The sequence below is a fragment of the Streptomyces shaanxiensis genome (assembly GCF_039537145.1).
GTDB lineage: Bacteria > Actinomycetota > Actinomycetes > Streptomycetales > Streptomycetaceae > Streptomyces > Streptomyces shaanxiensis.
Genome location: NZ_BAAAZY010000009.1, coordinates 131,888 through 189,558, shown reverse-complemented (window position 1 = coordinate 189,558; position 57,671 = coordinate 131,888). Strand labels below are relative to the sequence as shown.

Below are 57,671 nucleotides of genomic sequence, written 5' to 3'. Positions count from 1 at the left end.
GAGGAGCTGGGCGAGATGGACGCCGAGGCCGGCTGGGACGCCGACGCCTGGGGCGAGGCGATGGACAAGTACTGGGACGAGTACGAGGATCTCGGCACCGGCCCCAACGCCCGTGGCCCCAAGCTCCTGGTGATCGAGGAGGAACCGGCGAACCGCCTGTGGCGGGTCCGTCAGATCTTCGACGACCCGAACGGCGACCACGACTGGGGCATCAGCGCGGAGATCGACCTCACCGCCTCCGACGCGGAGGGCCGCGCGGTGGTCCGCGTCACCGACGTAGGCCAGCTGTGAGCACAGGAGAATCCCACCCATGACGACGAACCCGGCCGAAAGGCTCGTCGACCTGCTCGACCTGGAGCAGATCGAGGTCAACATCTTCCGTGGCCGCAGCCCGCAGGAGTCCCTGCAGCGGGTCTTCGGCGGCCAGGTGGCCGGCCAGGCGCTGGTCGCCGCCGCGCGCACCACGGACGGCGACCGCCCCGTGCACTCGCTGCACGCGTACTTCCTGCGCCCGGGCAGGCCTGGCGTGCCGATCGTGTACCAGGTCGAACGGGTGCGGGACGGCAGGTCGTTCACGACCCGCCGGGTCACCGCCGTGCAACAGGGCCGCACGATCTTCAATCTCACCGCCTCCTTTCACAAGCCTGAGCAAGGGAGCTTCGAGCACCAGCTGCCGCCGGCCCGCAAGGTCCCGGACCCGGAGTCGCTGCCGTCGGTCACCGACGAGATCCGGGAGCACCTGGGTACGCTGCCCGAGCAGTTGGAGCGAATGGCGCGCCGTCAGCCCTTCGACATCCGGTATGTGGACCGGCTGCGCTGGAGTGCCGACGACGTCAAGGACGCCGAGCCGCGCAGCGCCGTGTGGATGCGCGCGGTCGGGCCGCTGGGTGACGACCCGGTCGTGCACACCTGCGCGCTGACGTACGCCAGTGACATGACCCTCCTGGACGCGGTCCGCATCCCGGTCGAGCCGCTGTGGGGCCCGCGGAGCTTCGACATCGCGTCGCTGGACCACGCCATGTGGTTCCACCGGCCGTTCCGTGCGGACGAGTGGTTCCTGTACGACCAGGAGTCGCCGATCGCCACCGGTGGACGGGGCCTCGCCCGTGGGCGGATCTACGACCTGGAGGGACGCCTGCTGGTGTCCGTCGTCCAGGAGGGTCTGTTCAGGGCGCTGTAGCCCGCGGAGTTCTGCGCCGGAGCCAGTTCAGCAGGCCGCGGGGCGGCTCCGGTTCTCCGGGAGCGGGCGAGGGCGAATCGGCGACCACCGGATGCACCGGCGCCGGGGCCCGACTCGCCGTGGGACGCGGCGCGGGCCGCCGCTCGCGTGCTTCCTCGAGGACTGCCGTCAGCTCCGCCCGCAGCAGGCTGATCTCGTCCGGGTCGTCCGCCGTCATGATCCTCTCGGCGATGTGCGCGGCCGGTGAACCCGGTGCCCCGGATGTCGGCGGCCCTGGTCGGAAGCGGTTCAGGTGGGAGCGCTCATAGGGGTCGGGGACGATTTCCGCGATCTGGACAGGATCGAGGAAGGCGGCCAGCGCACCCGCCCTCTCCCAGGGGTCGTCGGCCTGCCGCAGCAGGAAGCCCCGGTGACGTCCGCGCCAGTTGCGTGGACGTAGATCCACGCCCGCGTCCAGCATGCCGCGCAGCCCCTCGGGCGTACGGCGGGCATTCAGCAGCGGGGCGCTCTTCTCGTCGGCGGCGAACTGCTTCAACTCCTCGGCCAGATACAGCCAGACCACGGCTCGATAGCGGTTCAGATACCAGTTCACCGGCACGATCAGACCCAGGCGGGCCAGACGGGTGAACCTGCCGACGGGTACGTCCATGAGGTCCGCGCCCTCAATCGTCCCTACGGCCTTCACGCGCTCCAGCAACGAGTCGGGGAACCCGGCCCCCGAGCACAGCCGGTCGATCTCGGACCGTGGGACGCGCAGGCCCCCTCCTCCTTCGTCGGGCACGGTCCGGATGAGTCCGAGGTGGACCGCGAGCTCCAACTCCCTTCGCTTCAATCCCAGTTCCCGGGCCGCGCGACTCGGCGTACAGGACGGCTGGTGCGGCTTCGTGATGGTGTCGCCAGGCATGGTCGGTCTCCCCCGTGGAGTCAGTGGCTCACGCTGGGCGCGCTCGCCGTGACAAAAACCGTAGCCAATCCGCCAGATCTCGTGGCGAGCCTGTGGATAACTCCGCGGGGGACGATGTTTCAGCAGGTCAGAGGTCTGTGAGCGGCGTCCGTTCGGGCTGTCGGGCGTCCACGTCGAGGTGCTCGCCGACTCGGTTGACGAGCAGCGTCATCTCGTAGGCGATCTGGCCGATGTCGGCCTCCGAACCGCTGAGCACGCACAGACAGCTGCCGGTACCGGCCGCGGTGACGAACAGCACGGCGTCGTCGAACTCGACCATCGTCTGGCGCACTCTGCCCGCGCCGAAGTGCCGTCCCGAGCCCTTGGCCAGGCTGTGCAGTCCGGACGAGACGGCGGCGAGGTGCTCTGCGTCCTCGCGTCGCAGCCCCGTGCTCGCACCGGTCACCAGGCCGTCGTTGGACAGCACCAACGCGTGTCGCACATGATCGACGCGCTCTGTCAGGTCGTCCAGGAGCCAGCCTAGTCCCTGGTTCTGCGCCATGATCCGGTCTCCCCGTGTAGATGTCTCCCCCTGCACCGGAGGAATCTCGTTTGTCACCCTTCCCGACAATCCCGCCCACGGGCAAGGAGGATGGGGGCATGGCGCAGAAGATGACCGATGAGGAATGGCGCGCGTTCGTCTCGCACGGCACGCGCACCGGCAAGCTGTCGACCGTACGAGCCGACGGGAGCCCGCATGTGACCCCGATCTGGTTCGTGCTCGACGGGGACGACGTGGTGTTCAACACCGGCAAGTCGAGTGTGAAGGGGCGCAATCTGGCCCGTGACGGCCGGGTGGCTCTGTGCGTGGACGACGACCGGCCGCCGTACGACTTCGTGGTGCTGCGTGGCCGTGCCCGGATCTCGGAGGATCTCGATGAGGTGAGGCACTGGGCCGGGCGTATCGGGGCACGGTACATGGGTGAGGAGCGCGCGGAGGAGTTCGGGGACCGCAACGGCGTCCCGGGGGAACTCCTCGTCCGCGTCACCATCGAGAAGGTGTTGGCGGAGAAGGGCGTCGCGCAGTGAGCGTGGTCCGCTCTCCGGGCGACGGCGGCTGAGAACCGGTCACCCCACGGAGTCGAGCAGCCGGGCGGTGTGCATCCGCCCCGCGTACTCGACGAGCCGGATCAGCACTTCCTTCCCCGAGTCGCGGTCCCGGGCGTCGCAGAGGACCACGGGCGTTCCCTGGTCCAGGTCGAGGGCGCGTGAGACGTCGTGGGCGCCGTATGTGCGGGCGCCCGCGAAGCAGTTGACGGCCACGACGAACGGGATGTGCCGGTGCTCGAAGTAGTCCACCGCAGGGAAGCAGTCCTCCAGGCGCCGGGTGTCCGCGAGGACCACCGCGCCCAGGGCTCCTTGCGACAGTTCGTCCCACAGGAACCAGAAGCGGTCCTGACCCGGGGTGCCGAAGAGGTACAGGGACAGGCCGGACCGGATGGTGATGCGCCCGAAGTCCATGGCGACCGTCGTGGTGACCTTCTGGTCCACACCGTCGGTGTCGTCCACCAACTGCCCGGCTTCGCTGAGCAGTTCCTCGGTGCGCAGCGGGCGGATCTCACTGACCGCGCCCACCAGGGTGGTCTTGCCCACGCCGAATCCACCGGCGACAAGGATCTTCAACGCCAGGGCGGCCGTCTCGCCGTCGGAGGCGTCGGACGCGTCGGAGTGCTCGGAGACCATCGATCACTTCTCTCTGGAGTGCCGGCATCGGTCGACGTCACGGTGCGAAGTCAGCATCATGACAACCGCGGCTGGCTTTCGTGGGGTTGTACCGCTTTTTGCCCGAGGCGACCGTTTCTTTCCTTGAAGTGTCATCTAGAGCGCCCGCAATCCTTCGATGACCTCGCGCAGAATCCGTTCGTCCGGAAGCTGCGCGGGCGGTACCGGACGGCTGACGGTGACACAGCCCAGGTCCAGGAGGTCGCCGAGGAGCACCCTGACGACCCCCACCGGCAGATCGGCGCCCGCGGCGAGTTCCGCGACCGACTGCGTCTCCGTACGGCACAGCTCGATGAGGGCCCGGTGTTCCGGCCCGAGCGCGGTGTCGTCGTCGGTTCGGGGCGCGGCGGCGTCCAGCGTGACGAGGGCGATCAGGTCGAAACGCACCCCGGTGGGGCCGGGTCTGGTGCGTCCGCCGGTCATGGCGTACGGGCGCACCAGAGGACCGGCCTCGCTGTCGTACCACTGGCTGCCCTGCTCGCGCGGGGCGCCCGTCGTGTCCTGCGTCATGTGCGCGGACCGCCCTTCCGTCTCATCCCGCGGCGGGCGGGCGCGCTGCGGCGCGCGTCGGTGTGTGGAGGTGCTCACCGACGCGTTTGACCAGCCGTGCCATCTCGTACGCCACCAGCCCGATGTCGGCGGTCACGGCGGTGAGGACGGCGAGACAGGAGCCGTCGCCCGCGGCCGCCACGAACAGGAAGGCGTCGTCCATCTCCACCATGGTCTGGCGCACTCCGCCGGCGCCGAAGTGCCGGCCCGCGCCCTTGGCCAGGCTGTGGAAGCCGGAGGCGACCGCGGCGAGGTGCTCGGCGTCCTCGCGGCGAAGGCCGGTCGACGCGCCCACGGCGAGTCCGTCGTTGGACAGCACCACGGCGTGCCGCACCTCGCCCACCCGCAGTACCAGGTCGTCCAGCAGCCAGTCGAGTTCGCCGGACCGCTGAGCGGCCCTCATGCCCGGATCCTGGATCATGCGAGGTCTCCTTCGCTGCTGTCGCTGCGCGCTGTGGAATCGGGAGTGGCACCACGGCCGGGCTGCCTGCCGCCGCCGCGCGCCCAGCCGTCGCGGTACGCCGCCATGCGGTCCCTGACGATTTCTGGGGTACGCCCCTCGTCGTCGCGGGAGGCGGCAGTCCCCGGTGGTTCCTCCGGGCGCCCTTCGCGCAGTTGGGGGGCGAGGCTCGCCTGCCGTACGCGGCGTGGGAGGTCGTCGGAGGCTTCGGAGTCGTCCTGGGCGCGGTGCAGTCGCAAGGTGGTGACTCCGGGAGGTGGGGTGTCGATCGTGGTCCTGGCCGCGGGCGGGGCGGGAGCCACCAGCGCCGGCCGGTCGGCGGGAGCGGGGACGGACTCCTGGTGCCGGTCGGCGACCATGCGGACGGATTCCCGGTGCCGGTCGGCAGCGGGCACGCGCGCGTACTCGCGTTCGGCGGGCCGCTCGGACTCCGTCTCCTTGCCGGGGGAACGTTCCGCCGTGGCGTTGTGCAGCAGGGCGGTGGGCAGCAGGACGACCGCGGTGGTGCCGCCGTAGGGAGAGGTGCGCAGGTGCACCTTGATGCCGTGCCGGGACGCGAGCCTGCTCACCACGAAGAGTCCGAGCCGGTCGCTGTCGAACAGGTCGAGCGCCTCGGACTGCTCGATGCGCCGGTTGGCCTCGGCGAGAGTCTCCTTCCCCATGCCCAGGCCGCGGTCCTCGACCTCGACGGCGTAGCCGTTGCCGACGGGCTCGCCGGTGATGCGCACGCGCGTGTGGGGAGGCGAGAACTGGGCCGCGTTCTCGACGAGTTCGGCCACGAGGTGGGTGAGGTCGGCGACGGCCGCGCCGATGACGGACGCCTCGGGGAGCTGCCGTACCTCCACGCGCGCGTAGTCCTCCACTTCGGAGACGGCCGCCCGGACGACGTTGGTCAGCGAGACCGGCATGCGCCAGGCCCGGCCGGGCGCCGCCCCCGAGAGGATGATCAGGCTCTCCGCATGGCGTCGCATGCGGGTGGTGAGGTGGTCGAGCCGGAAGAGGTCGCTCAGTTCGTTCGGGTCGTCGGAGCGCCGCTCCATGCTGTCCAGCAGGCTCAGTTGGCGGTGCACGAGGACCTGGCTGCGGCGGGCGAGGTTGACGAAGACCCCAGAGATGCCGCTGGCGAGCTCGGCACGCTCCACGGCGGCCCGGAGCGCGGCGCGGTGGACGGTGCCCAGGGCCTCGCCGACCTGACCGGTCTCGTCCTCGGCGGGCGGGCCGGGCGGCGCCTCGGCCCGGATGTCGATCTCCTCGCCGGCTCGCAGTTTCCGCATGGCTTCGGGGAGTTTGCGCCGGGCGATCTCCAGGGCGCTGTTGCGGAGGCTGACCAGTTCGACGACGAGGCCGCGTCCGATGCGTACGGAGATCACGAGAGAGGCGGCGACGGCGGCGAGGCCGAGCAGTACGGCGGCGCCGGCCGGGGTGAGCATCCCGCGGGTGAAGGGGTCGGCGCGGTCCGCGACCTCGCGCCCCGCGTCCTGCTCGATCGTCCGCATTCCGCCCTGCACGCGTGCGTGCGCCTTGCTCCAGGTGGATTCCGGCACCGCGTCGATCGCCCGTGCGCCCGGTGCGGTGGCGAGGACCTTGTCCTCCGCGGCGGCCACGGCGGCGTAGGCGCTGCCGTCGGCGAGGCTCTGCCAGGCGGCGCGTTCGGGGCCCCGCAGGTCGGCGACGGCTGACTCGGTGAGGGTCCGGCGGGTGTCCACGGCGCCGGTGAACAGCCGCAGCCGCTCTCCGTCGAGGCGCCCGGCGAGGCGCGCGCTGTCCAGCACGACGTCCTCCTGGGCCAACGCCTCGCCCGCGCGGGCGAATTCGAGCAGCACGCGCGCGTCGGAGCCGAGCTCGGCGTCCTGGATGCCGCTGAGCGCACCGCCGACCGAGAACGCGCTCGCGATGGTGTTCGTGTACCGCCCGTACGCCTCGTCCCAGCCCGAGCGGCCGTCGAGGACTGCGCTGCGTACCGTGCTCAGCTGCTCCGCGCCGGTGACGAAGACTTCGAGTCGCCGGGCGACCCCGGCGGGGAGTTCCTCGGCGTCGGCGACGGTGCTGCGGTCGTCGAGCCGCAGCCGTGCCACCGCCCGGTCCGTGTCCTGTGCGAGCTTCTTGTAGTCGCCGCCCTGTGCGGCGGAGGGATCGCCCGCATGGCGGACCGCGGCCGCGCGTTCGGCCTGGAGGGCGGTGACGGCGGCCGCGACGGGCGCCCTGATCTCGGAGTCGACGCGCTGCAACTGGCGCAGTCTGGAGACGTCCTGGGCAGTGGTGACGGTGGCGTTGGCCCACAGGGCCAGCAGTGAGACGACCGGCACCATGAGCAGGCAGACGATCTTGGCGCGGACGGTGCGCGGCCGTATGCCCCAGCGCTCCGCTTGCGGAGGCGGGGCGGCCGGCGCCACGCCAGTGTGCTCGTCGAGGCCTTCGTCGGCCGGCGGTCCGGCATGGGCGCGGCGGCCGCGCACAGGGGGCCGGGACGGTGTCTGGCCGTCGGCCGCGGTGGTCCTACGGGGTGTACGCATGGCCTCCTCGCTCGGAAAGTGGTTCGGGGCGCGCCTTTCCCGGCCGTCGGCGACCGGGGCCCACCGGCTAGCCGACGGCGCCCTCCACGGGCCGCTGGGCAGACGCCGACGCCTCGCGTTCCCCGGTCGTGGGCGACAGTGCGACGAAGGCCGAGGTCAGGAAGAGGTAGGACCCGAGGCCTACGGCGAGGGGGAAGATGAACTGCATCGCCGTGGCCCCGGGCAGGACTGCGCCGGAGGGCGTGACGTCGACACCGACGGCGAACATCCCGGTGTAGTGCATGCTGCTGACCGCGGCGCCCATGATCAGGGAGGCGAGGGTGACGGCGACCGGTGATTTGATGTTGAGCGCCGCCCAAAGGGCCGCCGTCGCAGCGACGACCGCGATCAGGACGGAGAGTCCGACGAGGACGGGGTCGTAGGTGACGTCGCCGTGGAGCCGTACGGCGGCCATGCCCAGGTAGTGCATGCTCGCGACGCCGAGCCCGGTGGTGAGCCCGCCGAGGAAGAGCGCCCGGGTCCGGTCGCGGCTGTAGCCGACGGCGAAGACGCCGGCGCAGACGACGGCCATGGCGACGAGGAGGCTCACGATGGTGAGCGGCACGTCGTAGCGGATGTCTGTGCCGCTGACGCTGAAGCCCAGCATGGCCACGAAGTGCATGGTCCAGATGCCGGTTCCGATCGCCGAGGCCGCGGTGATCAGCCAGTTGCGGCGCGACCGGCCGGTGGCGCCGAGCGCGCGGACGGTGCAGCGCAGTCCCAGCGCGGCGCCGATGCACGCCATCACATACGACAGCACGGGGGTCAGCCAGCCCAGGGCTGCGTGGTCCAGGTGTCCCATGGCCCCGGGACGCTAGCCGGGGCATGGGCGCACGAAGGGGGCGCATTTCGAAAGCTGTTGGAATATGACACACCGGTGCACCAGAACGATCGCGTCACGCTCGAACGTGTGCACAGCGGCGTCATCCGTGCCGGTGGGGAATCATGCGGAGCATGAGCGACGACCACACGCATGTGCAGGAGTTCTTCTCGGCCCGCGCCGCAGCCTGGGACAGCAAGTTCCCCGACGACGGGCCCGCCTACGCGGCCGCTGTCGCCGAGCTCGGACTGCGCGAGGGCGATCGCGTGCTGGACGCGGGCTGCGGCACGGGACGGGCCCTGCCGCCGCTGCGTGCCGCCGTGGGGCCCTCGGGAGTGGTGGTGGGGGCCGATCTGACCCCGGCGATGCTGGAGGCCGCCGTACGGGCCGGACGGGACCGGGACGGGCGGCTGCTGCTCGCCGACGTGGCCGCGCTGCCGTTGCGGTCGGAGTCGCTCGACGCCGTGTTCGCGGCCGGCCTCGTCGCGCACCTGCCCGATCCGGCCGCGAACCTGCGGGAGTTGGCCCGTACCGTGCGTCCGGGCGGCGTGCTCGCCCTGTTCCACCCGATCGGCAGGGCGGCCCTCGCGGCACGCCAGGGCCGGCAGATCACGCCGGACGACCTGCGGGCCGAGCCGAATCTCCGGCCGCTGCTGGCCGGTTCCGGTTGGCGCATGACGTCTTACGTCGACGAGGACGACCGGTTCCTGGCGCTGGCCGTGCGGGAGTCCTGAGGTCTCAGGCCCGCCCGACGACCGCCGCCACGAAGGCGTCGGGGTTGTCGAACATGACGTTGTGGCCGGCGCCGGGCACGGTCACGACACGCACGCCGGCCGCTTCCAGGCCCTTGCTGCCGGGGAGTTCACCGCTGAGCTCGCCCTGGAGGTACACGCGGTCGAGCGTCAGCCCTTCGAGGATGTCGCGCATGATCGGCTCGGAACCGCGCCTCAGCCACGTGGCGCTGCGGTGCAGGGCTCGCGGGTCGGCCAACCGCATGGTCGCCGCCCACAGGGGCCCGACTGCGTCCAGCACGCGCGCGTGCGCGCCGCCGACGAACTCCTCCTCGTCGTAGGCCGTGATCCACGCGCTTCCCGCGGCGGGCGGAGGCGAGGCGTCGAGGTTGGCCTCGGTGAGGACCAGTCGGGAGACGAGGTCGGGCCGACGACGGGCGAGCACGATGGCGACGGAACCGCCCATGCTGTGCGCGATCAGCTCCGCTCCGCTCAAGCCTGCCGCGTCCAGGGCCGCCGCCAGGGCGTCGGCGTGGTCCTCCAAGCGGTAGTCGAAGTCCTCGGGCCGGTCGCTGATGCCGTGCCCCGGCAGGTCGACGAACAGGCTGCGGCGCCCTGCGAGTTCGGGCCGGGCGGCGATGTGGGCGTGGTACACGGCGGAGACCGACCCCAGTCCGTGCACATACACGCGCGCGGGCCCCTCTCCCGGCGCCTCCGTCCAGCGGATGCACCTGCCCTTGCCGTCGAACTCGGCCTGCCTCATCAGCGTCCTCCCCTTGGTGCTTCGGTCGACGCCGGAACGATATACCTCGACACCGATGTATAGATAGAACGATGTATGGCATCCAGGATGTACAGCGGACCTGAGTGAGAATGTGTGCATGCTGGAGCTCGCCATCCTCGGATTCCTCTACGACACCCCGCTCCACGGCTATGAGCTGCGCAAACGCATCGCGGCGCTGACCGGGCACGTGAAGCCGGTCGCCGAGAGCACGCTGTACCCCGCGATCAAGCGGCTGGAGAAGGCGGGCCTGCTGGACCGAGCGACGGAGCCCGGATCGGTGGCCGCTCCGCGTCACGTCCTGTCGCTGACCGAAGCCGGCCGCCGGGAACTGCACCGCCGACTCGCCGAGCCCGACCCGCGCGACATCAGCGACGAGAACCGCTGGTTCACGGTGCTCGCCTTCCTGCGCCACCTGGACGACGCGGCCGCCCAGACAGGCGTACTGCGACGCCGGCTGGCCTTTCTCGAAGAGCCCGCGAGCTTCTTCTACGACGGTGACCGGCCGCTGCGCGCCGAGGAGTTGGACGACCCCTTCCGGCGGGGCATCCTGACCATCGCGCGGGCCACGTCCCGGGCCGAACTCACCTGGCTGCGCGAGACGATCGCCTCACTCGGCGGCTGACCCGTCGGTGCGCCGCACCGGGCAGCCTCGGACGCCGGGCACGGGGGTGGTGCCGAGTTCCTCGAGCCGGTAGCCGTCCGGGTAGCCCTTGATCTCCCGGTTCTGGCGCGCGTAGTGCGGTGCACGACGCGGCGGCAGCAGACGCACCACACGCCCACGCGCGCGTACCGCACGCCGGACGAGCGCGCGGGTGGTGGCGCTCGGCGCGGGGTAGCGGAAGGCCTTCAGCAGCGATTCGTCGAGCAGGGCGAGCGTCGATCTGCGCAGGAGGGGGGCGAGGGGGCGCGGATACCAGGAGGCCATCAGGTCGATGGTCGAGTCGGAGACCCGCCGGGCGCCCTCGTCCCAGCCGAAGTGGGCCTCCTCATAGGTGTCGAGGCAGGCCTCGAACTCCTCGTAGGTCTCGGGTGCGCCCTCGATGCCCATATGCCGGCCCAGTGTGCGGTAGTGGACGGCGAAGGCCACCATCTCGTGGCGCGACAGCCTGCGCCAGCCGTAGGCGTCGATCCATCGCTTGGGCATCACGACGAACGTGCACAGCACGTAACGCATGTCGTCGTTGCTGATGTCGTAACTGCGGTGCATCTGGTTGATGCGACGGATCGCCGTGCGGCCCTGCTCGCTGTCGAAGCCGTGCTCGACGACGGCGTCGAGGAGCAGCGAGGTGTCGTCGTAGCGTTTCTGCGCCCGGTCCGTGAGTTCGGCCGTCTCGGCGAGGAGCCGGCCGATGGCGGGTACGGCGTAGGTGCGGTAGAGCGCCAGCTCGAGTGCCCGGGTGAAATCCCAGGGGAACTCGTACGTCGCGGTGAGCCGGTAGATCTCCGAGGCCTCGCGGATCGGGTCCATCCGCCGGATCTGTTCGAGCCGCTCGAAGCGCTTCACAGCGCCGTCCCCCTTCTGCCGCCGAGACTCCAACTCTACGTTGATTAAGGGAAGATGAACGATCAGTCAGGTCAGCCACACAGGGGGAAGGCGGTCACTATGTGGGGCAGGGTGCGCAAGTCCAGTGCGAGATTTCTCCGTTCCTTGCGCGCGGAGTCGGACACCGGCAAGGGCAAGGACAGGCGCACGCACAATCTGTTCGAGGCCGCCGCCGTGTACGTGTCGGCCTGCGCGGAGGACGACCAGGAGCAGATCGACGAGGCCGCGGGCTGGGTGTCTCCGGAGGCGCTCTCGTTCGGGGTGAGCGAGCTGGCGTGCCGGGCCGTCATCGCACTCGCCCGGGAGCGCGACGAGTCGCCGCAGACCGTCGCCAGGTCCCTCCTGGGGCTCCCGGCGGCCTGACACCGCGCACATTCACGGTCGATTCGCCCCGTCCGGTAGGAAAACTGCAGCTCCGAGTGTGTCTGGGAGTCGTGACAAGCGGCTTCCGGGCGCACTAGGGTGCGCGCCGATGGACGAACCGATGGGGAGGCTGGGATGGCCGGGACGGACGAGGAGGCCGTCGCCGCCGCGGACGATGCGCTGTACGTGCTCACGGCGGTGCTGCTGACGCCGGCGCAGTTCCCGAGCGTGCTGGGCGACGACTATCCGGAGGCCTGCGCGGCGCTCGGCCTTGCGCCGCTCGCCGACGGGTACGGCCTGGTGCTCGGCCAGGACGGTGAGGGCGCACGATGGACGGTCGTCATCGACGACGTCTCCTTGGTCGCCGTCGCCATCGCGTCCTGGGACTGCGGCATGGAGTACGACCTGTCGCCGGACGAACGCACGGTCGTGGCCGCTCTGCCCGGATGGCCCCTGGCGCTCGCCGTAGCCGCCCCCAACGTCCCCGCGCCGCACGATCCCGACCCGGACGCCGCGGACGGTCCGCTACTGGCGCCGCCGGACACAAGCGTCTGGGGCCCCGCACAGCGACGCCTGGGCGCCGACGAGATCGCCCTGCAGTGGGCGACGTGGCGGGATCAGGTCAACGACGCCAACTTCGCGAGGCCGGGCGACGGGGCGGGGGCCTCCGCAGACGAGGACGGGAGCGAGGGCGAGGGCTCAACGGACGAGGGCGAGGGGTCAGGCGAAGGCAAGGCCCAAGAGCAAGGGCCGGGCCAGGGTGAAGACGCCGCGAAGGCCCAGGGCCAGGGAGGCCACAGCGGCATCCGGCGGGTCCTCGCCGAGGCACGCGCGTACGTGGAGTCCCCGCCGCCCCTCGGCCGCGTCCGGTCCGCCTTCGCCCCGGGCGACGCGCGGACCCTGCGTGCGGACGGCCCCGGCTGGTCGCTCGTCGCCAGGACCGACGACATCGCGTTCGTGCTCCTCGACGACGAACCCGGCGAAGTCCTGCCGGTGGGCCGTGGACCGGAGCTGCCCGGGCTTCTGGAAGCGCTCGACAAGATGGCCGTACGGCCGAGCTGAGGCACATGCCCGGGCGACAGACACCGGCCCCGGAGGCGGCGGCCTGGGTCCGGCGAGATCGAGAGGGTGCGGGGCGGCTGGGGCGCCCATAGCGGCAGGGTGTGCGAACCCCGACGCCTCGCCCCGGTAGCCGACCTGGGTCGACCCCCCACCCGACGGCGACGTTCCATGTGGCCCCAACCCATGGAAGGCACGGAACCGGACCCGCACCATGAGGCAGCCCGCGGCTCGGCTCTGTCTGCTGTGCTCCGTCCCCCGCCTTCCAGGAGGCTGCCATGCGCCTGTCCCGAGGTGTCCCGTTCGTCGCCGCCACGCTGCTGGCCGGCGCCCTGAGCTGGCCCACTCCCGTAGCCGCAAAGGGAGTCGGTGAGCACCACTGCACCCACCAGGAACGCGTACGGGTACCCGGCGCAGCCTTCCAGCAGAGCGCCTGCCTCCCGGATCTGACCACGGACGGACTCGCCGGCACGCCCTACACGGACATGGCCGACCAGGCCGGGCTGACGGCTCGGGGCACCCGGACACCGACCGGGGCTCCCGGGATCCAGATCGACGGACACTTCCCCGACTCCTCCCGCTTCAACGCGACGCACGGCTGGCGCCACGACGCACAGTTCGTGATCCGGCTGCCGGACCGATGGAACGGCGGGCTGGTCGTCACCGGTGCTCCTGGCACCCGCAGGCAGTACGCGACGGACACGGCGATCTCCGACCAGGTGCTCGCGCTGGGCTACGCCTACGCCGCAACCGACAAGGGCAACAGCGGCGCCGACTTCTACCGCGACGGCAAGCGCGCCGGAGACGCGGTCGCCGAGTGGAACGCACGGACCACCGAGCTCACCCGAGCCGCCCGCAAGGCAGTGGCCCAGCGCTACGGGCACGCTCCCCGCCGTACGTACATGACCGGTATCTCCAACGGCGGCTATCTCACCCGCTGGCAGTTGGAGAACCACCCCGACCTGTACGACGGCGGCGTGGACTGGGAGGGCGCCCTGTGGACCCCGGACGGCCCCAACCTGCTCACCTCCTTGCCCACGGCAGTGGCACGCGTCCTCGGCGGCGCGCGGGACGAGGACCTGTACGCGGCCGGTTTCGCGCGTGGCTCCGAGTTCCTGTGGCCATACCACGAGCAGGCCTACTGGGGAGTCACGCAGAAGATCTACCGCGCCGAGTTCGACCCGGCGTACGACCCCGACTGTCCCGGACCGTCCGCCGGGAGCACGCCGGAGCGAATCCTGGCGCCGTGCGTGTCCGATGCCGCGTACGACTACGCGTCGCGGCCGGCGTCCGTCCGTCGCGCGGTGGCCCGCGTCGCTCTGACCGGGCACATAGGCAGACCGCTGATCACGTTGCACGGTGATCTGGACGCGCTGCTGCCGAAAGCCGCCGACTCGGACGTGTACGCGCGCATGGTCGACGCGAGCGGACGGGGACCACTGCACCGCTACTTCACGATCGCGGGCGGCACCCATGTCGACGGGCTGTACGACACCTATCCGGACCGGCTCCGGCCGATCCTTCCCTGCTACCGGTCGGCGTTCGACACGCTGGTGTCCTGGGTGGAGCGAGGCACCCGACCGCCCGCGGACCGTACCGTCGGCAGGCCCGCGAACGGCGATGTGCTCAACTCCTGCGCGCTGTCCACCCCGGTCGCACCGACTGCCGGGTGAAGGTCAGCGACCGAGTTCCTTGCGCGTGGCACGGCGCAGCCTGCGCCGCTGTGACGGGTCGAGCGCGAGGTACGCGGCGGCCGGGACTCCCAGGACTATCAGGAGCGCGGCCCACCAGGGCAGCCAGATCAGCAGAATGATGCCCGCCGCCACACCTCCCGCGGCGATCTTCGCGTTCTTCGACATGTGCGTCGCCTCCTTCGCGGCCACTGCCGCTCTCTGTCCTGAAAACGGGTCCGCGCTCCCCGCGGTTCCGGACCGCGACCCTGAGACGACCCTGAGGTGCGGCCCCTACTGGTCATGGAGATCCGGCGACGGCCGATGAGCGGTCGCCGAACGGAGTGCCGACGTCGGGACGGGGCACCGGGCACCGGACTCCCGGCTCCGGACCTCGAGCACCCGGCTCCCGGCTCCGGGCTCCGGGCTCCACACAGGCGAGATACCCGCACCCACCGTTGAGTGACCCAAGTCACGACGCGGAGATGCCGGGTATGCCGTCGACGTGCTGTATCCTCGGCCACTCAACCGCGAGTAGTCAAATTTGAGGAGTGTCACAGAGCTGTGCCGAGGCTTTCCGAGGCAACACCGTCCGAGATCTCCGAACTGGCATCCTGCTGTGCCGTTTTCGTACCCGGTGATCTTGCCCGCACCGCCCGGTTCGCCTTCTGGCGAGCCGATGGCGACGCGGCTCCGTTCGTCGCGTCCGGATCCGTCGACGAGCGGGCCGTCGCCCTGCCGGTGGAGGACCTGACCGTCGCACTGCCCGGCGAGGCCGGCGCCGAGCTGGTGAGCGTGACCGCTGTCGTGTTGCCGGTGCGCGCCGCGCTGCCTGTGCTCACGCGTGCGCGTGCCGACGCGCAGGCTCACCGAGCGGCCACTTTCTGGGGCGCCGCCACGGTGCTGGCCCTGCAGTTCGTGGCACGCGGTCTGCTGTTGCCCGGCCTCTCGGCGACCGATCATGACGCCTGGCGCGCGGGCCCCCTGCGGCCGGAGGACGTCGAACGCGTCCGCGCCCTTGCCGCCGCGATGCCGCCCGAAGCGCACGCCGTGCCCCTGGACGACGTCGAGCCGCTGCGGTTGCCGAACCCGGAGCGACTGCTGCGGGCCTTCCTCGACGCGGTCGCCGACGCGCTGCCCCGCTCCCCCGCCGCGCCACTGGTGACGGGCGGGCCGGCCTATGCGGCGCAGGAGCCGCAGCGGCTCCCCGAACAGCGCGCCTGGGCCGCCGATGTCGCCGCCGGCCACGACGCGGGCGTACGGCTCTCCCTGCGGCTCGAGGTCCCTGCCCTCGCCACCGCGGTGGCGGATGATGCGGCACTGTCCTTCCGGGCGGTGCTCCAGGTGCACAGCGTGAGTGATCCGACACTGGTCGCGGATGCCTGCGACGTGTGGGCGGGGTCCGGCGCCTTCGGTCCACGCGCGCGGATGGACGCCCTGTTGGCGCTTCGCCGGGCTGCGCGCGCGTGGAACCCTCTCACCCCGTTGCTCTCGGCGGCCGTGCCGGACGCCGTGGAACTCGCCGACGAGGAGGTGACCGACCTCCTGGGCGAGGGCGCTCGGGCCCTCGCCGGGGCCGGCGTCGAGGTGCACTGGCCCAAGGATCTGGCCCGCAAACTGACCGCACGCGCGGTCATCGGCCCGCCGGACGACGAGTCCGCCCCCGGCAGGGTCTCCTCGGACACGCCCTCGTTCCTGTCCGCCGACGCGCTGCTCGCCTTCAACTGGTGGTTCGCGCTGGGCGACCAGCGGCTCACGCGTGAGGAACTGGATCGCCTCGCCGAGTCGAACCGCCCTGTGGTGCGGCTGCGCGACCAGTGGGTCCTCGTCGATCCTCAGGAGGTGCGACGCGCCCGCGCGCAGCAGGACCACAAGGTGACGCCCATCGACGCGCTCGGCGCCGCCCTGACCGGCTCCACCGAGGTCGACGGCCGCCAGGTCGAGGTCCGGCCCACGGGGTGGCTGGCGGCCCTGCGCGAGCGGCTCGCGGAGCCCGAGGGGCAGGAGCCGGTCGGTCAGCCCGCCGCGCTCGCGGCCTCGCTGCGTGACTACCAGCGACGAGGTCTGAGTTGGCTGGCCCGCATGACGTCCCTCGGCCTGGGTTGCTGTCTGGCCGACGACATGGGCCTCGGCAAGACGATCACGCTCATCGCGCTGCATCTGCACCGGCAGTCGGACGCCTCGTCCGCCGGTCCGACGCTGGTGGTGTGTCCGACGTCCCTGATGGGCAACTGGCAGCGCGAGATCGAGAAGTTCGCGCCCGGCACGCCCGTGCGTCGCTTTCACGGGTCGCGGCGCGACCTGGCCGACGTGGCGGACGGCGAGTTCGTGCTCACCACGTACGGCACGATGCGCATGGACGCGCGCCGGCTCGCCGAAGTGCCGTGGGGCATGGTCGTGGCGGACGAGGCACAGCACGTGAAGAACCCGTACTCGGCGACCGCGCGGGAGCTGCGCTCCATCGGCGCACGCGCGCGCGTGGCGCTCACCGGCACTCCCGTCGAGAACAACCTGTCGGAACTGTGGGCGATCCTCGACTGGACGACCCCCGGGCTGCTGGGTCGGCTCGGCACCTTCCGCACCCGCTACGCGCAGGCCGTCGAGGGCGGCCAGGACCCGGCCGCCGCCGAGCGCCTCGCCCGGCTCGTGCGCCCGTTCCTGCTGCGCCGGCGCAAGTCGGATCCGGGGATCGCGCCGGAACTGCCGCCGAAGACGGAGACGGATCGTGCCGTGTCCCTCACCACGGAACAGGCGGGTCTGTACGAGGCGGTGGTCCGCGAGACGCTCGCGGAGATCTCCGGGGCCGACAGCATGGCGCGCCGCGGCCTGATCGTGAAGCTCCTGACGGGCCTGAAGCAGATCTGCAACCACCCTGCGCAGTTCCTCAAGGAGGAGCGACCGCGGATCGCCGGGCGCTCGGGGAAGCTGGAGCTGCTGGACGAGCTGCTCGACACCATCCTCTCCGAGGGGGCGAGCGTGCTGGTCTTCACGCAGTATGTGCGCATGGGCCGCCTCATCGAACAGCATCTGGCGGCCCGTGGCACGCCTTCGCAGTTCCTGCACGGCGGAACCCCTGTGGCCGAGCGCGAGACCCTCGTGCAGCGCTTCCAGGACGGTGAAGTGCCCGTCTTTCTGCTGTCGTTGAAGGCGGCGGGCACCGGCCTGAACCTCACCCGTGCCGAACATGTCGTGCACTACGACCGCTGGTGGAACCCCGCCGTCGAGGCACAGGCCACCGACCGCGCCTACCGCATCGGCCAGACCCGGCCCGTGCAGGTGCACCGGCTGATCGCCGAGGGGACCATCGAGGACCGCATCGCCGACATGCTGAGCCGCAAGCGGCAACTGGCCGACGCGGTGCTCGGCGCCGGCGAGGCGGCGTTGACCGAGCTGACGGACGCGGAGCTGGCCGATCTGGTTCAACTGCGAGGGGGCGCGCGATGACTCGACACGAAGGTGACCTGGAGCGCACGTTCGCCGCGCTGCCTCCCGCGCGTGGGAAGGGGTTCGCGCAGACGTGGTGGGGTCAGGCCTGGCTGAAGGCGCTGGAGGAGACGGCGCTGGACACGGAGCAGCTCAAGGCCGGCCGCAGGCTCGCGCGCGCGGGAGCGGTCGGCGCGGTGTCGGTGCGTCCGGGGCGGATCACGGCCGTCGTGCAGGGCCGTGACCGTACGGCGCACCGGGCCGACGTACTGCTGGAGGAGCTGTCCGCGGAGCAGTGGGACCGCTTCCTGGACATGACCGTCGAGCGGGCGGGGCATGTCGCCGCGCTGCTGGACCGTGACATGCCACCGCACCTGGTGGAGGACGCGGCCGCAACAGGCATCGAACTGCTGCCGGGCATGGGCGATCTGGAGCCGGAGTGCGGCTGCGGTGCCTGGGACCACTGCGGGCACACGGCGGCCCTCTGCTATCAGGTGGCACGGCTCCTGGACCAGGATCCGTTCGTCCTCCTGCTGATGCGCGGGCGCGGCGAGCGCGACCTGCTGGACGACCTCCAGGCCCGCAGTGCAGCGCCCGCCGACACGCCGGCCGAAGCGTCCTTGCCGGCGGAACCGGAAGGTGTCGATGCCACTGAGGCGTACGCCACCGGCGACATCCTGCCGCCGCTGCCCGCCCTGCCCGAGCTGCCCGCCGAGCCGGGAGTGCCGCCGTCCCTGGACACGGAGACTCCTCCCGCGCCCGGCGTCGATCCGGCCGCCCTGGAGTTCCTGGCCGCCCGGACGGCCGCCGAGGCGCACCGCCTGCTCGCGGAAGTGCTGCGCACCGGCCCGGAACGGCACGCCGTGGACGCGGAGTTGACGCCCGCCCAGGACGCGGTGCGCCTCGCCGCCGGTTCCCCTTCCGAGGGCCTGGCGGAGCGGCTGGCCGACGGCTCGGGGCGCGGCCGGGAGGGGATGGCAACGGCCGTACGCGCCTGGCGGCTGGGAGGCGTCGCCGCGTTGTCGGTGCTGGACGAGGAGTGGATCGTCCAGGGCGAAACGCTCGCACGCGCGCGTGCCGCTCTGGAGTCGGCCTGGGACGAGGACGAACGGCCGTCCTTGCGGGCGAAGGGCAACCGCTGGACGGTCGCCGGCGCGGCGCGCCAATTGCGCCTGGGGCGCGACGGACGCTGGTGGCCGTACCGCAAGGAACGCGGCCGCTGGGTGCCCGCCGGAGGCCCTGCGCAGGATCCGGCGACGGCGCTGGCCTCGGCGGAACTCCCATCCGAGGAAAGGACGTTGTAGGGGCGGTAGGACCGGGAGGCCGCCGGGGAGCCGCCGGACGGGCCGGGGCGACGACGGCACTCGCCGCCGCGTGAGCGAGCGCCGAATCGCGGCTGGGTTGACCGGCATGAGGTACTGCGACCCGGACGTCCTCACCGTCGGCGCCGTCCCGGCCTACGGGCCATGCTGGCGCTGTCGGACGGCGGCCAGGTGGACGGCTCCGTCACAGGCTGGATCACCTCGGCCCCGTTCCGCACCGGCCACTCGAATGTCGGCTCGACGAGCGTTCGACTCACCGCGTTCACCTCACGGTCGCACGCGGTTCCGCGCGGGCTCCAAATCTGGCCACTGTCAGCGAACTTGGTCCTCAGGAGGCCCGATGTCCCCGCACGCCACCGGCCGGCGCCGCGCCCACCGTTTCGTCGCCGGGGTCGTACCCCTCGCCGTGAGCGCGGCCCTCGTGGCCGCCGCCGGGCCCGCCTCCGGCACAGCGGACGCGGACGGCAAGGCGCGCGTCGTGCACACGGCGACGCTGGGCGACATCCCCCTCGGCGCGTTCAGCAACGCACTGCTGCCCGGCACCGTGAGCGACGACCGGGGCGTGGACCTCGGCGGCATCGGCAGCGACATCTACCCGACGGGCCGCAAGGGCGAGTACTGGACGGTCACCGACCGCGGTCCCAACGGCCAGATCAAGGTGGACGGCACGAAGCGTCGCACGTTCCCCGTGCCGGGCTTCGATCCGGCGATCGTGCGGATCCGGGTGTCGGGAGGCACCGTGCGGGTGCTGGACGCGATCCCGATCACGACCAGCTCCGGGAAGCCCGTCACGGGGCTGTCGAACCAGCAGGGGCGCGACGAGGCGCCGTACTCCTACAACGCACGAACCGCTCTGACCTACAACCCGAACGGACTCGACACCGAGGGCATCGTGCGGGCCGCCGACGGGAGTTTCTGGCTTGTCGACGAGTACGGTCCGTCCCTTGTGCACGTCTCCGCGCGCGGGAAGGTCCTCACGCGCTACGTGCCCGAGGGGCTCGGCCTCACCGGCACCGACTACCCGGTGGTGGAGGCGCTGCCGTCCGTTCTGCTGCACCGGAAGACCAACCGCGGCTTCGAAGGACTGGCCCAACTGCCCGGCGGCGACCTGGTGATGGCCGTGCAGAGCCCGCTGTCCCTGCCGGACACCGATGCCGGGGAGGCGTCGCGGACCACGCGGCTGCTGCGGTTCTCGCCGAAGAAGAAGGCGGTCACCGCGGAGTACGCGTACCGCTTCGACCCGGTGAACGTGGTGGACCCGAGCGAGGACGACACCTCCGAGCTGAAGATCTCGTCGGTCGTGGCCGTGGGCGGGAACCGGCTCCTGGTCGAGGAGCGCACCGACAAGGCGGCCCGGCTCCAGCTGGTGCGCCTGGACCCCGCGTCGAACATCCTGGGCGGTCCCTGGGACGACGACACGACGTCTCCGTCGCTCGAGCAGCTCGACGACCCGGCCGCCTCGGGTGTGCCCGTGCTGTCCAAGAAGCTGGTCGTCGACCTGGGCACGGTCGCCGGTGTGCCCGGCAAGATCGAGGGCATCGCGCGCGTGGACCACGACACCCTGGCGCTCATCAACGACAACGACTTCGGGATGACGGACGGCGAGGCCGCCTTCGACGCCCAGGGCCGGCTGGTCGACAGCGGCGTGGAGACGTCGGTGGTCTACGTGCGGCTGCCGCACGGCATCTGACAGCCGCTCACGAGAGCGGCTCAACTGCAACGAGCAGCGGCACACACGCGTGGCCGATGCGGAGCATCACGCGTGTGTGCCGTGCGTCAACGCCCAACGGGGCTGCACCTACGGCAGTTCGTCCGCCAAGGACGGAATCAGCGACTCGAGATCGCTCGGCAGGTCACTGGGCAGTTCGGTGGGGAACCCCGACGGCAGCGATGTCGGCAGTTCGCTCGGCAGCCTGCTGGGGAGCTCGGTCGGGATGCTGAAGGACGGCCTGGGCGTGCCACTCGTGCTGGTCCCTGCGGACGGATTCTCCTCGGGCGAGTCGTCGCTTCCCGAGGCCATGAGGACCACGGCAACCACGGCTCCCACGACCACGATCGCGGCGAGCAGGATGAACAGCGGGTTGCGCCGCCGCCTCGGTCCACCGCCTTCGTCGGGCGGTTCCGGCGGCGGCCAATCGCCGTACGAGGGCGGGCCGCTGTCGCCGGGAGGGGGACCGTAGCCTCCCGGGGTCCCATAACCCCCGGTGGGAGGCGGTCCGAAGCCACCGCCCGGAGGCGGCGTGTCACCCGGCGGTCCGGGCGGCTGAGGCGGTACGGGCGGCATGGCCATACCCCCCAGAGTCGCCTCATAACCGTCAGGAGGCGACCCCTACATGTGAGTTGATACGCGCCCGGACCACGGATCACATGATTCCGGGACAGTTCGCGCGCACACCGGCCGGCACCCTGTACCGCATGCGACCCGGCCCTGAGCAGGCGGGTCACACGCGGCAGGGCGGCGACAGGGCACGCGCGCGTGGCCTCAGCCGCGGGCGCCCAGCAGATGGTCCATCGCCAGCTGGTCGAGGCGCTCGAACGCCATCCCGCGCGCGGCGGCAGCGTCGGCGTCGAACTCCTCGAAGGCCGTACGGTCCGCGAGCAGCGCCTTGAGGCCGTCGGCAGCGGTCGGCTGCGCCAACTCGTCCAGGCGCGAGGCACGCAGGGCCTCCTGGACCTCCGGGTCGGCACGGAACGCGGCCGAACGCTCCTTCAGGATGAGGTAGTTGCGCATGCAGCCCGCTGCCGACGCCCACACGCCGTCGAGGTCCTCCGTCCGCGGCGGCTTGAAGTCGAAGTGGCGGGGCCCGGTGTAACCGGCGCTCTCCAGAAGGTCGACCAGCCAGAAGGCGGCGCGCAGGTCACCGGCGCCGAAGCGCAGGTCCTGGTCGTACTTGATGCCGGACTGGCCGTTGAGGTCGATGTGGAAGAGCTTGCCCGCCCACAGGGCTTGCGCGATGCCGTGCGGGAAGTTGAGCCCGGCCATCTGCTCGTGGCCGACCTCGGGGTTCACGCCGTACAGCTCGGGGCGCTCCAGGCGCTCGATGAACGCCAGCGCATGGCCGACGGTGGGCAGCAGGATGTCACCGCGCGGCTCGTTCGGCTTGGGCTCGATGGCGAACTTCAGGTCGTAGCCCTGGGAGGTCACGTACTCGCCGAGGAGGTCGAAGGCCTCCTTCATGCGGTCGAGAGCCACGCGCACGTCCTTGGCGGCGCCGGACTCGGCGCCCTCGCGGCCGCCCCAGGCGACGTACGTCTGCGCACCCAGCTCGACCGCGAGGTCGATGTTGCGGATGGTCTTGCGCAGGGCGTAACGGCGCACGTCGCGGTCGTTGGCGGTGAACGCGCCGTCCTTGAAGACGGGGTGCGTGAAGAGGTTGGTGGTGGCCATCGGCACCTTCATGCCGGTGGCGTCGAGGGCCTCACGGAAGCGCTTGATGTGCGCCTCCCGCTCGCTGTCGGAGGACCCGAAGGGGATCAGGTCGTCGTCGTGGAAGGTGACACCGTGGGCGCCGAGCTCGGCCAGGCGCTGCACCGTCTCGACCGGGTCGAGGGCACGGCGGGTGGCGTCGCCGAAGGGGTCCCGTCCCTGCCAGCCGACGGTCCACAGGCCGAAGGTGAACCTGTCCTCGGGGGTGGGCTGGTAGCTCATGCCGCGGCTCCTTGCTTGCGGACGACTGCTTGCTACGACTCGCTACGACTATTTCGTCATGGCGGTTTACAAATTAGTATGCCGACGCGTCCCTGGGAAGGGACAAGATGTCCCCGAAGGGGTGAGGTCCGGGTCGTGGTCATCCGGGGCACCCTGGAAACAGCAGGTCAGATCCCGCAGAGCCGCGGAAAAGGGAGAACCCGATGTCAGCAGCCGAGGGTCCGCTCGTCGTCGGCGTGGACACGTCCACCCAGTCCACCAAAGCGCTGGTCGTCGACGCCTCGACCGGACGGGTCGTCGCGAGCGGCCAGGCACCGCACACCGTGACCTCCGGGGCCGGCCGCGAGAGCGACCCGCGTCAGTGGTGGGACGCCTTGTGCGAGGCCCTGCGCCAGTGCGGCGACGCCGCGCACGAGGCCGCCGCGGTCTCGATCGGCGGGCAGCAGCACGGCCTGGTCACGCTGGACGCACAGGGCGAGCCGGTACGTCCGGCTCTGCTGTGGAACGACGTGCGCTCGGCACCGCAGGCCCGTCGGCTGACCGAGGAGCTCGGCGGCGCGAAGTTCTGGGCCGAGCGCACGGGCTCCGTGCCGGCCGCGTCCTTCACGGTCACGAAGTGGGCCTGGCTGGCCGAGCACGAGCCGGAGGCGGCCCGGGCCACCCAGGCCGTACGCCTCCCCCACGACTACCTGACCGAACGCCTCACGGGTGAGGGCACCACCGACCGGGGCGACGCCTCCGGTACGGGCTGGTGGGCGTCGGGGACGGAGTCGTACGACGAGGAGATCCTCGCGCACGTGGGGCTCGACCCGGCACTGCTGCCCCGAGTGGTCCGGCCCGGCGAGGTCGCGGGCACCGTCCGCGACAGCCACGAGCTGCCGTTCTCCAAGGGCACCCTGGTCGCCCCCGGCACCGGCGACAATGCCGCGGCCGCGCTGGGCCTCGGGCTGCGTCCCGGCATGCCCGTGCTGAGCCTCGGCACGTCGGGCACGGTGTACGCGGTGTCGAGGCGGCGCCCCGCCGACCCGACCGGCACGGTGGCGGGCTTCGCCGACGCGCACGGCGACTGGCTGCCGCTGGCCTGCACCCTGAACTGCACGCTCGCCGTCGACCGCCTTGCCACCCTGCTGGGCCTCGACCGCGAGGCCGTGGAACCCACCACCGGCCTCACGCTCCTGCCGTACCTGGACGGCGAACGCACCCCGAACCTGCCGAACGCCTCCGGCGTCCTGCACGGCCTGCGCCACGACACGACCGCCGGCCAGCTCCTTCAGGCCGCCTACGACGGTGCCGTCCACGCGCTGCTCGGTGCCCTGGACCTGGTCCTGGACGACGACGCCGACCGTTCGGCCCCGCTGCTGCTGATCGGCGGCGGCGCCCGGGGTACGGCCTGGCAGCAGACCGTACGACGGCTGTCGGGGCGCCCGGTGCAGGTGCCCGAGGCCAAGGAACTGGTCGCGCTCGGCGCGGCGGCCCAGGCGGCCGGCCTGCTGACCGGCGAGGATCCGGCGGCGGTCGCCCGGCGCTGGAACACCACGCGTGGGCCGGTGCTTGACGCCGTGGAGCGGGACGAGGAGACGCTGGACAGGATCAGCGGGGTACTCTCCGACGCGGCCCCGCTGCTGGAGCGGAGCCCCGAAAGCCACTGAGGACTGACGAGGATTGACGGAGGCATGACCGCACCGCTGCACGAGGCCCACCCGGCCGGCGCCGGGCCCGCACTGCCCAACACCCAGCAGGGCATGCGACGCCGCAACCTCGCCCGGGTGATGCACACCGTCAGCGCCGAGGGTCCGCTCTCCCGTGCCGCCGTCGCCTCCCGCATCGGGCTGACCCGTGCCGCGGTGTCCACGCTCGTCGACGAGCTGATCCGCTCGGGACTGCTCGAAGAACTCGGTCCCGAGCGGCCCGGCCGGGTGGGCCGTCCCGGATCGGCGCTTGCCGTCAGCGGGCATGGTCCGGCCGGGATCGGCGCGGAAATAGGCGTCGACCATCTCGCCGTCTGCGCGGTCGACCTGCGCGGCGAGGTGCGGTCCAGGGCGGTGCGGTACGGCGCGAACCGGGGCCGTGCTCCCGAGCCGGTGATCGAGGAACTCACCGACATGGTGCGGCGGGTCCTCGCCGAGGCAGAGGGCGAGGGTCTGTGGCCCGCCGGTCTGGCGGTCGCCGTGCCGGGTCTGGTGGCGCGGGACGCCCGTACGGTCGTACGCGCACCGAACCTCGACTGGCGCGACACGGACCTCGGCGCCCTGCTGCCCGTGGAGTTCCCGTTGACCGTGGGCAACGAGGCCAACTTCGGCGCGCTCGCCGAACTCTGGCTCGGCGACGGCACGCCGCGCGACTTCCTGCACGTGTCGGCGGAGATCGGTATCGGCGCGGCGGTCGTGGTGGACGGGGGGCTGCTGCACGGAACGCGCGGTTTCGCGGGCGAGTTGGGGCACGTGCCCGTGCGACCGGACGGACCCGAGTGCCCGTGCGGGGGGCATGGATGCCTTGAGCAGTACGCCGGTGAGGAGGCGGTCCTGCGTGCGGCAGGACTGGAGCCGGGCGCGGACCGCGTCGGGCTGCTCGCCGAGCGTGCCGCCGACGGCGACGAGAACGTACGCCGGGCTCTGCGCGACGCGGGAACAGCGCTCGGTATCGCCCTGACGGGCGCGGTCAATCTGCTCGACCCCGAGAGTGTGGTGCTGGGCGGCGCGCTGGCGGGGCTCGCGCCCTGGCTGCTGCCGTCGCTGGAGACCGAGTTGGACCGGCGCACCGCGGGGCCCGCCTGCCCGGTGTCCGTGTCGCGGTTGGGGCCCGAGGGGCCGTTGCTGGGGGCGGCGCATTCGGTGGTGCGGGCGGTGCTCGACGATCCGGGGGGCGTGGCGGAGCGGGGCTGAATGCCCGCGGAGCGGGGCGTGGTTCCGTGCGGCGTGGGAGTGAGTCCCTGTGGAACAGGCCTGATTCCAGGTCGAGTTCATTCGTGTGAGTGAGCAAGTTATCCACAATCGCGGGGCTGTCCACGGAAACCCGGCGCTCCCTTCTGCCCACCCCACCAGCGACGTACCGTGATTCACGCGAGGCTCAGCAGGCGTCCCGCCCCTCCCCCACCGGCCTTCCACAGAGCGGAGTTGTGCAGCGATGAGCGATCCCCGGATCCTGACCGTGCGACCCGAACCCGGCGAGTACGCCTGGACGTTCGGCGGCGCAGCTCCCGTGGCGCGCATCGCACCCGGCACGGTCCTCGACCTCTACACGGAGGACTGCTTCGCCGGACGGGTACGGTCGGAGAAGGACCTGGTGTCCGAGGTGTGCGAGTTCCCGTTCCTCAACCCGCAGACCGGCCCCTTCCACGTCGAGGGCGCCGAGCCCGGTGACACGGTCGCCGTGCACTTCGTGTCGATCGAACCGGCCCGGGACTGGGCCGCGTCCACCACCGTCCCGCTGTTCGGCGCACTCACCTCGACGCACACCACGGCCACGCTGCAACCGCCGCTCCCGGAGACCGTCTGGATCTGGCAGCTCGACCGGACACGGCGTACGGCGCTGTTCCGGGCACACGACAGTGACATCGAGGTCGAGTTGCCCATGGACCCGATGCACGGCACCGTCGGGGTGGCGCCGGCCAATCTCGAGGTTCGCTCGGCCCTGGTGCCCGACGCACACGGCGGGAACATGGACACACCGGAGATGCGGGCGGGCGTCACCTGCTACCTCGGGGTGAACGTCGAAGGCGCACTGCTCAGTCTCGGTGACGGACACGCCCGGCAGGGCGAGGGCGAGACCTGTGGGGTCGCGGTCGAGTGCGCGATGAACACCGTGGTGATCGTCGAGCTGCTCAAGGGACTTGCCACCCCCTGGCCCCGCATCGAGTCGGACACACACATCATCTCGACGGGTTCGGCCCGGCCGCTGGAGGACGCGTTCCGGATATCCCAGCACGACCTGGTGCAGTGGCTGGTGCGCGACTACGGGTTCAGTGAGCTGGACGCCTACCAGTACGCGACCCAGGCCGTCGAGTCACCGCTGGCCAACGTGTGCGACACCAACTACACCTGCGTGGCCAAGATCCGCAAGGAGTGGCTGCCCACACGCGAGACGCACCGCGGAGTACATGCGCGACTGCGGGAGACGGCGGCGACGCTGCGCTGAGCGCCCCGACCGACGTCAGCACTGCCCCAGCCAACCCCGACACCAACCCGCGACTCCCTCAGCTCCGAACTGCGGCCGTCCCAACTCCGAACAGCGGCCAACCCGACACTGAAAGGCGACCGCCCTTTGGAACGCGTTAGACCCCTCCCCAGCCGACGGCGCATCCTCCAAGGCACCGCCCTCGCCGCCGTCCCCTATGCCCTGCTTCCCGAATGGCAGGCCGGAGTGCACGTCCCGGGCCCGGACTACCCGCTCGCCGAGTGGAAGCCGGCGAGCACCGCCAACTACACGGTGGCGAACCGCCCTACGACCCATCCTGTAGACCGGGTGATCATCCACGTGACACAGACCACCTACCCCAACACCCTGTTCCTCTTCGGGCGCCCGAAGAAGAAGGTGTCCGCCCACTACGTCGTCCGGTCCGCCGACGGTCACACCTCCCAGTGCGTTCGCGAGGCGGACATCGCCTGGCACGCCGGGGACTGGGACCACAACACACGCAGCATCGGCATAGAGCACGAGGGCTGGGTCGACCAGCCCGGCTACTTCACCGACGTCATGTACGAGACATCGGCCCGGCTCACGGCAGCCATCTGCACCAGGCACGGCATACCGAAGGACCGCACACACATCATCGGACACCACGAAGTGCCGGGCACCGACCACACCGATCCCGGTCCGCACTGGGACTGGACGCGTTACATGCGTCTGGTGAACGCCGTCTGAGGACTCGCACATCTGCGCCCGTTGGCTCGTCGTTCGGGTGCCCCCCGTCGAAAAGGTTGTCCGCGCGCGTACCCGGAGTGACGATGTCCCCATCCGCATCGCCTTCCCGGGAGGCCGAGTTGACCGATCCGTGGGTGGCCCTGGAGCCGGGGGCCGACCCCGCCGAGCGTGTACGGGTGCTGCGTCGTGCGCATGAGACGTTCACCGAGGCAGGGACCGTGCCGAAGCCGGTGCGTGCAGTGGTGGCCGACTCGTGGCGGCGTTCCGCGCGGGCCGGTGTGGGTCCGGACGGGACCGCGAGCGTGGAGTTGGCGGACGGAGATCTCGGTGCCTATCGCGCGGAGCACCCGCTGGCGCGGGTGATGCCGCTGTTCCGGGAGCTGCTGGGCACGTTCGCCGCCGACGGCGAGCACCTGCTCGCGGTGTGCGACGCGCACGGCAGGCTGCTGTGGGTGGAAGGCCATCCCACGACCCGGCGCAAGGCGGACCTGATGAACTTCGTGCCCGGCGCGCGGTGGGCGGAGACCGCGGTCGGCACGAACGCACCGGGCACGGCCGTCGCAGTGGACCGGCCGGTGCAGGTGTTCGCCGCCGAGCACTTCATCCGCCGGGTGCAGCCCTGGACCTGTGCGGCGGCGCCGGTGCACGATCCGCGCACCGGGCGGGTGCTCGGGGCCGTGGACATCACCGGCGGAGACGGGCTGGCGCATCCGCACAGTCTGGGGTTCGTGCAGGCGGTGGCCCGTGCCGCGGAGTCCCAACTGGCGCTGCTCGCCCCGCCCGCGCCCGCCACCGACACGCCGGAGCTGAACGCGTTGGGCCGGGACGAGGCGCAGCTGCGCATGGGCGGCCGCCGGGTCAGGCTCAGTCGCCGGCACAGCGAGATCCTGGTGCTGCTGGCCCGCCATCCGGAGGGGCTGACCGGGGACGAGTTGCTGTGCGCGTTGTACGAGGACGAGTCGGTGACGCCGGTGACGCTGCGCGCCGAACTGGCCCGTCTGCGCCGGGTGCTGGGCCCCGGGCTGCTCGCCTCGCGGCCGTACCGGCTCACGGTGCCGGTCGAGTCGGACGTGGCGGTCGTGGAGCGTCGCCTGGAGACGGGTGCGGTCACGGCCGCGGTCCTGGCGTACTCCGGTCCGCTGCTGCCCGGTTCCCAGGCACCGGCGGTGGTACGGCTCAGGCGGCGCCTCGCCGACGGCCTGCGTACGGCGCTGGTCGCGCGCCTCGACCCCGACCTGCTGGCCGACTGGGCGCACGCGTCGTGGGGCGAGGACGACCTGGAGGTATGGCGGGCGCTCGCCGCGGTGCGGCCGACGGCGGCGGTGCGGTCGAGGCTGGCCGCGCTGGAGTCGGAACTCACGGCACCGCCTGTTCGGGAGGGCCGCCCGCCGCGCTGACCGAAACAACGGCCCTCGGAAGGGTCGGCCCACCGAGGGGTCGGCCCACCGAAGGGGTCGGCCCACCGAAGGGTAGGCCCTCCGAAGGGTAGGCCCTCCGAAGGGGCGGCCCAGCGAAGCATCTCCGCGCTGAGGGGACTCCCCAGCGAAGCACCGGCCCACCGAAGCACCGCCCACCAGCCACCCGGCCAAGCGGCCCGCCCGGTCAAGCGGCCCACCGGGCCAACCAGCCATCCAGCCACCCGGCCCACGAACCACCCGGCCCGCCGATGGACCGGACCCCCGATGGACCGGACCCCCGGCCCCGCGCAACCTACTTGCAACCTCGCCGTCCCTAGCCTCGCGCCGAGAGCTGCCCAACGGCGGGCAGTGCTTCTTCGGGAGGCAGAGCAGTATGACCCGTTTCGCGGCGCCCGGCACCGAGGGTGCGATCGTCTCCTACCAGGCGCGCTACGACCACTTCATCGGCGGTGAGTACGTGCCGCCGATCAGGGGGCAGTACTTCGAGAACCCGACGCCGGTGAACGGGCAGCCGTTCACCGAGATCGCGCGGGGCACGGCGGAGGACGTGGAGCGGGCGCTGGACGCGGCGCATGCGGCCGCCCCCGCGTGGGGCAGGACGTCGGTGACCGAGCGGGCCGACATCCTGCTGAAGATCGCCGACCGGATGGAGGCGAACCTGGAGAAGCTGGCGGTCGCCGAGAGCTGGGAGAACGGCAAGCCGGTGCGGGAGACGCTGGCGGCGGACATTCCGCTGGCCATCGACCACTTCCGCTACTTCGCGGGGGCGATCAGGGCGCAGGAGGGCTCGCTGGGCGAGGTCGACGACGACACGGTGGCGTACCACTTCCACGAGCCGTTGGGCGTGGTCGCGCAGATCATCCCGTGGAACTTCCCCATCCTGATGGCCACGTGGAAGCTCGCCCCGGCGCTGGCCGCGGGCAACGCGGTCGTGCTCAAGCCGGCCGAGCAGACGCCGGCATCCATCCACTACTGGATGAGCCTGGTCGCCGACCTGCTCCCGCCCGGCGTGGTCAACATCGTCAACGGCTTCGGCGTGGAGGCGGGCAAGCCGCTGGCGTCCAGCCCCCGGGTGGCCAAAGTGGCGTTCACCGGGGAGACCACGACGGGCCGGCTGATCATGCAGTACGCCTCGGAGAACATCACGCCGGTCACCCTCGAACTCGGTGGCAAGTCCCCGAACATCTTCTTCGACGACGTCTGGGCGACCGACGACGACTTCCGGGACAAGGCGCTCGAGGGATTCACTATGTTCGCGCTCAACCAGGGCGAGGTGTGCACGTGCCCGTCCCGGGCACTGGTCCAGCGCGGAAACTACGCCGAGTTCATGGAGGCGGCGATCGCCCGCACCGAGCGGATCACGACCGGCCACCCGCTCGACACGGACACGATGATCGGCGCGCAGGCCTCCAACGACCAGTTGGAGAAGATCCTCTCCTACCTGGACATCGGCCGGCAGGAGGGCGCCCGGGTTCTGACGGGCGGCGAACGTATCGAGCACGACGGCGAGTTGAAGGGCGGCTACTACGTCCAGCCGACCGTCTTCGAGGGCGACAACCGCATGCGGATCTTCCAGGAGGAGATCTTCGGGCCGGTCGTCTCGGTGACGTCCTTCGACGACTTCGACGACGCCATCAAGATCGCCAACGACACGCTGTACGGCCTCGGTGCGGGCGTGTGGACACGGGACATCAACACCGCGTACCGCGCGGGCCGCGCCATCCAGGCCGGACGCGTGTGGACCAACTGCTACCACGCCTACCCGGCGCACGCGGCCTTCGGCGGCTACAAGGGCTCCGGCATCGGGCGTGAGACACACAAGATGATGCTGGAGCACTACCAGCAGACCAAGAACATTCTTTGCTCTTACAGCCCTAAGAAACTCGGCTTCTTCTAGGGTCTCAAGTGGGTTGCCTGGGGGGCACTGTTGCCCTCCAGACAACCCAGTACAACAAACACGCTCAGCGACCATTTCAACACTTTGCGTCGCCGTAAGACCTCCAGGGAACTTCGTCCCGGTCTGGCCGCGGACCACAAGTCGACTCTCTAGGTTTCTAGGGATTGGTCGGATGGGCACCTTGGGGCGTTGACGGTTGGCTGAGGTCCCGGACGTGGCTGTACTCCGCTGCTGTACCGCACCCCTCAGCGCATTCACCCAGACGGGTCGACAGGCTCCCGTGCTCACGTACGGCTAGCGCTCGATGGCGGCGTATACCCCGAAATCGCCTGCCATCGCGCCCGCGCTTGCTCGGATTCTGGTGCCCCCATTACCTCGAATATCGCCACCGCTGCCGCGGGTTGCGTTGCCGCACGGTCTGGGTCGGCCGAAGCGAGCGCCTGGCCTAGTCGATCGAGCACGCATGCCTCGTGCAACCGCCGCCCGGCCCACCCAGCGGTGCCGCCCAAGCCGCTGGGAAGAGTCGGTGCCCTTGCGGGTAATCCGGTGGCGGATGCCTCGCTCGCGGAGCCATCTCCGCAGGTGGTCGTAGTCGTAGCCCTTGTCAGCATGGAGCTTGGCCGGCCGTCGGCGCCTCGGCCCACCGCGGGAAAGGATGATTGAGGTATTGACGATGGGTCGTCAATACTCCCGCAGAAGAAGTTTCGGCTCCTCGCCCGAAACATTCGGGGACCCCGGCGAGCCGGACGGCGAACCCCCGGCGCCGCCGTCGACGGATGTCGTAGGACCGGGCCCGGGGCCAGGGCCGGGACGAGTGTGCGGACGCTGCTTGCTCGACTTCTCTCTTCCGCGCGGACGCCTTGGACTGGCGAGCCGTATCGCAATCTCCGGAGTGTTTCCGGTCGGCGCGACAGCTTGTCAAGCCTGAAGGGGAGGCGCTGTTTGTGGACAGATCGGCGACAAGCCTTGACCAGAGGGCTCCACATTCCTAGCTTGTGGCGTCAAAGTATTCGGAAATTCTTCGAATGTTTCGAGATTTTCCCTGCCCCGGCACGTCCGCCCCGCGGTTCATCGGAGTCCACCTCACCCCCGCCCCCGAAGGAGGCCCTCTGATGTGGTTTCGCCACCCGTCCCCGGTCCGTCCAAGACGCTTACTCGCCGTCCTTGCGCCCTTGCTGCTCGTGGCTACCTTCCTCGGTGCCCAGCCCGCCGCCGCGGCGACCGTAGACCCCAACGCCTCGTATGTGCTGGTCAACCGCAACAGCGGCAAGGCCCTGGATGTCTACAACCTGGCGACCAACGACGGCGCCCGCATCACCCAGTGGACCAGGAACGATCAGATCCAGCAGCAGTGGCAGTTCGTCGATTCCGGGGGCGGCTACTACCGCATCAAGTCCCGCTACTCGGGCAAGGTGCTGGACGTCCACAACTGGTCCACCGCGAACGGCGGCTCGATCGTCCAGTGGGCCGACCTGAACGCCACCAACCAGCAGTGGCGGCTGGCCGACAGCTCGGACGGCTACGTGCGGCTCATCTCGCGCCACAGCAACAAGGCCCTCGAAGTACAAGGCGCCTCCACCGCCGACAACGCGAACGTCGTCCAGTACGACGACTGGGGCGGCACCAACCAGCAGTGGCAGCTCGTCAAGGTCGGCGCCGACAACCCCGGCCCGTGCGCGCTTCCGTCGACATACCGCTGGACATCAACGGGGGCACTGGCGCAGCCCAAGCCGGGGTGGGTCTCGCTCAAGGACTTCACCGTCGTCCCCTACAACGGCAGGCAACTCGTCTATGCGACGACGCACGACACGGGGACGCGCTGGGGTTCGATGAACTTCGGCCTGTTCACCAACTGGTCGGAGATGGCCTCGGCCAGCCAGAACACGATGTCGAATTCCACCGTCGCGCCCACGCTCTTCTACTTCGCGCCGAGGAACATCTGGGTGCTCGCCTACCAGTGGGGCGGGACCGCCTTCTCCTACCGGACGTCGAGCGACCCCACCAACCCGAATGGCTGGTCATCCCAGCAGGTGCTCTTCTCCGGAAGCATCCCCGACTCCGGAACAGGCCCCATCGACCAGACGCTCATCGGTGACGGGACGAACATGTACCTGTTCTTCGCCGGCGACAACGGCAAGATCTACCGGGCCAGTATGCCGATCGGGAACTTCCCGGGCAGCTTCGGCACGACCTCGACAGTGATCATGAGCGATACGACGAACAACCTGTTCGAGGCCCCGCAGGTCTACAAGCTCCAGGGCCAGAACCGCTACCTCATGATCGTCGAGGCGATCGGCTCGCAGGGCCGCTACTTCCGCTCGTTCACGGCCACCAGTCTGAACGGCTCATGGACACCCCAGGCCGCGACCGAGAGCAACCCCTTCGCCGGCAAGGCCAACAGTGGCGCCACCTGGACCAACGACATCAGCCATGGCGAACTCATCCGCACCAGCGCCGATCAGACCATGACCGTCAATCCCTGCAATCTGCAGTTGCTCTACCAGGGGCGCAGCCCCAACTCCGGCGGCGACTACGGCCTCCTGCCCTACCGTCCGGGTCTGCTGACACTGCAGCGCTGACGGCGTGGCACGAGTCCGGCTCCGGTATGGAGCCGACGTGGCGGGCTCGGCGGAAGGCCGAGCCCGCCCAGGTCAGACAACAACGTCAGCGCTCATACGGCGACGGAGCGCGGGTCGGGCAACGCTCACCAGCCCGAGGGCCATCCCGTAACGCGCTGCGCTCGTACACACGGCGATGGCCGCGGTGGGAGGCGACGCACCTGGCGCACTCGGGCCGGCCCATGTACCGCGTGGTGTTGCCGACCTGGCTCTCCAGCGCGCGGACCACCCCACGGGCGATGCGGTTTCAGGCGATGCGGTTTCCCGACGGCTGCATGATGACGTCGTGGGAGGCGACCCAGCTCGCCCGGCGCGTCCGGTGAAGGGAATCCGCGCCCGACGAGCGTCGGGTTTGTCCTACGCCGATCGCACAATTGGTTGACCTTTGAGTACCCAGGTGGTGGGCCTGGACAAGTCCCGGGAGGACAGTGACCTCCCCGGTCCGCACCGATGCGGGTTCTCACCCAACACGTCGTCGCGGACCAGCCAGGAGGCTCCACTGGCGGCGATACCAAGCGGGGGCCATAGCGCCCTGATCGCGGCTCATGCCAAGGGAGGTGTCTGCGGCGGAGTCTTGCCGTCCCGCAGAGAACCTTCGCCCCAAGGAGCCGCGCCCATGAACACCGGTCCGGCCGGCCCGAAGGCGACCGGATACAGTGCGCGAGACGGCAGCCTGGTCAGGGAGAGAAGCGTGACCGACACCAGCAACACCCGACCCGCCGACAGCGAAGTGCAAGCTCCGCGACAGAGCCGCCTGCACCGCCTGATGCGCTACCTCCCTCTGATCGCCCCCGTCCTGCTGTGGGCCGTGCCCTGCTGGGTGCTCCTGCACACCGGCCAGCACTGGCCACTGCCCGTCACGCTGGCCGGCACCGCCCTGTTCGCCCTAGGCCTCGTCGGTATGCCGCTCGCGATGGCGCGCGGCCACGGCCGGCGCCAGCAGGACCGGGCGGCGATCGTCGGTGACACCCTGCTGGGGACCAGCTGGGTTCTGTTCACCTGGTCCATTCTGCTCGGCGTCCCGTTGCGGCTCGCCCTGACCGTGGCCGGCGTCGGCGAGAGTCCGGACCGGGCCCGAATCGTCACTTGGGCCGTCCTCGGCATAACCGCCGCACTACTCGCCTGGGGGTACGCCGAAGCCCGCCGCGTGCCACGCGTGCGCCGACTCGACGTGCAACTCCCACGGCTGGGTGCCGGGTTGGACGGCATGCGCGTCGCCCTGATCACCGACACCCACTACGGCCCGCTCGATCGCACTCGCTGGTCGGCGCGGGTATGCGAGACGGTCAACACGCTGGAAGCCGACCTGGTCTGCCACACTGGCGACATCGCGGACGGCACGGCCGAGCGCCGCCGCGCCCAGGCCGTCCCACTCGGTACCGTGCAGGCCACCCGGGCCCGGGTCTACGTCACCGGCAACCACGAGTACTACAGCGAGGCCCAGGGCTGGGTCGACCTGATGGACGAGCTGGGCTGGGAGCCGCTGCGAAACCGCCATCTGCTGCTCGAACGCGGAGGCGACACCCTCGTGGTCGCCGGCGTGGACGACGTCACCGCCGAGTCCTCCGGCCTGGCAGGCCACCGCGCCCACCTCGCCGGAGCCCTGCACGGCGCCGACCCCGACCTACCCGTCCTGCTCCTGGCACACCAGCCCAAGTTCATCGACCGGGCGGCAGCCGCCGGCATCGACCTCCAGCTCTCCGGCCACACCCACGGCGGCCAGATCTGGCCCTTCCACCACCTGGTCCGCGTCGACCAGCCCGCCCTCGCCGGCCTCAGCCACCACGGCACCCGCACCCTCCTCTACACCAGCCGCGGCACCGGCTTCTGGGGCCCGCCGTTCCGCGTCTTCGCCCCCAGCGAGATCACCCTGCTCGTGCTCCGCTCCCCGCACCTGCCCACCTCGCCGTAGCACCGGGCGGGCCAACACATCCGCTCGGAGCAGTCCACGAGCGGAGCGATGCGGCGTCGACAGAGGGAAGTGGCCTAGCGGATCACGTGCCGATCTTCGAGGCGGTCGAGAAGGGCGACACCCAGGCCGCCCGGGATGCCACGTCCGCCCACATGGAGGGCGCGTCCCAGCGCCTGATGGAGGCTCTGGAGCAGCGCGAAGAAGCGCGAGGACCAGCGCCACGGCTCCCGGATCCGGCCCTATGCCCCACCCACAGACAGAGTGGTAGACCGGTTAACCGGTTGATCCTAGAGTGGCGAACCACAGCAGCGCAGCGAAACGTCGCCGTCATCCCTCCCCGGAGCCTCGCCGTGCCTGCAGGGCCGTTCCCGTGCCCGATGCAGCGGGACCGGGGACGGGACCTCGTCGGTTCCCGTCTACCGGAAGAGGAATGAACCCGGTGCTCGAACCCCGCCCCTTGGTCGCGATGATCCACGCCGTGCCGTCCGGCGCCCGTATCGCGCAGGAGACCTTCGCACGGGACTTTCCCGAGGCCCGTGTCTGGAACGTGCTGGACGACCGCCTCCTGGACGACGCCAGTGCCGCCGGCGGCCTCACCGACGCGCTGCGGCGGCGCATGCTCCGTCTGATCGGCCATGTGATGGACGGCGGTGCGCAGGCTCTGCTGCTGACCTGCTCCTCCTACGGTGAGGTGGTGGACACCGCCCGCACCCTGTGGGAGGTGCCCGTCCTCAAGTCGGACGAGGCGATGTTCAAGGCCGCGCTGGCTGGCCCGTATCGACGGATCGCCGTCGTCGCCTCCGCCGCACCCGCGTCCCGGCGGCCGTCGCCCAACTCCACGCACTCGTCCCGGCGGTGCGGCCCGACCGCGCCGTCGACATCGTCACCGCGCTGAGCGAGAACGCGGCCGCTACGGACAGCCCCGAGGACACCGCCCGTCACCTCGCCGCCGCGCTGCGTGCCGTCGGCGCGGGTGACGTCGACGCGGTGCTGCTGGCGCAGTACTCCCTGACTCCCGCCCGCGAAGCGCTGACCGCACTGCTGGACGTGCCGGTCCTCGACGGTGCCGCTGCCGCCGCGCGCGAGCTGCGCGACCTGCTGGCGGTCGCCCCGTCACCCGCGCGCACCGAGGCGGTCGCGCCGTGACCGCGCGTCTGCCGTGGCCGCCGGCCTACACCGTCGCCGGCGACGACTGCCGCGCGCCCGTCTCCCTCGGGTTCGACGCACCGCTCGCCGACGCGGTCCGGCAGTTGGCCGAGCTCGGTTACGACGGTGTGGAGGTGCAGGTCCGCGACGTCACCGCACGTGATGCCGAGACTTGATCCGCACGGTCGGTGGCAGCGCTCTGGGAGTGCTGGGCATCGGGACCGGTCCGATCGCCGCGCAGGACCGCCTGACGCTGACCGATCCTTCGCCCGACGTACGCCGGTACGCACTGGACCGGCTGCTGGGTGCGGCCCGGCTGGCGGGTGCGCTGGGCGTGCCCGTGACGCTCGGTCAGACGCGCGGCGCCTTCCTGCCGGGGCTCGCGGACATGCAGCGCGCCTGGGCCGAACGCGCCCTGCACCAGCTCGCCGAGGAGGCGGCCGCCCGTGGCAGCCGGCCCGCTCCTGGACCGCCCTGACGGACGCCTCCGCCGTCCTGGCCTGACACCCCGACTCCCCTACTCCTTGTAGCCCTCAGAGAGGAACCCGCATCATGAGCAGCACCTACCGTCTCGGTGTCCTGGAAGGCGACGGCATCGGTCCGGAGATCGTGCCGGCCTCCGTGGAGATCGCCACCGCCGCCGCGCAGGCCGCGGGGGTCACCGTCGACTGGGTCACCCTGCCGCTCTGCGCCGCCGCCATCGACACCCACGGCACCCCCGTACCGCAGGAGACCACGCAGGCACTGGCCGACCTGGACGGCTGGCTCCTCGGCCCGCACGACTCCGTCAGCTACCCCGAACCCCACAAGTCCGCCCTCAACCCCTCGGGCACCCTGCGCAAGCACTTCCAGCTGTTCGCCAACATCCGCCCCGCCAAGAGCTTCCCCGGCGCCACGGCGGTCTGCGACAACGCCGACCTCGTCATCGTCCGTGAGAACACCGAGGGCTTCTACGCCGACCGCAACACCTACGCCGGCACCGGCGAGTTCAGCCCCGTCGAGGGCGTCGCCATCGCGATGGGCATCATCACCCGCACGGCCACCGAACGCGTCGCCCGCGTCGCCTTCGACCTCGCCCGCTCGCGGCGCAAGAAGCTCACCATCGTCCACAAGGCCAACGTCCTCAAGCTCACCACCGGCCTGTTCCGCACCGTGTGCCAGGAAGTCGCCCAGGACTACCCGGACGTGGCTGTCGACGACTTCCATATCGACGCCATGACCGTCCATCTGGTGCGCCGCGCCCAGGACTTCGACGTCATCGTCACCGAGAACATGTTCGGTGACATCCTCTCCGACCTCGCCGGCGAGATCAGCGGCTCGCTGGGCACCGCCCCCTCCATCAACGCCTCCGCCACCACCGCGATGGCCCAGGCCTCGCACGGCTCCGCACCCGACATCGCCGGCCGCAACATCGCCAACCCGGTCGCCATGATCCTCTCCGGTGCGATGGACGTCGCCGCCGCCTTCCGGCGTGCCGGCCTGCGCACCGCCCTCGTCTTCGGCACCCCGGACACCACCTCGGCACTGCCCGCCGACTACGACGCCGCCGTGGTGGCCCTCAAGTCCCGCTCCACGCCCGCGGACCAGGCCGTCTCGGAGTCCCTGGACGCCCAGCGCTGGCTGTGGGCGAAGGGCGCGGCCCAGGTCTACTTCAAATACTGCTCCACCTTCGACTCCACCCCCCAGGGCAACATCGGCCCGGTCGCCGACGCGCTCCTCGACGCCGCCGGAGCCGGGATCACCCTGCGCTGCCCGGCGTCCCCGCCCAACGGCCGCACCGTCTACCAGGGCCATCTCTTCGTCCACGACCAGCTGTTGTCCGACTCACCGTTGCGCCACCACCCGCTCAACCCCATGACGGACTCCGCACTGGTGCGCCTGCTGTCCGCGCAGACCAGCCACCGCGTCGCGCTGATCGACCGGTCGACCGTCCGGCGCGGCACCGACGCCGTACGTGACGCACTGGTCGCCCACCATCAGGACGGGGTACGGCACGTCATCGCCGACGCGATCACCGACGACGACCTCGCCGTCCTCGGCGGCGCGTGCCTCGAACTGCCGGTCGTCGCCGGCGCCGCCGGGCTGGCCGAAGGGATCGGTCACGCCTGTCCGGACGGCGCCCCCGCGACCGGTGACCCCGTACCGCGGGAGGGCCGCGCCGCCGTGCTGGCCGGCAGCTGCTCGGCCCGCACCCTGGAACAGATCGCCCATTTCCACGCCGCCGGCCTGCCCTCTCTCCACCTCGACGTCCTCGCCGACGCGGCCGGACGCGAAGTCGTCGACGAGGCGCTGGCCTGGTTCGACACGCAGGATCCGCGCCTGCCTGTGCTGATCTACGCCTCCGCCTCGCCGGAGGAACTCGCTGCGGTCCCGGCCCAGTTGGGGGTCGCCGAAGCGGCCGCTCGGGTCGAGGAGCTCCTCGGCGTTCTCGCCACCCACCTCGTCGAACGGGGCGTACGCCGACTCCTGGTCGCCGGCGGGGAGACCTCCGGCGCCGTCACCACCGCCCTCGGCATCCGTGCCGTCCTGGTCGGCGAGGAAGCGGACCCCGGAGTCCCGTGGACCCACGCCACCACCAAGGCCGGCGACCTCTTCCTGATGCTGAAGTCCGGCAACTTCGGCGCCCCCGACCTGTTCACCCGCGCCCTCGGCAGCAGCGGTGAGGCACGGTGAGCGGCTACGCCGACGAGCGGACGGCCCGCGCGCTGATCGTCCGTACGGCACGCTCCCTGTTCACCCGCGGCCTGACCCACGGCTCCACCGGCAACCTGTCGCTACGCCTCGCCGACGGCAGTCTCCTGCTCACTCCCACCGGCTCCAGCCTGGGCGGTGTCACGGAAGAGGAACTGTCCCGCACCGACCTGAACGGCCGTCACCTCGACGGCCCCGCGCCCACGAAGGAGACATTCCTGCACGCCGCGTTCTACCGGGCCCGGCCCGATGCCCACGCGGTCGTCCACCTGCACTCCACGCACGCCGCCGCCGTCTCCTGCCTCGACGGCCTCGACCCCGCGAACGCCCTGCCCCCGCTCACCGCGTACTACGCCATGCGCGTCGGCACCCTGCCGCTGCTGCCCTACCACGCCCCCGGCGACGTCGCCCTGGAACCTCTCGCCGAGCGCACCGCGCGCACCCACCACGCCGTTCTCCTCGCCAACCACGGGCCCGTCGTCGCCGGCGCCACGTTGGAGAAGGCCGCCGACGCCGTCGAGGAACTCGAGGAAACCGCCAAGCTGCACCTTCTCCTCCGGGGGCACGCCACCCGCCCCCTCACCCCCGAGCAGGCCGCCGCGCTCGCGCCCGCTCCCTCCTGACGGCCGGACCCGCGCGAGCAAGGCAGCCCCCAGCGAAAGGCAACCAGGCGCCCGAACCCCGCGCCCCCGTCCGCACCGCCGACCTGTCCGACCAGTACGGCGCCGACCTGCACGTCTGGGACCTGCAGGTCCGTCAGTTCGGCGCCCACCGCGCCTTCGCCGCCCCGTGCGCACCGTCTCGTGCCACCGGGACAACGGACTGCTCCGCGACCTGCCGCGCACCCCCGGGAACGAGAACGCCACCGGTGCCCTCGACGTGCCGGTCACCTTCGTCGGCATCACCTTCCACCCCGGCGACATCCTGCACGCGGACGACCTGAATCGACACGCCGTACCGCAGGTGGTCGAGACGGTCTCGGGAGCGGGGTATCGGGTGCGCCGACCGGACGCCGAGGGCTCTCGGCCGGTCCGCACGGCAGGCGCTACGCCGCTGCCCGAGGAGTCAACGACTCGGGGTGGAACTGCTCGACGCGGTCCCGCTTGCCGCACATGTCCCAGTAGTGCTCGGCGAGGTCGTCCGGGTCGACGACCGGGAACCGCGGGCCGTCGGGCGACTCGGCCTCGATCCGGGCCGCGGCCGCCTCGCCCGTCTCGTGACCACAGCCAGTCCCCCGACGACCTGGCCGCCATCGGCCGCGACGCGGAGTCGGCGGCCCTGGCCCGAGCGGTCCGGTGGCACTGCGAGGGCCGGGTGTTCGTCCAGGGGCGGCGCACGGTGGTCCTGCGCTGACCTTCCGGATCTTCGCGGGTGTCCAGGCCGACCAGGTCGCCGGGCCACCGAGTCACCGAGTCACCGAGTCACCGGCGAGGAGCGACCGGGTTGCCCGCCCACCTCAGGAGGGTGGCGGTGGTTTCGGCGCGGGCGGTGGGCGGGAGGTCGGCCAGGCCGAGGTGGTGGTTGGCGCCGGGGGCCCAAAGGACACGGGAGTCGCGCGTGCCGGGGCCGAGACGGAAGGGCTCGGCGACGACGGGGTCCTGCTCGCCGTTGACGAAGAGGAAGCGGCTGCCGTGCCGGCGGACCCAGCGGTCGATGTCCGGCATCGCACGGGGGTCGAAGCGCATCGGGATGTCCCGGGGGACGAAGTTGCGGGGCTCGACGGCGCGCGGCCGGCGCAGGAGGCCGGTCAGATGGGCGGTCGGGACGTCGAGATACCCGATCTGGGTGCCGAGTTGATAGAAGTACGGGACGGACTGCCGCACGACCGCGTCCGCGTAGGCCGGCAGGCGCCGGAGCGCGCGCCCTGGAGAAGGCGGTCGCGCGGGCCGTGGACGGCCGTACCGCACTGATCGTCGCCCACCGCCTCAGCCAGGCGGCGAGCGCCGACCGCGTCGTCGTCATGGACGCCGGACGGATCGTCGAGACCGGCACGCACGACGAACTGCGCGCCGCCGGGGGACCGTACGCGGCCCTGTGGGAGGCGTGGTCGGACACCCGCCACACCGCCACCTGAGACCTCGCCCGCACTGCTGCTCCTCACCTGTGGCTCGGGCCGACCCGTCAGCGACTCCGGCGGGCGTTGAGGAGGGCGTTGAGGCGGGCGGCCTGGCGGGTCAGGTGGTTGCGTTCGGAGAGGTTGGGTGCTTTTTGGGCCGCCTCGGCGTACAGGCGGGCAGCCGTCGTCAGGTCGCCGTCGCGCTCGTGGAGGTAGGCCGCCACCGCGGCGTGACGGGGCAGTGAGTCGTCAAGGGCCGCCAGTGCCGCCAGGCCGGCGCGTGGTCCGTCGGCCTCGCCGACGGCGACCGCGCGGTTGAGCCGGACGACCGGGTTGTCGGTCAGGCGCGTGAGTTCGTCGTACCACTCGACGATCTGCACCCAGTCGGTCTCCTCGGCGGTGGGCGCGTCGGCGTGGAGGGCCGCGACGGCGGCCTGGGCCTGGAACTCGCCCAGCCGGTCGCGGGCGAGTGCCGCCTGCAGGATCTCCACGCCCTCGGCGATCGCCTTGGTGTCCCATCGGCCGCGGTCCTGCTCGGCGAGCGGTACGAGGCTGCCGTCGGGCGCGGTCCGGGCGGCGCGCCGGGCGTGGTGGAGCAGCATGAGGGCAAGCAGCCCGGCCACCTCGGGGTGGTCGATCTCGGACGCGAGCTGCCGGGTGAGCCGGATGGCCTCGGCGGCGAGGTCGACGTCTCCGGAGTAGCCCTCGTTGAAGACCAGGTAGAGGACGCGCAGCACGGTGGCGACGTCGCCGGGCTGGTCGAACCGCACGCCGGAGACGGTGCGCTTGGCCCGGCTGATGCGCTGCGCCATGGTCGCCTCGGGCACCAGGTAGGCCTGGGCGATCTGGCGGGTGGTCAGGCCGCCGACGGCGCGCAGTGTGAGCGCGACCGCGGACGACGGTGTCAGGGACGGGTGGGCGCACAGGAAGTAGAGCTGGAGCGTGTCGTCCACGGCGGGCGCGGGCTCGGGCGCCGGCTCCTCGTCGACGCTCTCCTCACGCCGACGGCGGGCGGCGTCCGCCCGGGTCGCGTCGAGGAACTTGCGCCAGGCCACGGTGATCAGCCAGCCCTTCGCATCCCGCGGCGGGTCGGCCGGCCAGCCGCGGACCGCCTCGACCAGCGCGTCCTGCACGGCGTCCTCGGCCGCCACGAAGTCGGCTCCGCGGCGGACGAGGACGGCGAGCACGTTCGGCGTGAGGCTCCTCAGCATTGCCTCGTCCATCTGGGGCACCTGGGACACCTGAGAGGTCACTCCGTGATGGTGGGCGGCTCGGCCAGGAACGGGCGCACCTCCAGCCACTCGTGGATGGGCGTCCCGCCCGCCCCGGGGGCGGCCGACAGTTCCCCGGCCAGCTCGACGGCGCGGTCGTAGCTGTCGACGTCGATCACCATCCAGCCGGCGATGAGGTCCTTGGTCTCGGCGAACGGGCCGTCGGTGACCGGCGGGCGCCCCTCGCCGTCGTACCGGACCCACGCCCCCTCGGGAGCGAGCGCCTGGCCGTCGACGAACTCGCCGGTCTTCTCCAGCCGGTCCGCGAAGTCCTGCATGTACTGCACGTGGGCCGAGATCTCCTCGGGCGTCCACTGGTCCATGGGCACGTCGTTGGCCGGGGCCGGGGCGCCGCGGTAGTGCTTCAGCAGCAGGTACTTGGCCATCGTGATCTCTCCTCGATGCTGGTGCGACCCATTCTGGTCGCGTTCACCACAGGGACGGAGCCGGTCACGCGTTCTCGACATCGCCGTCCGAAATATTTTTTGGCCCTTGCGGATGTCACAGGCGACCGGCGCCCTTCGTCCCGATGCCGGAACCCCTGTGGGCGGCGTCGCGCCGGTTCTGGCGCCGGTGCCGGCCGTCCTGGGGCCGCTTCGGGCGCCGAGCCCTTCACCGGCTGATCTGCGGCGGCGACCACGGTGACCTGATGTCGGCGCTGGTACCCCCGGACCGCCCGGCGATCCACACCGAACAGGAGGTGTACGACCAGGTCATCACGTTCTTCATCGGCGGCACCGAGACCATGGCGGGCCTGCTGTCCTGGACCCTGCACCTGCTGACGGGCCACCCCCGGGAGTACGAGCGGCTGGAGGCCGAGCTGTCCGACGTACTCGGCGATCGCCCCGTCACCCACCAGGATCTGCAGCGGCTGTCCCATATGAAGCGCGCTCAACGAGTCGCTGCGGCTGCACCCTCCCGTGTGGCTGCTCAGCCGCGTCACCCTGGTCGACACGGAACTGGCCGGCCACCGTCTGCCTGCCGCCGCGGGCGTGCTGTTCAGCCCCTACTCCCTCCACCGGGATCCGGCGGTGTTCGCCGACCCCGAGCGGTTCGACCCCGACCGTTGGCTCGACGCACGGGTCGAGCGCCGCCGACGGGAGGCGTTCATGCCCTTCGGCGCGGGCGCCCGCCGATGCATCGGCGACGCGTTCGGGCTCGCCGAGGCACAGGTGGCCCTCGCGGTGATGCTGCGCCGGTGGCGGGTACGGGCTCAGCCGGGCGGCAAGCCCGAGCCGCTGCTGCGGATGACCATGCGGCCACAGGGCGTGCGCCTGATCGTCGACCGGCGGGCGCACTGAGCCGGGGGGTAACCCCACCATCGATCCGGATGGTCGCCCCATCGAGTCGGCACGCGCCCGCGGCCATCGTTGGACGGTACAGCGAGGCGAGGTCCGTCGAGGGGGTACACGTGATCAAGCGCAAGCGTGCGGTGGGTGGGTTACTCACACTGGCCGTGGTGGTCGGTGTCACGGCGGGCGCCCCGGCAGGTGGGGACATGCCACGGCAGCACGCCACCGCACCCGCCGGCGCCGCCGACCACGCTCGGCTGCGCGCCCTCCTGCACCGGCTGACCACGGTCGACGGCGGACCCGGTGCGCTCGTCGAAGTGCGGGACCGAACCGGCGGCGTGGTGCTGACCAGCGGTGTCGCCGACGTGCGGAGCGGCGCGCCGGTGCGGCGTGACAGCAGGTTCCGGATCGGCAGCATGACCAAACCGTTCGTGGCGACGGTGATGCTCCAACTGGTGGGAGAGCGTCGCGTCGCCCTCGACGCGCCGGTGGAGCGCTACCTGCCCGGCGTCGTCCGCGGAAACGGCAACGACGGGCGCGTGATCACCGTCCGTCAGCTGCTCCAGCACACCAGCGGCGTGCCCGACGTCCTCGACCACCTCAGCCCGGAGGAGATCCTCAAGGACCCACTGGCCCACCACGACACCCGTGACCTCGTGGACATCGCGCTCGCCCACCCGCCGACCTTCGAGCCGGGCACCGGCTGGCGCTACTCGAACACGGGCTACCTGCTGGCCGGCATGATCATCGAGAAGGTCACCGGCCATACGTACGCCGCGGAGATAGGCCGGCGCGTGATCACGCCGCTCGGCCTGCGCGAGACGCACGTGCCGGGTGACGACCCGGCGATCCCGGGACCGCACCCGCGCGGGTACGCGCAACCGGGCGAGGACGCGCCCCTCATGGACATCACCGCCATCAACCCCTCGGTCGCGGGCGCGAGCGGCGAGATGATCTCCAGCGGTACCGATCTCAACCGGTTCCTGGACGCGCTCGTACGCGGCAGGCTGCTGCGTCCCGCCCAGCTCCGGGAGATGACGAAGACGCGGCCGACCGGCAACCCGGACGGCCGGGCTTACGGCCTCGGCCTGGAGAGCAGGCCGCTGCCCTGCGGCGGCCTCTACTGGGGGCACACCGGCGACATTCCCGGGTACGAGACGGCGGGCGGTGCCACGGTCGACGGCAGGCAGGCGACGGTCATGGTGAACCTCGGCCCGGGCGGTTCGGACGCCCAGAGCGACGACATGAAGGCCACCGTCCGAACGGCGCTCTGCGAGAGCCGGCCGTCGGCCTCCCGGTAGAGCACCCACGCCGGGGCTCACGTCTCGTGCGCATACAGGGCGGGCGCGGGCACGGTCTGCACGGCGCCCCGAACACCCCGGCATGCGCCACCCACGACGTGAACAACTACCTGGCCACGGGCCGCCTGCCCGCCGCCGACGTCACCTGCCGCGCGCAGCTTCACCGGGGTGCCCGCAACGCTTCACCGGCGCGCCCGCCGAGCCGGGACAGGCGCCCGCGCCGCACGCACGGGATGCTTGATGGGGGCGGGAAGACCGACGAGGACGGCCGGGAGGTGATGGCGATGATCGCCATCGACCCGATGATCGCCGGCAATCCGGTGACCGCCGTCAACCCGATGGACGGCGCCTCGGTGCTGGCGACCTTCGGTGCCCTCGGTGTTCTCGTGGTGATCTTCGCGGAGTCCGGTCTGCTCGTGTTCGGCTTCTTCCTGCCCGGCGACACGCTGCTCTTCCCGGCCGGTGTGCTGTGCGCGGGGACCGCCGAGCAGGCGCCACGGCTGGTGCTGTGGCAGGTGCTGCTGTGCGCGGCCGTCGGCGCCGTGGCGGGCGGCCAGGTCGGTTTCCTGCTCGGGCGGCACGGCGGGCGGGCCCTGCTGGCCCGCACCGACAGACGCCGCGTGCGCGAGACGGCGGCCCGGGCGGAGAAGCTGCTGGCCCGCTACGGCTATGGAAAGGCCCTGGTGATCGGCCGTTTCGTCCCGATGGTGCGGACGGTCCTGCACCCGGCGGCCGGTGCGCTCGGCGTGCCCACGCGGACCTTCACGATCTGGCAGATCGTCGGCGGCCTGCTCTGGTCGCAGAGTCTCGTCCTGGCCGGATACGCCCTCGGCGCCTCCGTCCCCGACATCGACGACTATCTGCTGCCGCTGGTCGCCGTCGTCGTCCTGGTCTCGCTGCTGCCCCTGCTGCCGGTGCTCACCGAGTCACGCCGCGCGCGGCGCGATCGCTGACCCGGCCGACCGGCCTCCCCGGCACGGGGACAGCCGGCCCGCCCGCAATCGGCGCCCTCAGGAGAACAGCTCCTCGACATCGGGCTTCTTCCCACCGAAGATGCCGTCCTTCTCCCCCAGCGAGGCCAGCTTCTCCAACGACGCCATGTCGACCCGGTCCGGCCAGCTGGGGAGCGTGAGGTCGTCGATGACGTCGTCGCTGATCTTGGTGTAGGCGGTGAGGATCCGGCGTGCCTCGTCGGGGTGTTCGGAGGCGTACCGCAGCGATTCCGTCATCGCCTCGGTGAACCTCTTCACCAGCGAGGGATTCTCCTGCGCCAGCTTCGTGGAGGTGAAGTACGTCGCCACGGTGAGCTTAGGGTCGGTCTCGGCGAACGGCGACGCGATGACGCGGGCGCCCTGGGCCTCGGCGACGGTCATCGCCGGCTCGCCCATCCACGCCGCGTCCACGCGCCCGCCGTCGAGTGCGGCCGGCATCTGGTCGAACGGTATCTCCACGAACTCGACCTCGGACGGGTCGCCGCCGTCCCTGCGCACCGACTCACGGACCGTCGTGTCCCCGATGTTCTGCAGGGTGTTCACCGCCACCGTCCGCCCGGCGAGGTCCTTGGCCGACTTGACCGGGCTGTCCTTCCTGACCGCCACGCCGGTCACGTCGCCGCCCACCTTGCCGTTGGAGGCCGCCCCGTTCACCACGGACTTCACGGGAACGCCCTTGGTCCGGGCGATCATCAGCGAGGTCGTGTTGCTGAAGCCGAACTGGTACTGCCCGCTCACCACACCGGGAATGATCGCCGCGCCTCCCTGGGCGGCGACCATCTCCAGGTCGAGGCCCCGGCTGCTGAAGAACCCCTGCTTCTCCCCCAGATAGAGCGGCGCCACGTCGACGATCGGGATGACGCCGACCGTGACCCGTGTCGCCCCGGTCCCGTTCGCGGACGAGGCGCCACCGCTCCCGGATTCCGACGATCCGCAGCCCGCGACGCCGGCGAGAGTCACCGCCGCGAGGGCAAGCCCGAGTGTGCGACGTCGCATGGGCTCCTCCAGAAGCACTTCGAGAACTCGGACGAGACGTTGTGCAGATTGCTGACGCCAGAAACGTACTGGCCCAGCTAAGCGGTGTCAGTCCTCCGGACCGAAGTAACCAATATCAAGGCTGTTCGACCAGTCGGACATTGTTCGAAACCTCTTGACGCTGTGCCACACCCCGTTTGACACTCTCGCAACACGACGTCACACAGCCGAAACGGCAGGGTGCCCATGGCCGAGGCCCCGCCATGCCTCAGCAGGGACTCCACATGCCGTACATCGCACGCGCCCGCGTCCGCGCGAGACGCCTGGCGCGCCGACTCGCCGGACTGACCGCCGCGTCGCTGTTGCTGGGACTCGCCGCACCCACCCTTCCCGCGCAGGCCGCCGACGCAGCCGAGGCGGCGGAGATCACCGACGGTCTCGCCCTCTGGTACAAGCTCGACGCCACCTCCGGCAGCACCGCGACCGACGCCTCCGGCAACGGCCGGGACGGGGCGGTCAACGGCTCCGCCGACTGGTCGGGCACCGGTCAGGGGCTCGCCTTCAACGGCTCGGACACCTACATCAAGGTGCCGAACGACGTCATGAAGGGCATGGACGCGATCACCGTCTCGCTGGACGTGCGGATCGACTCCGCGCAGTCCACGCCGTACTTCGTCTACGGCTTCGGCAACACCAGCGGCGGCAACGGGAACGGCTACCTCTTCACCACCGGCAACTCGCTGCGGACGTCCATCGCGACCGGCAACTGGTCGACGGAGCAGACCACCAGGCCCGCCGACTCCCACAACCTCACCCGCTCGGTCTGGAAGCACCTCACCTACACCCAGACCGGCACCACGGGCGTGCTGTACGAGGACGGTGTGGAGGTCGGCCGCAACACCTCGGTCACCATCACCCCCGGCGCCATCGGCTCCGGCACCACCACCGCCAACTACATAGGCAAGTCGGTCTACTCCGGCGACAAGCTGTTCAAGGGCAGGATTCGCGACTTCCGGGTCTACGACCGTGCCCTCGCCGGTTCCGAGGTCGAGCAACTCGCCCTCCCCGTCGCCACGCAGGGCGTCGCCGACGACAAGGCCGCGCTGAGCCTCGGTGACACCGGCGCCGTCACAGCCGACCTCGACCTGCCGAAGACCGGCACGGCCGGCGGCTCCTCGATCAGCTGGGCCAGCGACGCCCCGTCCGTCGTCTCGGACACCGGCAAGGTCACGCGACCCGCCGCCGGCGAGCCCGACGCCCACGCCACGCTCACGGCGACCCTGAAGAAGGGCGCCGTGACCGACACCAAGACCTTCGAGGTCACGGTGCTCCCCGCCTTCGACGACCGGACCGCCACCGAACAGGCCGCCGAAGCCCTCACCGTCCGCAATCTCGACGACGTACGCGGCAACCTGACCCTCCCGGCGACCGGTTCCTACGGCACGAAGGTCACCTGGTCCTCCGCGAATCCGGACGTCATCTCCTCCGACGGCCTGGTCCACCGCCCCGCACACGGCACGGGCGCCACCACCGTCGAACTGACCGCCACCGTCACCAAGGGCGAGGCGAGCACGACCCGCGCCTTCACCGCCAAGGTGCCCGAGCTGCCGAAGCGCGAGGCCCTCAGGGGCTACATGTTCAGCTACTTCACGGGCGAGGGAACGGCCGACGGCGAGCAGCTCTACGCCGCCCTCAGCAAGGGCGACGACCCGTTGAAGTGGCGGGAGTTGAACGACGGCAAGCCGGTCCTGACCTCCACGCTCGGCGAGAAGGGCCTGCGCGACCCGTTCATCATCCGCTCCCCGGAGGGCGACAAGTTCTACCAGATCGCCACCGACCTGAGGATCTACGGCAACGGCGACTGGGACGCCTCCCAGCGCACCGGCAGCAAGTCCATCATGGTCTGGGAGTCCACCGACCTCGTCCACTGGACGAACCAGCGCCTGGTCAAGGTCTCCCCGGACAGCGCGGGCAACACCTGGGCGCCGGAGGCGTTCTACGACGCGCAGCGCGGTGAGTACATCGTCTTCTGGGCGTCGAAGCTGTACGACAACGAGGCGCACTCCGGCGACACGTACAACCGCATGATGTACGCGACGACCCGCGACTTCTACACCTTCAGCGAGCCCAAGGTCTGGATCGACCGCGGCTACTCGGTCATCGACTCCACGGTGATCGCGCACGACGGGACGTACTTCCGCCTCTCCAAGGACGAGCGGAACAACACCTCCTCCACGCCCAACAGCAAGTTCATCTTCGAGGAGAAGAGCGACTCCCTCCTCGACCTGTCCTGGGACGCCGTCGCCGAGGGCATCGGCAAGGGCGCGATGAACGCGGCCGAGGGGCCGCTGGTGTTCAAGTCGAACACCGAGGACAAGTGGTACGCGTTCCTCGACGAGTTCGGCGGCCGCGGCTACATCCCCTTCGAGACGACCGACCTCGCCTCCGGCACCTGGACGCCGTCCACCGGCTACGACCTCCCGGCCAAGCCCCGCCACGGCACCGTGCTCCCGGTGACGCAGGCCGAGTACGACCGCCTGCTGCGCGCCTACCAGCCGGACCAGCTGGTGGAAGGCGTCGAGGACGTCACCGTGAAGACCGGCATCGGTCAGGCCCCCGTCCTGCCCGCCACCGTGATCGCCACCTACGCCGACGGCGTCAAGCGTCCGGTCTCGGTGACCTGGGAGGACGTCCCGGAGTCCAAGTACGCGCAGGCCGGCACCTTCACGGTGACGGGCAGCCTGCCGGACGGTGCCGCGCTCCCGGTCCGCGCCGAGGTGACCGTCTCGGCGGAGGGCGCCGACGTCCCCGCCGACCTGCTCGTGCACTACGACTTCGACGAGACGGGCGGCAACATCGCCCGTGACTCCAGCGGTCACGGCTACCACGGCACCTACGTCCGTACTCCCGACTTCGGCACCGGCGTCGAGGGCGGCTCCTTCAAGATGTCCGGCGGTTCGAGCTCCTCGACCACCTCGCCGTACGTCCGTATCCCGAACGGCGTGCTGAAGAACGCCGACAGCGTCACCGTCTCGACGTACGCCAAGTGGAAGGGCGGCGACAACTTCCAGTGGCTGTTCGGGCTGGGCCCCGACAGCAACAAGTACCTCTTCGCCACCCCGTCCAACGGCGGCTCCAGCCTCTACTCGGCCATCACCAAGGCAAGTTGGTCGGCCGAGTCGAAGCTGACGGCGGGCTCGCGGCTCACGCCCGGCGAGTGGCGGCATGTCACCGTCACCCTCGACGGTTCGACCGGCGCGATGGCCCTGTACGTGGACGGCATCGAGGCGGCCCGCACGACGACCACCATCAAGCCGTCCGAGCTGTACGACGCGAACAAGGACCACAGCGGCTACATCGGCCGGTCCCTGTACGGGGCCGACCCGTACTTCGGCGGCGAGGTCGACGACTTCCGCGTCTACGACCGGGCCCTCACCGCCGCCGAGGTCATGGAGCTCAGCGGCAACACGGCGGGCATCGCGAAGGCGACGCACCCGGCGCTGAAGGTCGACGCGCTCATCGACGACCCCGGCAGCAGGATCACCCTGCCGATGAAGGAGGGCTCCGATCTCACCGCCCTCGCCCCGGAGTTCACCCTCGCCCACGGCGCGGCGATCAGCCCGGCCTCCGGCAGCGTCCACGACTTCAGCAAGCCGGTGACGTACGAGGTGACCGGCTCCGACGGCGAGAAGCGCAGCTGGACCGTCTCGGCGCTCGTCATGAAGAGCCCGGTGCTGCCGGGTCTCAACGCCGACCCGAACATCGTCCGCTTCGGCGACACCTTCTACATGTACCCGACGACCGACGGCTTCGAGGGCTGGAGCGGTACGCAGTTCAAGGCGTACTCCTCCACCGACCTGGTCCACTGGAAGGATCACGGCGTCATCCTCGACCTGGGCCCGGACGTCTCCTGGGCGGACAGCAGGGCGTGGGCGCCGACGATCGGCGAGAAGGACGGGAAGTACTACTTCTACTTCTGTGCCGACGCCAACATCGGCGTCGCGGTGTCCGACTCGCCGACGGGGCCGTTCAAGGACGCGCTCGGCGGGCCGCTGCTCAAAGCGGGCCAGTTCAGCGGCCAGATGATCGACCCTGCGGTGTTCACGGACGACGACGGCCAGACGTATCTGTACTGGGGCAACGGCCGCGCGTACGTCGCGCCGCTGAACGCCGACATGACGTCCATCGACACCTCGAAGGTCAAGGACATCACCCCGAGCGGCTACAACGAGGGCACCTTCGTCATCAAGCGCAAGGGCACCTACTACTTCATGTGGTCGGAGAACGACACCCGGGACGAGAACTACCGCGTCGCCTACGCCACCGGCCCCTCGCCCACCGGCCCGTGGACCAAGCACGGCGTGATCCTGGAGAAGGACCTCTCCCTCGGCATCAAGGGCCCCGGCCACCACTCGGTGGTCCACGTCCCGAAGACCGACGAGTGGTACGTCGCCTACCACCGTTTCGCGATCCCCGGCGGTGACGGCACCCACCGTGAAACGACCGTCGACAAGCTGGAGTTCGACTCGGACGGGCTGATCGATAAGGTCGTCCCGAGCCTGACGAGCATCGACCCGATCGTCAACCGCACCCCGGCGATCACCTCCGCGAAGGTTCCGGAGTCGCCCGTGCCGGCCGGCCACCGCGCCACCGTCACGGCCGAGTTCCGGGACGCCGACGTCGGCGACACCCACACCTGCCGGATCGACTGGAAGGACGGCACCGAGCCGACGGCGGGCACGGTCGACGGCGGCACCTGCCGGGCCGAGCACACCTACACCAGGCCCGGCATCCTGCGCCCGGTCCTCACGATCACCGACAACGACGACGCCTCGGACCGCACGACACTCCCCGAGCTGATCGTCTACGACCGCGCCGCCGGACCCGCCCTCGGCACGGGCCTGTTCACCTCCCCGGCCGGCGCCTACCCGGCCAAGCCCGCCCTGACCGGCAAGGCCGCCTTCTCCTTCGCCGCCGCCTACGCCAAGGAAGCCACCGTCCCCACGGGCAAGGCGTCCCTCGACTTCGGGCCGGCCAGGCTGAAGTTCCGCTCCACCGGCTCCGACTGGCTCGTGGTCACCGACGCCAAGGCCGTGTACCAGGGCTCCGGCACGGTCGACGGCAGCGGCGGGTACGCCTTCCGGATCACCGCGACCGACGGACCGGACACCTTCCGTATCAGGATCTGGAAGAAGTCCACCGGTGATGTCGTCTACGACAACGCCAGTGGCGCGAAGACCACGGGCATCGTCGAGATCGGCGGCGTCCGGCGATAACTCCCCACGTGCCCCGGGCCGGACCGGCCCGGGGCACGCGTGCGTCCCCGCCCCTGAAACCGCTCTGAAACCGCGCCAAAGCCGGCCCCCCGCAGGCTCTGAAGCACGAACTCCGACGCTTCACAGCCAGAAGGGCACACGGCATGACGGCCACCCCCCTGCACCTCACCCCCGAGCTCGTCGAGGACCCCGTCCGCGGCTACGCCGACCTGCGCTCCCGCCCCGACCTCGGCCACGCGGTCCTGCCCGGCCTGAACACCCCCGCCCGGCTCGTCACCCGCTACGACGACGTCCGCGCCGCCCTCACCGAACCCCGCCTGATCCGGGACCGTACGACCGTCCCCGGCGGCTCCGACATGCCGGACCCGCAGGCCGAGTTGCTGGCCCAGGGCTTCGAGGGCTTCCCGGAGGAGTACCTCCCGTACCTCTCCGGGCATCTGGCCCTGTTCGACGGCGACGAGCACACCCGGCGCCGCAACCCGCTCACCCGCGCCTTCACCGCCCGCCGCGTGTCCGCGCTGCGGCCCTTCGTGGAGAAGACCGCACAGGAGCTGGTCGCCGGCCTCGCCGAGCGTGAACAGGCCGACCTGCTGGGCGAGTTCGCCTATCCGCTGAGCACCGCCGTGATCTGCGAGCTGGTCGGCGTCGACGCCGCCGACCAGCAGCGGGTCTGCGGGTGGATCCGGGACTTCGCGTACGGCGACGGCAGCCGGATCACCGAAGGGCTCGCCGGCATCGTTGAGTACACCAAGGACCTGGTGGCCCGGCGCCGTGCCGTACCCACCGACGACCTGGTGTCCGCCCTGCTGGCCGACGGGGGGATGAGCGACGACGAGATCGTCACCGTCTTCTTCCTGCTCATCAACACCGGCATCACTCCGCCCGCCCTGTTCCTCGCCCACGGGGTGCTCGCCCTGCTGGACCACCCCGAGCAGGGCGAGCTGCTGCGCGCCGAGCCGGAACTCCTGGCCCGCGCGGTGCCCGAACTCCTGCGGTTCGTCACGCTGGTGCGTATCGGCGCCACCCTGTACGCCGCCGAGGACTTCGAGTTCGCCGGTACGCCGCTGAACAAGGGCGAGGCCGTGACGGTCGCGCTGTTCGGCGCCAACCACGACCCGGCGGCGTACGAGGTGCCCGAACGGCTCGACATCACCAGGGAGTTCGGGCGCGGCGACGGCCACCTCGCCTTCGGGCACGGTCCGCACTACTGCATCGGTGCGGCGCTGGGCCGAGTGGTGACGGGCGTGGTGCTGGAGGAGCTGTTCGTCCGGCGGCCGGCGCCCGTCCTGGCCGTGGACCGGGCCGACGTCGCCTTCGGGCACTGGCCCGGCGACGGCTTCCACCTGCTGAGCCTGCCGGTGCGGCTCTGAACCTGCGATCCGCCAGACCCGTCCCCGACACTGCCGGCTCAGCCGGTCCGCTCCCGCAGCAGCCCGAGCGCGGCCGCGCGCAGACCGTCCGGGGCCAGGGCGGCGTACTCGGACACCGCGTCCGCGTAGGCCGCCCGGTCGGCGTGCTCGGCGCTCTCACGGGCGCGGGCGGAGGACATCGTGGGCTGGAAGTTGGGCAGATACCGGAAGCGCTCCGCCAGCGCGATCAGCCGTACTCCATGAGCCACGGCACCCTGCGCCAGGTCGGCCGTGCCGAGCGCGAGCAGCAGGGCGCCGTGGACGGGGAGGTCCGCCGTCGTGCGGTGCTCGGCCGGCGGCTGGGTGAGCAGGGTCGTCAGGCGCTCGGGGAGCGCGGCGGCGAGCGGCGCGACGAGGTCGGGGCGGCCGTGCCGGGCGTGGGCGGTCACGGCGACGGCCTGCAGCTCCAGCCGCCAGCCCTCCAGGAGGTGCTCACCGGCGAAGACGGGGCTCGCACCCCGCCTCAGCCGTTCGACGGCCCGGCGCCACAGGCCGAGGCCCGTCTCGATGTCGCCGCGGGCGAGCGCGATCTCGGCGCGGGCGCCCAGGTCGGGGGCGAACGCGTCGGGGGCCAGGCCCTCGGGCTGGTTCCGCAGGGTGTGTTCCAGCCAGTGCTCGGCCCGGTCGAGGTCCCCGGTCTGCAGGTGGGCGAGCATCAGTCCCCAGCCCAGTCCGAGCGAGTCGGTCCGCTCGCCGTACCTCTCCAGGGCCGCCAGCGCGTCCTCCATGGGCCCGATCGCCTCCGCGCCGCGCTCCGTGCGCAGGCACAGCTCGCCGAGCCGCGACTGCGGCCAGAACCGCAGCATGGGTATGTCCCGGTCACCGAAGGCGTCGAGCGTCCGGCGGGCGGCGGCAAGCGCCCGCTCCGGGTCGTGCGCGCTCTCCCACACATAGCTCGCCGCGCCGTTGGCGAAGCCCGCGAGCAGCGGTTCCTCGCTGTCGCACAGCGCTTGAAGCGTCTTGTGGTCGCCGGACGCGAGGATCTCCGGCAGCGCACACAGCACCGTCGACAGGGCCCGCACCAGGGTGTCGGGCGGTGCGGACTGCAGTCGTCGCAGAGCCGCGAGGGGGCGTACGGCGCCCGTGCCGAGGGCGAGGACCAGGGTGCAGGCCAGCATGGCGAGGACGGTCCGGGTCGGCTCGACGTACGCCGGGCCGGGCCGGTAGTGCGAGAGCAGCCGGGCGGTGTCCTCGGCGAGGGCCATCAGCCGGGTGTAGTTGGCCTCGGTGGCCCACAGGGAGCCCAGGACGGCGGCCACCGCGGCGACGGTGTCGGCGTCGTCGCGGGCGAGCGCGAGCCGCAGCGCGTGGACCAGGTTGTCCTGCTCGGCGCGGATCAGCCGCCAGGAGGCGATCGGGTCGGTGCCGAACGGCGCGTCGTGATGCGTGGCCCCGAACTCCCGCGCCCAGCCCAGGAACCGGTCCGCGACCACGTCCTCCTCCCCCGCGCGCTCACGATGGGCGGCGGCGAACTCCCGTACGGTCTCCAGCATCCGGAACCGTGTGCCGTACGCGGTGTCGGTCACCTTGAGCAGGGACTGGTCGACGAGGTCCTCCAGCACGTCCAGGACGTCGTCGCCGCCGACGACGTGCTCGGCGGCCGTCGCGGTGAAGCCTCCAGGGAGGACCGACAGGGCGCGCAGGGCCTCCTGGCCCGCCGGTTCCAGGAGGTTCCAGCTCCAGTCGACGACGGCGTGCAGGGTGCGGTGCCGCTGCGGCGCGTCCCGCGGTCCGCCGCGCAGCAGGGCGAAGCGGTCCTCCAGGCGGCGGGAGATCTCGGCCACCGACATCACCCGTACCCGGGCCGCGGCGAGCTCGGTGGCGAGCGGCAGCCCGTCCAGGCGGCGACACAGGTGGGCCACGGCGTCGGCGGGCAGCTCGGCGTCGGGGCGGGCGGCGCGGGCCCGCTGTTCGAACAGCTCGACGGTGGTGGCCGGGTCCAGCTCGGGCAGCGGGTGGACGGCCTCCGAGGACAGGCCGAGCGGGGCGCGGCTGGTGGTGAGGACGCTGACGTTCCGGGTCATCGACACCAGCGCCTGGACGAGGTCGGCGACTCCGGAGACGACCTGCTCGCAGTTGTCCAGCACGAGCAGCGCCGGCCCGGGGCCGAGGGCGCCGACGATGCCGGCGAGCGCTTCGGCGGGCGGCCCGTACCCGGCGGACCGGTCGCGCAGGCCGTCGCCGACGCCCAGCGCCGAGGCGACCTCGCCCGCGACGTCGGTGTCCCGGCCGACCCCGGCGAGCGGCACCAGCTGCACGACCCGGTGCTCGGCGTCGCGCGCCACGGCACTCGCGAGGCGGGTCTTGCCGAGACCGCCCGGCCCGACGATCGAGGTGACCCGCGAGCTGTGGATCAGCCGGGTCACGGCCTCGACGTCGGCCTCCCGCCCGAGCAGCGGGTTGGGCTCGTGCGGCACCCCGCGTCGCACCACGGGCGCCTGACCGCGCAGCAGCTCCTGGTGCAGCTCCTGCAGGGCGGGGCCGGGATCGGTGCCGAGCTCGTCGCGCAGCCGGCGCCGGTAGCCGTCGTACGCCGCCAGCGCGGCGGCCGCACCGGCGGTGGCCGCCTGACAGCGCATCAGCTCCAGCAGCGGCTCCTCGTCGAGTGGCTGGTCGCCCACCAGCTGGCGGAGCGGGCCCACCGCCTCCTCCCGCCGTCCGGAACGCGCCAGCGAGAGGGCCCGCAGCCGCGTCAACGCCCTGTGTGTGACGGCGAGTTCGAGGCGCAGCACCTCCAGGGGATCGTCGGGGGAGCCGCCCCGCGCCGGGCCGCCGTCCCAGAGCGCGAGCCCCGCCTCGGCCTCGGCGACCGCGCCGTGATGGTCTCCGGCCCGCGCCCTCTCCGCGCTCGCGGCGGCCTGCAGCTGCACGGCCCAGGCGTCCACCTGGTCCTCGCGCAGGGCGATGCGGTAACCGGTGGGCGTGCTCGCGATGGCGTCGCCGCCCAGCAGCGACCGGGCCCGCGAGACCAGGATCTGCAGGGCCTTGGTCGGGTTCTCCGGCTGCTCCTCCGGCCACAGCCCGGCCACGAGCCGCCCCGTGCCGCATCCCGCCCGCGGTTCCCCGGCCAGCAGCGCGAGCAGGGCGCGCAGGCGGGGCGCGGTGATCTCCTTGCCCCGGTGGGCGACGGACGTCAGCAGCGTCAACTCGGTGGTCACCTCAGCAGATTAGTCAGAACGGGTGATCACAGCGGGTGCAACCCTCTCGCAACGTTGCCCGTGCTGTCCTTGCCGCCATGGACGAGGAGATCCCGCTGTTCGAGGAGACCCCGCGCGTCGAACTCACCCCCGCGGCCGAAGACCTCCTGCGCCGCCTGCGCGCGACGCACGGCCCGCTGATGTTCCACCAGTCCGGCGGCTGCTGCGACGGCAGCGCCCCGATGTGCTACCCGGCGGGCGAGTTCCGTACGGGTGACGCGGACATACTGCTCGCGGAGCTGGACGTCGACGGGGTGGCGGAACCGGTGACGTTCTGGATGTCGCGCAGCCAGTACGAGGTGTGGAGCCACACCCGGCTCATCGTCGACGTCGTCGAGGGACGGGGCAGCGGATTCTCGCTGGAGGCACCCGAGGGGGTGCGTTTCCTCACCCGTTCGCGGGTCGTCGGCGCCTAGCAACCCCGCAGGTCATCGCGGTCTGGTGCACTTCCCCTGAGTCCTGCCACATTTGACGAGACATCAGGGGGGTAAGTGTGACACGTCATCAGAAACGGCTCGGAACGGCCAGAGCGGCCCTCGCGCTGCTCACGGCGCTCAGTGCGACGGCCGGTGCGGCCCTGGTGGGGGCGG

General features: G+C 71.4%; 47 protein-coding genes and 5 pseudogenes (1 of these 52 cut by a window edge). 34 read left to right on the top strand and 18 right to left on the bottom strand.

The window, feature by feature from the left end; translation table 11 throughout:
- Together ABD932_RS13920 and ABD932_RS13915 are read left to right on the top strand one after the other, a co-directional pair.
- Positions 1-291, top strand: the 3' portion of a protein-coding gene (locus tag ABD932_RS13920) for a DEAD/DEAH box helicase (protein ID WP_345012325.1). 2,223 nt of this gene lie to the left of the window's left edge; 291 of the gene's 2,514 nt are visible here — the last part of the coding sequence; the start codon falls outside the window, past its left edge; its stop codon occupies positions 289-291.
- Positions 292-310: 19 nt separating this feature from the next.
- Positions 311-1,180: an acyl-CoA thioesterase gene (locus tag ABD932_RS13915; RefSeq protein WP_126389413.1), complete on the top strand. Its 870-nt coding sequence runs from the start codon at positions 311-313 to the stop codon at positions 1,178-1,180.
- On the opposite strand, the gene ABD932_RS13910 is transcribed toward ABD932_RS13915, so the two are convergent.
- Positions 1,167-2,084 (bottom strand): DUF6397 family protein, encoded by a 918-nt coding sequence (locus tag ABD932_RS13910; protein ID WP_345012323.1) that lies wholly within the window; start codon positions 2,082-2,084, stop codon positions 1,167-1,169. The two genes, ABD932_RS13915 and ABD932_RS13910, sit on opposite strands and share 14 nt — an antisense overlap.
- 127 nt (positions 2,085-2,211) lie before the next feature.
- Positions 2,212-2,625: a roadblock/LC7 domain-containing protein gene (locus tag ABD932_RS13905; protein ID WP_345012321.1), complete on the bottom strand. Its 414-nt coding sequence runs from the start codon at positions 2,623-2,625 to the stop codon at positions 2,212-2,214.
- 98 nt (positions 2,626-2,723) lie between these two features.
- Between ABD932_RS13905 and ABD932_RS13900 the strand changes: the two genes are divergently transcribed.
- The gene (locus ABD932_RS13900; RefSeq protein WP_345012319.1) at positions 2,724-3,152 is read left to right on the top strand and encodes a PPOX class F420-dependent oxidoreductase; all 429 of its coding nucleotides are present in this window, start codon (positions 2,724-2,726) and stop codon (positions 3,150-3,152) included.
- A gap of 39 nt (positions 3,153-3,191) precedes the next feature.
- Here ABD932_RS13900 and ABD932_RS13895 read toward each other — a convergent pair whose 3' ends face one another.
- The 5 genes from ABD932_RS13895 to ABD932_RS13875 form a co-directional block, all read right to left on the bottom strand.
- Positions 3,192-3,806 carry a GTP-binding protein gene (locus ABD932_RS13895; RefSeq protein WP_345012317.1) on the bottom strand — a complete coding sequence of 205 codons (615 nt, stop codon included), beginning with the start codon at positions 3,804-3,806 and terminating at the stop codon, positions 3,192-3,194.
- A 135-nt stretch (positions 3,807-3,941) separates the two neighbouring features.
- Complete coding sequence (locus tag ABD932_RS13890) at positions 3,942-4,355, bottom strand: DUF742 domain-containing protein (RefSeq protein WP_345012315.1); 414 nt, start codon at positions 4,353-4,355, stop codon at positions 3,942-3,944.
- Between the two features lie 22 nt (positions 4,356-4,377).
- A complete protein-coding gene (locus ABD932_RS13885; protein WP_250081087.1) occupies positions 4,378-4,815 on the bottom strand; it encodes a roadblock/LC7 domain-containing protein in 438 nt (145 codons plus the stop codon).
- Entirely contained in the window at positions 4,812-7,367 is a 2,556-nt protein-coding gene (locus ABD932_RS13880) for a sensor histidine kinase (protein WP_345012310.1), read from the bottom strand. Before ABD932_RS13880 ends, ABD932_RS13885 begins: the two co-directional genes overlap by 4 nt.
- Before the next feature lie 67 nt (positions 7,368-7,434).
- The gene (locus ABD932_RS13875; RefSeq protein ID WP_345012308.1) at positions 7,435-8,208 is read right to left on the bottom strand and encodes an MHYT domain-containing protein; all 774 of its coding nucleotides are present in this window, start codon (positions 8,206-8,208) and stop codon (positions 7,435-7,437) included.
- A gap of 152 nt (positions 8,209-8,360) precedes the next feature.
- On the opposite strand from ABD932_RS13875, the gene ABD932_RS13870 reads away from it, so the two are divergent.
- Complete coding sequence (locus ABD932_RS13870; RefSeq protein WP_345012306.1) at positions 8,361-8,960, top strand: class I SAM-dependent methyltransferase; 600 nt, start codon at positions 8,361-8,363, stop codon at positions 8,958-8,960.
- A 4-nt stretch (positions 8,961-8,964) separates the two neighbouring features.
- On the opposite strand, the gene ABD932_RS13865 is transcribed toward ABD932_RS13870, so the two are convergent.
- Positions 8,965-9,720 (bottom strand): alpha/beta fold hydrolase, encoded by a 756-nt coding sequence (locus tag ABD932_RS13865; protein WP_345012304.1) that lies wholly within the window; start codon positions 9,718-9,720, stop codon positions 8,965-8,967.
- A gap of 118 nt (positions 9,721-9,838) precedes the next feature.
- On the opposite strand from ABD932_RS13865, the gene ABD932_RS13860 reads away from it, so the two are divergent.
- Positions 9,839-10,363 carry a PadR family transcriptional regulator gene (locus tag ABD932_RS13860; protein ID WP_345012302.1) on the top strand — a complete coding sequence of 175 codons (525 nt, stop codon included), beginning with the start codon at positions 9,839-9,841 and terminating at the stop codon, positions 10,361-10,363.
- Here the strand turns inward: ABD932_RS13860 and ABD932_RS13855 are convergent.
- Positions 10,349-11,245, bottom strand: a complete 897-nt coding sequence (locus ABD932_RS13855; protein WP_345012300.1) for an oxygenase MpaB family protein — start codon at positions 11,243-11,245, stop codon at positions 10,349-10,351. The two genes, ABD932_RS13860 and ABD932_RS13855, sit on opposite strands and share 15 nt — an antisense overlap.
- 99 nt (positions 11,246-11,344) lie before the next feature.
- On the opposite strand from ABD932_RS13855, the gene ABD932_RS13850 reads away from it, so the two are divergent.
- From ABD932_RS13850 to ABD932_RS13840, 3 genes are all read left to right on the top strand, one after another.
- Positions 11,345-11,647 carry a hypothetical protein gene (locus tag ABD932_RS13850; protein WP_250081073.1) on the top strand — a complete coding sequence of 101 codons (303 nt, stop codon included), beginning with the start codon at positions 11,345-11,347 and terminating at the stop codon, positions 11,645-11,647.
- A 135-nt stretch (positions 11,648-11,782) separates the two neighbouring features.
- Positions 11,783-12,709, top strand: a complete 927-nt coding sequence (locus ABD932_RS13845) for a hypothetical protein (protein WP_345012297.1) — start codon at positions 11,783-11,785, stop codon at positions 12,707-12,709.
- Between the two features lie 275 nt (positions 12,710-12,984).
- Positions 12,985-14,379 (top strand): tannase/feruloyl esterase family alpha/beta hydrolase, encoded by a 1,395-nt coding sequence (locus ABD932_RS13840; RefSeq protein WP_345012295.1) that lies wholly within the window; start codon positions 12,985-12,987, stop codon positions 14,377-14,379.
- Between the two features lie 3 nt (positions 14,380-14,382).
- Here ABD932_RS13840 and ABD932_RS13835 read toward each other — a convergent pair whose 3' ends face one another.
- Positions 14,383-14,565: a hypothetical protein gene (locus tag ABD932_RS13835; RefSeq protein ID WP_126389441.1), complete on the bottom strand. Its 183-nt coding sequence runs from the start codon at positions 14,563-14,565 to the stop codon at positions 14,383-14,385.
- Positions 14,566-14,940: 375 nt separating this feature from the next.
- Between ABD932_RS13835 and ABD932_RS13830 the strand changes: the two genes are divergently transcribed.
- The 3 genes from ABD932_RS13830 (at position 14,941) to ABD932_RS13820 (ending at position 20,811) form a co-directional block, all read left to right on the top strand.
- The gene (locus ABD932_RS13830) at positions 14,941-17,820 is read left to right on the top strand and encodes a DEAD/DEAH box helicase (protein WP_345012292.1); all 2,880 of its coding nucleotides are present in this window, start codon (positions 14,941-14,943) and stop codon (positions 17,818-17,820) included.
- The gene (locus ABD932_RS13825) at positions 17,817-19,103 is read left to right on the top strand and encodes an SWIM zinc finger family protein (protein ID WP_345012290.1); all 1,287 of its coding nucleotides are present in this window, start codon (positions 17,817-17,819) and stop codon (positions 19,101-19,103) included. Before ABD932_RS13830 ends, ABD932_RS13825 begins: the two co-directional genes overlap by 4 nt.
- A 358-nt stretch (positions 19,104-19,461) precedes the next feature.
- A complete protein-coding gene (locus ABD932_RS13820) occupies positions 19,462-20,811 on the top strand; it encodes an esterase-like activity of phytase family protein (RefSeq protein ID WP_345012289.1) in 1,350 nt (449 codons plus the stop codon).
- 108 nt (positions 20,812-20,919) lie between these two features.
- Here ABD932_RS13820 and ABD932_RS13815 read toward each other — a convergent pair whose 3' ends face one another.
- Complete coding sequence (locus ABD932_RS13815) at positions 20,920-21,141, bottom strand: hypothetical protein (protein WP_345012286.1); 222 nt, start codon at positions 21,139-21,141, stop codon at positions 20,920-20,922.
- Between the two features lie 462 nt (positions 21,142-21,603).
- Positions 21,604-22,770 (bottom strand): xylose isomerase, encoded by a 1,167-nt coding sequence (gene xylA / locus ABD932_RS13810; RefSeq protein ID WP_345012284.1) that lies wholly within the window; start codon positions 22,768-22,770, stop codon positions 21,604-21,606.
- A gap of 203 nt (positions 22,771-22,973) precedes the next feature.
- Here xylA and xylB point away from each other — a divergent pair, with 203 nt between their 5' ends.
- The 6 genes from xylB to exaC all read left to right on the top strand — a co-directional run bounded on the left by xylB (position 22,974) and on the right by exaC (position 30,945).
- Positions 22,974-24,419: a xylulokinase gene (gene xylB / locus ABD932_RS13805; RefSeq protein WP_345012282.1), complete on the top strand. Its 1,446-nt coding sequence runs from the start codon at positions 22,974-22,976 to the stop codon at positions 24,417-24,419.
- Positions 24,420-24,443: 24 nt separating this feature from the next.
- Positions 24,444-25,652, top strand: a complete 1,209-nt coding sequence (locus tag ABD932_RS13800) for an ROK family protein (protein ID WP_345012280.1) — start codon at positions 24,444-24,446, stop codon at positions 25,650-25,652.
- Between the two features lie 241 nt (positions 25,653-25,893).
- Positions 25,894-26,904 (top strand): acetamidase/formamidase family protein, encoded by a 1,011-nt coding sequence (locus tag ABD932_RS13795; RefSeq protein ID WP_345012278.1) that lies wholly within the window; start codon positions 25,894-25,896, stop codon positions 26,902-26,904.
- Between the two features lie 126 nt (positions 26,905-27,030).
- Entirely contained in the window at positions 27,031-27,630 is a 600-nt protein-coding gene (locus ABD932_RS13790; RefSeq protein ID WP_345012276.1) for an N-acetylmuramoyl-L-alanine amidase, read from the top strand.
- A gap of 83 nt (positions 27,631-27,713) precedes the next feature.
- On the top strand, positions 27,714-29,027 hold the full coding sequence (locus ABD932_RS13785) for a GAF domain-containing protein (protein WP_345012274.1): 1,314 nt from the start codon (positions 27,714-27,716) through the stop codon (positions 29,025-29,027).
- Between the two features lie 394 nt (positions 29,028-29,421).
- A complete protein-coding gene (gene exaC / locus ABD932_RS13780; protein ID WP_345012272.1) occupies positions 29,422-30,945 on the top strand; it encodes an acetaldehyde dehydrogenase ExaC in 1,524 nt (507 codons plus the stop codon).
- 489 nt (positions 30,946-31,434) lie between these two features.
- Here exaC and ABD932_RS13775 read toward each other — a convergent pair.
- Positions 31,435-31,593 (bottom strand): annotated as a pseudogene (locus ABD932_RS13775) (IS5/IS1182 family transposase); the annotation flags it as partial.
- A 464-nt stretch (positions 31,594-32,057) separates the two neighbouring features.
- Here ABD932_RS13775 and ABD932_RS13770 point away from each other — a divergent pair.
- From ABD932_RS13770 to otnC, 8 genes are all read left to right on the top strand, one after another.
- Positions 32,058-33,524: a non-reducing end alpha-L-arabinofuranosidase family hydrolase gene (locus ABD932_RS13770; RefSeq protein WP_345012270.1), complete on the top strand. Its 1,467-nt coding sequence runs from the start codon at positions 32,058-32,060 to the stop codon at positions 33,522-33,524.
- A 730-nt stretch (positions 33,525-34,254) separates the two neighbouring features.
- The gene (locus ABD932_RS13765; RefSeq protein ID WP_345012268.1) at positions 34,255-35,475 is read left to right on the top strand and encodes a metallophosphoesterase; all 1,221 of its coding nucleotides are present in this window, start codon (positions 34,255-34,257) and stop codon (positions 35,473-35,475) included.
- Positions 35,476-35,914: 439 nt separating this feature from the next.
- Positions 35,915-36,370, top strand: a complete 456-nt coding sequence (locus tag ABD932_RS13760; RefSeq protein ID WP_345012266.1) for an aspartate/glutamate racemase family protein — start codon at positions 35,915-35,917, stop codon at positions 36,368-36,370.
- On the top strand, positions 36,331-36,621 hold the full coding sequence (locus tag ABD932_RS13755) for a hypothetical protein (RefSeq protein WP_345012264.1): 291 nt from the start codon (positions 36,331-36,333) through the stop codon (positions 36,619-36,621). The genes ABD932_RS13760 and ABD932_RS13755 overlap by 40 nt, the downstream gene beginning before the upstream one ends.
- A complete protein-coding gene (locus tag ABD932_RS13750) occupies positions 36,618-36,797 on the top strand; it encodes a hypothetical protein (protein ID WP_345012262.1) in 180 nt (59 codons plus the stop codon). Before ABD932_RS13755 ends, ABD932_RS13750 begins: the two co-directional genes overlap by 4 nt.
- Positions 36,794-37,099, top strand: coding sequence for a hypothetical protein (locus ABD932_RS13745; protein WP_345012260.1), 306 nt, complete (start codon positions 36,794-36,796; stop codon positions 37,097-37,099). The genes ABD932_RS13750 and ABD932_RS13745 overlap by 4 nt, the downstream gene beginning before the upstream one ends.
- Before the next feature lie 74 nt (positions 37,100-37,173).
- Positions 37,174-39,294 carry a 3-oxo-tetronate kinase gene (gene otnK / locus ABD932_RS13740; RefSeq protein WP_345012258.1) on the top strand — a complete coding sequence of 707 codons (2,121 nt, stop codon included), beginning with the start codon at positions 37,174-37,176 and terminating at the stop codon, positions 39,292-39,294.
- Entirely contained in the window at positions 39,291-39,935 is a 645-nt protein-coding gene (gene otnC, locus ABD932_RS13735) for a 3-oxo-tetronate 4-phosphate decarboxylase (protein WP_345012256.1), read from the top strand. The genes otnK and otnC overlap by 4 nt, the downstream gene beginning before the upstream one ends.
- Positions 39,936-40,733: 798 nt before the next feature.
- Here the strand turns inward: otnC and ABD932_RS13730 are convergent.
- Positions 40,734-41,135 (bottom strand): hypothetical protein, encoded by a 402-nt coding sequence (locus ABD932_RS13730; protein WP_345012254.1) that lies wholly within the window; start codon positions 41,133-41,135, stop codon positions 40,734-40,736.
- A gap of 20 nt (positions 41,136-41,155) precedes the next feature.
- Between ABD932_RS13730 and ABD932_RS13725 the strand changes: the two are divergent.
- A pseudogene (locus ABD932_RS13725) lies at positions 41,156-41,386 on the top strand (ABC transporter ATP-binding protein); the annotation flags it as partial.
- Between the two features lie 47 nt (positions 41,387-41,433).
- On the opposite strand, the gene ABD932_RS13720 reads toward ABD932_RS13725, so the two are convergent.
- Together ABD932_RS13720 and ABD932_RS13715 are read right to left on the bottom strand one after the other, a co-directional pair.
- Complete coding sequence (locus tag ABD932_RS13720; protein ID WP_345012379.1) at positions 41,434-42,591, bottom strand: RNA polymerase sigma factor; 1,158 nt, start codon at positions 42,589-42,591, stop codon at positions 41,434-41,436.
- A gap of 26 nt (positions 42,592-42,617) precedes the next feature.
- Complete coding sequence (locus tag ABD932_RS13715) at positions 42,618-43,025, bottom strand: YciI family protein (protein ID WP_126389472.1); 408 nt, start codon at positions 43,023-43,025, stop codon at positions 42,618-42,620.
- Between the two features lie 143 nt (positions 43,026-43,168).
- On the opposite strand from ABD932_RS13715, the pseudogene ABD932_RS43965 reads away from it, so the two are divergent.
- The 5 genes and pseudogenes from ABD932_RS43965 to ABD932_RS13700 all read left to right on the top strand — a co-directional run.
- A pseudogene (locus ABD932_RS43965) lies at positions 43,169-43,504 on the top strand (cytochrome P450); the annotation flags it as partial.
- A gap of 34 nt (positions 43,505-43,538) precedes the next feature.
- Positions 43,539-43,940, top strand: a pseudogene (locus tag ABD932_RS13710) (cytochrome P450); the annotation flags it as partial.
- A gap of 110 nt (positions 43,941-44,050) precedes the next feature.
- Positions 44,051-45,232: a serine hydrolase domain-containing protein gene (locus tag ABD932_RS13705; RefSeq protein ID WP_345012252.1), complete on the top strand. Its 1,182-nt coding sequence runs from the start codon at positions 44,051-44,053 to the stop codon at positions 45,230-45,232.
- A gap of 26 nt (positions 45,233-45,258) precedes the next feature.
- Positions 45,259-45,369 (top strand): annotated as a pseudogene (locus ABD932_RS43960) (hypothetical protein); the annotation flags it as partial.
- 183 nt (positions 45,370-45,552) lie between these two features.
- A complete protein-coding gene (locus ABD932_RS13700) occupies positions 45,553-46,185 on the top strand; it encodes a DedA family protein (RefSeq protein WP_345012375.1) in 633 nt (210 codons plus the stop codon).
- Positions 46,186-46,242: 57 nt separating this feature from the next.
- Here the strand turns inward: ABD932_RS13700 and ABD932_RS13695 are convergent, their stop codons facing one another.
- A complete protein-coding gene (locus ABD932_RS13695; protein ID WP_345012250.1) occupies positions 46,243-47,220 on the bottom strand; it encodes an ABC transporter substrate-binding protein in 978 nt (325 codons plus the stop codon).
- A 263-nt stretch (positions 47,221-47,483) separates the two neighbouring features.
- Here ABD932_RS13695 and ABD932_RS13690 point away from each other — a divergent pair, with 263 nt between their 5' ends.
- Together ABD932_RS13690 and ABD932_RS13685 are read left to right on the top strand one after the other, a co-directional pair.
- Positions 47,484-52,475, top strand: coding sequence for a family 43 glycosylhydrolase (locus ABD932_RS13690; RefSeq protein WP_345012248.1), 4,992 nt, complete (start codon positions 47,484-47,486; stop codon positions 52,473-52,475).
- Positions 52,476-52,618: 143 nt separating this feature from the next.
- Positions 52,619-53,845 (top strand): cytochrome P450, encoded by a 1,227-nt coding sequence (locus ABD932_RS13685; protein ID WP_345012246.1) that lies wholly within the window; start codon positions 52,619-52,621, stop codon positions 53,843-53,845.
- Positions 53,846-53,883: 38 nt separating this feature from the next.
- On the opposite strand, the gene ABD932_RS13680 is transcribed toward ABD932_RS13685, so the two are convergent.
- Positions 53,884-57,042 (bottom strand): ATP-binding protein, encoded by a 3,159-nt coding sequence (locus ABD932_RS13680; protein ID WP_345012244.1) that lies wholly within the window; start codon positions 57,040-57,042, stop codon positions 53,884-53,886.
- A gap of 77 nt (positions 57,043-57,119) precedes the next feature.
- On the opposite strand from ABD932_RS13680, the gene ABD932_RS13675 reads away from it, so the two are divergent.
- Positions 57,120-57,497, top strand: a complete 378-nt coding sequence (locus tag ABD932_RS13675) for a DUF779 domain-containing protein (RefSeq protein WP_345012243.1) — start codon at positions 57,120-57,122, stop codon at positions 57,495-57,497.
- Positions 57,498-57,671 lie beyond the last annotated feature (174 nt).

Excerpts from the sequence above, each read along its gene's own strand:
- ABD932_RS13915 (WP_126389413.1), top strand. The coding sequence starts at position 311 with ATGACGACGAACCCGGCCGAAAGGCTCGTCGACCTGCTCGACCTGGAG.
- ABD932_RS13910 (WP_345012323.1), bottom strand. The coding sequence starts at position 2,084 with ATGCCTGGCGACACCATCACGAAGCCGCACCAGCCGTCCTGTACGCCG.
- ABD932_RS13905 (WP_345012321.1), bottom strand. The coding sequence starts at position 2,625 with ATGGCGCAGAACCAGGGACTAGGCTGGCTCCTGGACGACCTGACAGAG.
- ABD932_RS13900 (WP_345012319.1), top strand. The coding sequence starts at position 2,724 with ATGGCGCAGAAGATGACCGATGAGGAATGGCGCGCGTTCGTCTCGCAC.
- ABD932_RS13895 (WP_345012317.1), bottom strand. The coding sequence starts at position 3,806 with ATGGTCTCCGAGCACTCCGACGCGTCCGACGCCTCCGACGGCGAGACG.
- ABD932_RS13890 (WP_345012315.1), bottom strand. The coding sequence starts at position 4,355 with ATGACGCAGGACACGACGGGCGCCCCGCGCGAGCAGGGCAGCCAGTGG.
- ABD932_RS13885 (WP_250081087.1), bottom strand. The coding sequence starts at position 4,815 with ATGATCCAGGATCCGGGCATGAGGGCCGCTCAGCGGTCCGGCGAACTC.
- ABD932_RS13880 (WP_345012310.1), bottom strand. The coding sequence starts at position 7,367 with ATGCGTACACCCCGTAGGACCACCGCGGCCGACGGCCAGACACCGTCC.
- ABD932_RS13875 (WP_345012308.1), bottom strand. The coding sequence starts at position 8,208 with ATGGGACACCTGGACCACGCAGCCCTGGGCTGGCTGACCCCCGTGCTG.
- ABD932_RS13870 (WP_345012306.1), top strand. The coding sequence starts at position 8,361 with ATGAGCGACGACCACACGCATGTGCAGGAGTTCTTCTCGGCCCGCGCC.
- ABD932_RS13865 (WP_345012304.1), bottom strand. The coding sequence starts at position 9,720 with ATGAGGCAGGCCGAGTTCGACGGCAAGGGCAGGTGCATCCGCTGGACG.
- ABD932_RS13860 (WP_345012302.1), top strand. The coding sequence starts at position 9,839 with ATGCTGGAGCTCGCCATCCTCGGATTCCTCTACGACACCCCGCTCCAC.
- ABD932_RS13850 (WP_250081073.1), top strand. The coding sequence starts at position 11,345 with ATGTGGGGCAGGGTGCGCAAGTCCAGTGCGAGATTTCTCCGTTCCTTG.
- ABD932_RS13845 (WP_345012297.1), top strand. The coding sequence starts at position 11,783 with ATGGCCGGGACGGACGAGGAGGCCGTCGCCGCCGCGGACGATGCGCTG.
- ABD932_RS13840 (WP_345012295.1), top strand. The coding sequence starts at position 12,985 with ATGCGCCTGTCCCGAGGTGTCCCGTTCGTCGCCGCCACGCTGCTGGCC.
- ABD932_RS13835 (WP_126389441.1), bottom strand. The coding sequence starts at position 14,565 with ATGTCGAAGAACGCGAAGATCGCCGCGGGAGGTGTGGCGGCGGGCATC.
- ABD932_RS13825 (WP_345012290.1), top strand. The coding sequence starts at position 17,817 with ATGACTCGACACGAAGGTGACCTGGAGCGCACGTTCGCCGCGCTGCCT.
- ABD932_RS13820 (WP_345012289.1), top strand. The coding sequence starts at position 19,462 with ATGTCCCCGCACGCCACCGGCCGGCGCCGCGCCCACCGTTTCGTCGCC.
- ABD932_RS13815 (WP_345012286.1), bottom strand. The coding sequence starts at position 21,141 with ATGGCCTCGGGAAGCGACGACTCGCCCGAGGAGAATCCGTCCGCAGGG.
- xylA (WP_345012284.1), bottom strand. The coding sequence starts at position 22,770 with ATGAGCTACCAGCCCACCCCCGAGGACAGGTTCACCTTCGGCCTGTGG.
- xylB (WP_345012282.1), top strand. The coding sequence starts at position 22,974 with ATGTCAGCAGCCGAGGGTCCGCTCGTCGTCGGCGTGGACACGTCCACC.
- ABD932_RS13800 (WP_345012280.1), top strand. The coding sequence starts at position 24,444 with ATGACCGCACCGCTGCACGAGGCCCACCCGGCCGGCGCCGGGCCCGCA.
- ABD932_RS13795 (WP_345012278.1), top strand. The coding sequence starts at position 25,894 with ATGAGCGATCCCCGGATCCTGACCGTGCGACCCGAACCCGGCGAGTAC.
- ABD932_RS13785 (WP_345012274.1), top strand. The coding sequence starts at position 27,714 with ATGTCCCCATCCGCATCGCCTTCCCGGGAGGCCGAGTTGACCGATCCG.
- exaC (WP_345012272.1), top strand. The coding sequence starts at position 29,422 with ATGACCCGTTTCGCGGCGCCCGGCACCGAGGGTGCGATCGTCTCCTAC.
- ABD932_RS13770 (WP_345012270.1), top strand. The coding sequence starts at position 32,058 with ATGTGGTTTCGCCACCCGTCCCCGGTCCGTCCAAGACGCTTACTCGCC.
- otnK (WP_345012258.1), top strand. The coding sequence starts at position 37,174 with ATGAGCAGCACCTACCGTCTCGGTGTCCTGGAAGGCGACGGCATCGGT.
- ABD932_RS13720 (WP_345012379.1), bottom strand. The coding sequence starts at position 42,591 with ATGGACGAGGCAATGCTGAGGAGCCTCACGCCGAACGTGCTCGCCGTC.
- ABD932_RS13715 (WP_126389472.1), bottom strand. The coding sequence starts at position 43,025 with ATGGCCAAGTACCTGCTGCTGAAGCACTACCGCGGCGCCCCGGCCCCG.
- ABD932_RS13695 (WP_345012250.1), bottom strand. The coding sequence starts at position 47,220 with ATGCGACGTCGCACACTCGGGCTTGCCCTCGCGGCGGTGACTCTCGCC.
- ABD932_RS13690 (WP_345012248.1), top strand. The coding sequence starts at position 47,484 with ATGCCGTACATCGCACGCGCCCGCGTCCGCGCGAGACGCCTGGCGCGC.
- ABD932_RS13685 (WP_345012246.1), top strand. The coding sequence starts at position 52,619 with ATGACGGCCACCCCCCTGCACCTCACCCCCGAGCTCGTCGAGGACCCC.
- ABD932_RS13675 (WP_345012243.1), top strand. The coding sequence starts at position 57,120 with ATGGACGAGGAGATCCCGCTGTTCGAGGAGACCCCGCGCGTCGAACTC.